The sequence below is a fragment of the Enterococcus sp. DIV0901a genome (genome assembly GCF_051711525.1).
GTDB classification, from domain to species: domain Bacteria; phylum Bacillota; class Bacilli; order Lactobacillales; family Enterococcaceae; genus Enterococcus_B; species Enterococcus_B faecium.
Map to the genome: position 1 here is coordinate 843,701 of NZ_JBIOMW010000001.1, position 57,671 is coordinate 901,371.

General features: G+C 37.7%; 54 protein-coding genes and 1 riboswitch (2 of these 55 running past the window's edge). Of the genes, 45 read left to right on the forward strand and 9 right to left on the reverse strand.

Annotated features, from left to right (window positions below; translation table 11 throughout):
* From IGL70_RS03970 to IGL70_RS03980, 3 genes are all read left to right on the forward strand, one after another.
* On the forward strand, positions 1 to 850 hold the end of the coding sequence (locus tag IGL70_RS03970) for an ABC transporter ATP-binding protein (protein WP_104873939.1). It extends 935 nt beyond the left edge of the window; the window shows 850 of its 1,785 coding nt (coding positions 936-1,785); its start codon lies beyond the left edge, outside the window; its stop codon occupies positions 848 to 850.
* A gap of 325 nt (positions 851 to 1,175) precedes the next feature.
* Positions 1,176 to 2,027 carry a BglG family transcription antiterminator LicT gene (gene licT, locus IGL70_RS03975; RefSeq protein WP_002327764.1) on the forward strand — a complete coding sequence of 284 codons (852 nt, stop codon included), beginning with the start codon at positions 1,176 to 1,178 and terminating at the stop codon, positions 2,025 to 2,027.
* Positions 2,028 to 2,123: 96 nt separating this feature from the next.
* The gene (locus IGL70_RS03980) at positions 2,124 to 4,004 is read left to right on the forward strand and encodes a beta-glucoside-specific PTS transporter subunit IIABC (RefSeq protein ID WP_081156483.1); all 1,881 of its coding nucleotides are present in this window, start codon (positions 2,124 to 2,126) and stop codon (positions 4,002 to 4,004) included.
* A gap of 39 nt (positions 4,005 to 4,043) precedes the next feature.
* Here IGL70_RS03980 and IGL70_RS03985 read toward each other — a convergent pair whose 3' ends face one another.
* A complete protein-coding gene (locus IGL70_RS03985) occupies positions 4,044 to 4,946 on the reverse strand; it encodes a MurR/RpiR family transcriptional regulator (RefSeq protein ID WP_002334136.1) in 903 nt (300 codons plus the stop codon).
* 230 nt (positions 4,947 to 5,176) lie between these two features.
* Between IGL70_RS03985 and IGL70_RS03990 the strand changes: the two genes are divergently transcribed.
* From IGL70_RS03990 to IGL70_RS04010, 5 genes are all read left to right on the forward strand, one after another.
* The gene (locus IGL70_RS03990) at positions 5,177 to 6,580 is read left to right on the forward strand and encodes a 6-phospho-beta-glucosidase (RefSeq protein WP_002289176.1); all 1,404 of its coding nucleotides are present in this window, start codon (positions 5,177 to 5,179) and stop codon (positions 6,578 to 6,580) included.
* Positions 6,580 to 8,013 (forward strand): 6-phospho-beta-glucosidase, encoded by a 1,434-nt coding sequence (locus IGL70_RS03995; RefSeq protein ID WP_104873938.1) that lies wholly within the window; start codon positions 6,580 to 6,582, stop codon positions 8,011 to 8,013. The genes IGL70_RS03990 and IGL70_RS03995 overlap by 1 nt, the downstream gene beginning before the upstream one ends.
* Before the next feature lie 144 nt (positions 8,014 to 8,157).
* Positions 8,158 to 9,084, forward strand: coding sequence for a thioredoxin-disulfide reductase (trxB, locus tag IGL70_RS04000; protein WP_002296150.1), 927 nt, complete (start codon positions 8,158 to 8,160; stop codon positions 9,082 to 9,084).
* A 213-nt stretch (positions 9,085 to 9,297) separates the two neighbouring features.
* Positions 9,298 to 11,025 (forward strand): phospho-sugar mutase, encoded by a 1,728-nt coding sequence (locus IGL70_RS04005; RefSeq protein WP_002296152.1) that lies wholly within the window; start codon positions 9,298 to 9,300, stop codon positions 11,023 to 11,025.
* Positions 11,026 to 11,039: 14 nt separating this feature from the next.
* Positions 11,040 to 11,390: an ArsR/SmtB family transcription factor gene (locus IGL70_RS04010; protein WP_002321425.1), complete on the forward strand. Its 351-nt coding sequence runs from the start codon at positions 11,040 to 11,042 to the stop codon at positions 11,388 to 11,390.
* A gap of 91 nt (positions 11,391 to 11,481) precedes the next feature.
* Here IGL70_RS04010 and IGL70_RS04015 read toward each other — a convergent pair whose 3' ends face one another.
* On the reverse strand, positions 11,482 to 12,342 hold the full coding sequence (locus IGL70_RS04015; protein ID WP_002296156.1) for a pyruvate, water dikinase regulatory protein: 861 nt from the start codon (positions 12,340 to 12,342) through the stop codon (positions 11,482 to 11,484).
* Positions 12,343 to 12,433: 91 nt separating this feature from the next.
* Here IGL70_RS04015 and IGL70_RS04020 point away from each other — a divergent pair, with 91 nt between their 5' ends.
* The 3 genes from IGL70_RS04020 (at position 12,434) to IGL70_RS04030 (ending at position 13,673) form a co-directional block, all read left to right on the forward strand.
* The gene (locus IGL70_RS04020; protein WP_002287322.1) at positions 12,434 to 12,862 is read left to right on the forward strand and encodes a Fur family transcriptional regulator; all 429 of its coding nucleotides are present in this window, start codon (positions 12,434 to 12,436) and stop codon (positions 12,860 to 12,862) included.
* A 161-nt stretch (positions 12,863 to 13,023) separates the two neighbouring features.
* Positions 13,024 to 13,200 carry a 30S ribosomal protein S21 gene (rpsU, locus tag IGL70_RS04025; RefSeq protein ID WP_002287321.1) on the forward strand — a complete coding sequence of 59 codons (177 nt, stop codon included), beginning with the start codon at positions 13,024 to 13,026 and terminating at the stop codon, positions 13,198 to 13,200.
* A 26-nt stretch (positions 13,201 to 13,226) separates the two neighbouring features.
* Positions 13,227 to 13,673, forward strand: coding sequence for a GatB/YqeY domain-containing protein (locus tag IGL70_RS04030; RefSeq protein ID WP_002287318.1), 447 nt, complete (start codon positions 13,227 to 13,229; stop codon positions 13,671 to 13,673).
* A gap of 153 nt (positions 13,674 to 13,826) precedes the next feature.
* On the opposite strand, the gene brnQ is transcribed toward IGL70_RS04030, so the two are convergent.
* Positions 13,827 to 15,206 carry a branched-chain amino acid transport system II carrier protein gene (gene brnQ, locus IGL70_RS04035; protein WP_002288744.1) on the reverse strand — a complete coding sequence of 460 codons (1,380 nt, stop codon included), beginning with the start codon at positions 15,204 to 15,206 and terminating at the stop codon, positions 13,827 to 13,829.
* 704 nt (positions 15,207 to 15,910) lie between these two features.
* On the opposite strand from brnQ, the gene IGL70_RS04040 reads away from it, so the two are divergent.
* The 21 genes from IGL70_RS04040 (at position 15,911) to IGL70_RS04140 (ending at position 38,265) form a co-directional block, all read left to right on the forward strand.
* Complete coding sequence (locus tag IGL70_RS04040) at positions 15,911 to 16,882, forward strand: PhoH family protein (RefSeq protein ID WP_002291698.1); 972 nt, start codon at positions 15,911 to 15,913, stop codon at positions 16,880 to 16,882.
* A gap of 23 nt (positions 16,883 to 16,905) precedes the next feature.
* Positions 16,906 to 19,098 carry an HD family phosphohydrolase gene (locus IGL70_RS04045; protein ID WP_002306228.1) on the forward strand — a complete coding sequence of 731 codons (2,193 nt, stop codon included), beginning with the start codon at positions 16,906 to 16,908 and terminating at the stop codon, positions 19,096 to 19,098.
* A 16-nt stretch (positions 19,099 to 19,114) separates the two neighbouring features.
* The gene (ybeY, locus tag IGL70_RS04050; RefSeq protein WP_002288749.1) at positions 19,115 to 19,591 is read left to right on the forward strand and encodes an rRNA maturation RNase YbeY; all 477 of its coding nucleotides are present in this window, start codon (positions 19,115 to 19,117) and stop codon (positions 19,589 to 19,591) included.
* Entirely contained in the window at positions 19,575 to 19,970 is a 396-nt protein-coding gene (locus IGL70_RS04055) for a diacylglycerol kinase family protein (protein WP_002301250.1), read from the forward strand. Before ybeY ends, IGL70_RS04055 begins: the two co-directional genes overlap by 17 nt.
* Before the next feature lie 14 nt (positions 19,971 to 19,984).
* Positions 19,985 to 20,884 carry a GTPase Era gene (era, locus tag IGL70_RS04060; RefSeq protein ID WP_002288753.1) on the forward strand — a complete coding sequence of 300 codons (900 nt, stop codon included), beginning with the start codon at positions 19,985 to 19,987 and terminating at the stop codon, positions 20,882 to 20,884.
* 142 nt (positions 20,885 to 21,026) lie between these two features.
* Entirely contained in the window at positions 21,027 to 21,824 is a 798-nt protein-coding gene (gene recO, locus IGL70_RS04065) for a DNA repair protein RecO (RefSeq protein ID WP_104873744.1), read from the forward strand.
* Between the two features lie 383 nt (positions 21,825 to 22,207).
* Complete coding sequence (gene glyQ, locus IGL70_RS04070; RefSeq protein WP_002291706.1) at positions 22,208 to 23,125, forward strand: glycine--tRNA ligase subunit alpha; 918 nt, start codon at positions 22,208 to 22,210, stop codon at positions 23,123 to 23,125.
* Between the two features lies 1 nt (position 23,126).
* Complete coding sequence (gene glyS / locus IGL70_RS04075) at positions 23,127 to 25,202, forward strand: glycine--tRNA ligase subunit beta (protein WP_086318957.1); 2,076 nt, start codon at positions 23,127 to 23,129, stop codon at positions 25,200 to 25,202.
* Between the two features lie 336 nt (positions 25,203 to 25,538).
* The gene (locus IGL70_RS04080) at positions 25,539 to 26,711 is read left to right on the forward strand and encodes an IS256-like element IS1542 family transposase (protein ID WP_104807992.1); all 1,173 of its coding nucleotides are present in this window, start codon (positions 25,539 to 25,541) and stop codon (positions 26,709 to 26,711) included.
* A gap of 213 nt (positions 26,712 to 26,924) precedes the next feature.
* Positions 26,925 to 27,704: a hypothetical protein gene (locus IGL70_RS04085; protein WP_104873742.1), complete on the forward strand. Its 780-nt coding sequence runs from the start codon at positions 26,925 to 26,927 to the stop codon at positions 27,702 to 27,704.
* A 45-nt stretch (positions 27,705 to 27,749) separates the two neighbouring features.
* The gene (locus IGL70_RS04090) at positions 27,750 to 28,694 is read left to right on the forward strand and encodes an LCP family glycopolymer transferase (RefSeq protein WP_002294932.1); all 945 of its coding nucleotides are present in this window, start codon (positions 27,750 to 27,752) and stop codon (positions 28,692 to 28,694) included.
* A gap of 15 nt (positions 28,695 to 28,709) precedes the next feature.
* Positions 28,710 to 29,489, forward strand: coding sequence for a YveK family protein (locus IGL70_RS04095; protein WP_086309565.1), 780 nt, complete (start codon positions 28,710 to 28,712; stop codon positions 29,487 to 29,489).
* Positions 29,490 to 29,500: 11 nt separating this feature from the next.
* On the forward strand, positions 29,501 to 30,199 hold the full coding sequence (locus IGL70_RS04100) for a CpsD/CapB family tyrosine-protein kinase (RefSeq protein ID WP_086309566.1): 699 nt from the start codon (positions 29,501 to 29,503) through the stop codon (positions 30,197 to 30,199).
* Between the two features lie 27 nt (positions 30,200 to 30,226).
* On the forward strand, positions 30,227 to 30,991 hold the full coding sequence (locus IGL70_RS04105; protein ID WP_002327775.1) for a tyrosine-protein phosphatase: 765 nt from the start codon (positions 30,227 to 30,229) through the stop codon (positions 30,989 to 30,991).
* A 63-nt stretch (positions 30,992 to 31,054) separates the two neighbouring features.
* Positions 31,055 to 31,744, forward strand: a complete 690-nt coding sequence (locus tag IGL70_RS04110; protein ID WP_086309708.1) for a sugar transferase — start codon at positions 31,055 to 31,057, stop codon at positions 31,742 to 31,744.
* Between the two features lie 15 nt (positions 31,745 to 31,759).
* Positions 31,760 to 32,938, forward strand: a complete 1,179-nt coding sequence (gene cps2T / locus IGL70_RS04115; RefSeq protein ID WP_029485897.1) for a beta 1-4 rhamnosyltransferase Cps2T — start codon at positions 31,760 to 31,762, stop codon at positions 32,936 to 32,938.
* 4 nt (positions 32,939 to 32,942) lie between these two features.
* A complete protein-coding gene (locus IGL70_RS04120; protein ID WP_029485898.1) occupies positions 32,943 to 34,235 on the forward strand; it encodes a glycosyltransferase in 1,293 nt (430 codons plus the stop codon).
* A gap of 61 nt (positions 34,236 to 34,296) precedes the next feature.
* Positions 34,297 to 35,001, forward strand: coding sequence for an acyltransferase (locus IGL70_RS04125; RefSeq protein ID WP_156249151.1), 705 nt, complete (start codon positions 34,297 to 34,299; stop codon positions 34,999 to 35,001).
* Between the two features lie 2 nt (positions 35,002 to 35,003).
* Entirely contained in the window at positions 35,004 to 35,996 is a 993-nt protein-coding gene (locus IGL70_RS04130; RefSeq protein WP_231414490.1) for a Stealth CR1 domain-containing protein, read from the forward strand.
* Entirely contained in the window at positions 35,971 to 36,963 is a 993-nt protein-coding gene (locus IGL70_RS04135; protein ID WP_029485901.1) for a glycosyltransferase, read from the forward strand. The genes IGL70_RS04130 and IGL70_RS04135 overlap by 26 nt, the downstream gene beginning before the upstream one ends.
* A gap of 3 nt (positions 36,964 to 36,966) precedes the next feature.
* Positions 36,967 to 38,265 carry an O-antigen ligase family protein gene (locus tag IGL70_RS04140; protein WP_029485902.1) on the forward strand — a complete coding sequence of 433 codons (1,299 nt, stop codon included), beginning with the start codon at positions 36,967 to 36,969 and terminating at the stop codon, positions 38,263 to 38,265.
* A 469-nt stretch (positions 38,266 to 38,734) separates the two neighbouring features.
* On the opposite strand, the gene IGL70_RS04145 is transcribed toward IGL70_RS04140, so the two are convergent.
* Entirely contained in the window at positions 38,735 to 39,484 is a 750-nt protein-coding gene (locus tag IGL70_RS04145) for a MurR/RpiR family transcriptional regulator (RefSeq protein ID WP_002329464.1), read from the reverse strand.
* Positions 39,485 to 39,626: 142 nt separating this feature from the next.
* Here IGL70_RS04145 and pfkB point away from each other — a divergent pair, with 142 nt between their 5' ends.
* From pfkB to lacD, 4 genes are read left to right on the forward strand one after another with little or no spacing between them, the layout of a single operon-like run.
* Complete coding sequence (gene pfkB, locus IGL70_RS04150) at positions 39,627 to 40,577, forward strand: 1-phosphofructokinase (RefSeq protein WP_104873740.1); 951 nt, start codon at positions 39,627 to 39,629, stop codon at positions 40,575 to 40,577.
* Positions 40,559 to 42,022 carry a PTS fructose transporter subunit IIC gene (locus tag IGL70_RS04155; RefSeq protein ID WP_104873739.1) on the forward strand — a complete coding sequence of 488 codons (1,464 nt, stop codon included), beginning with the start codon at positions 40,559 to 40,561 and terminating at the stop codon, positions 42,020 to 42,022. Before pfkB ends, IGL70_RS04155 begins: the two co-directional genes overlap by 19 nt.
* Positions 42,019 to 42,477, forward strand: coding sequence for a fructose PTS transporter subunit IIA (locus IGL70_RS04160; protein WP_002336779.1), 459 nt, complete (start codon positions 42,019 to 42,021; stop codon positions 42,475 to 42,477). The genes IGL70_RS04155 and IGL70_RS04160 overlap by 4 nt, the downstream gene beginning before the upstream one ends.
* The gene (lacD, locus tag IGL70_RS04165; protein ID WP_104857930.1) at positions 42,474 to 43,448 is read left to right on the forward strand and encodes a tagatose-bisphosphate aldolase; all 975 of its coding nucleotides are present in this window, start codon (positions 42,474 to 42,476) and stop codon (positions 43,446 to 43,448) included. Before IGL70_RS04160 ends, lacD begins: the two co-directional genes overlap by 4 nt.
* 178 nt (positions 43,449 to 43,626) lie before the next feature.
* On the opposite strand, the gene yidC is transcribed toward lacD, so the two are convergent.
* Both yidC and IGL70_RS04175 read right to left on the reverse strand, forming a co-directional pair.
* Entirely contained in the window at positions 43,627 to 44,577 is a 951-nt protein-coding gene (yidC, locus tag IGL70_RS04170) for a membrane protein insertase YidC (RefSeq protein ID WP_002306243.1), read from the reverse strand.
* A 557-nt stretch (positions 44,578 to 45,134) separates the two neighbouring features.
* Positions 45,135 to 45,410 (reverse strand): acylphosphatase, encoded by a 276-nt coding sequence (locus IGL70_RS04175; protein ID WP_002289551.1) that lies wholly within the window; start codon positions 45,408 to 45,410, stop codon positions 45,135 to 45,137.
* Between the two features lie 107 nt (positions 45,411 to 45,517).
* On the opposite strand from IGL70_RS04175, the gene IGL70_RS04180 reads away from it, so the two are divergent.
* From IGL70_RS04180 to IGL70_RS04195, 4 genes are all read left to right on the forward strand, one after another.
* The gene (locus IGL70_RS04180) at positions 45,518 to 46,282 is read left to right on the forward strand and encodes a TrmH family RNA methyltransferase (protein WP_002331534.1); all 765 of its coding nucleotides are present in this window, start codon (positions 45,518 to 45,520) and stop codon (positions 46,280 to 46,282) included.
* 122 nt (positions 46,283 to 46,404) lie between these two features.
* Positions 46,405 to 46,908 carry an HD domain-containing protein gene (locus IGL70_RS04185; protein WP_002289559.1) on the forward strand — a complete coding sequence of 168 codons (504 nt, stop codon included), beginning with the start codon at positions 46,405 to 46,407 and terminating at the stop codon, positions 46,906 to 46,908.
* 407 nt (positions 46,909 to 47,315) lie between these two features.
* Positions 47,316 to 47,963 (forward strand): FusB/FusC family EF-G-binding protein, encoded by a 648-nt coding sequence (locus IGL70_RS04190; RefSeq protein WP_002326724.1) that lies wholly within the window; start codon positions 47,316 to 47,318, stop codon positions 47,961 to 47,963.
* Positions 47,964 to 48,004: 41 nt separating this feature from the next.
* A riboswitch (Fluoride riboswitch) is annotated at positions 48,005 to 48,071 on the forward strand.
* Between the two features lie 54 nt (positions 48,072 to 48,125).
* Positions 48,126 to 49,394, forward strand: a complete 1,269-nt coding sequence (locus IGL70_RS04195; protein ID WP_002326267.1) for a voltage-gated chloride channel family protein — start codon at positions 48,126 to 48,128, stop codon at positions 49,392 to 49,394.
* 26 nt (positions 49,395 to 49,420) lie between these two features.
* On the opposite strand, the gene IGL70_RS04200 is transcribed toward IGL70_RS04195, so the two are convergent.
* The 3 genes from IGL70_RS04200 to IGL70_RS04210 form a co-directional block, all read right to left on the reverse strand.
* Positions 49,421 to 50,620: a YdcF family protein gene (locus tag IGL70_RS04200; protein ID WP_002302199.1), complete on the reverse strand. Its 1,200-nt coding sequence runs from the start codon at positions 50,618 to 50,620 to the stop codon at positions 49,421 to 49,423.
* A 118-nt stretch (positions 50,621 to 50,738) separates the two neighbouring features.
* Positions 50,739 to 52,046 (reverse strand): serine hydrolase, encoded by a 1,308-nt coding sequence (locus tag IGL70_RS04205; protein WP_002302201.1) that lies wholly within the window; start codon positions 52,044 to 52,046, stop codon positions 50,739 to 50,741.
* 115 nt (positions 52,047 to 52,161) lie between these two features.
* Positions 52,162 to 52,284 (reverse strand): hypothetical protein, encoded by a 123-nt coding sequence (locus IGL70_RS04210; RefSeq protein WP_002296297.1) that lies wholly within the window; start codon positions 52,282 to 52,284, stop codon positions 52,162 to 52,164.
* Between the two features lie 225 nt (positions 52,285 to 52,509).
* Here IGL70_RS04210 and IGL70_RS04215 point away from each other — a divergent pair, with 225 nt between their 5' ends.
* From IGL70_RS04215 to IGL70_RS04235, 5 genes are all read left to right on the forward strand, one after another.
* Entirely contained in the window at positions 52,510 to 53,877 is a 1,368-nt protein-coding gene (locus IGL70_RS04215) for an ISL3 family transposase (RefSeq protein WP_043921381.1), read from the forward strand.
* 156 nt (positions 53,878 to 54,033) lie between these two features.
* On the forward strand, positions 54,034 to 55,152 hold the full coding sequence (locus IGL70_RS04220) for a baeRF6 domain-containing protein (protein ID WP_047937426.1): 1,119 nt from the start codon (positions 54,034 to 54,036) through the stop codon (positions 55,150 to 55,152).
* 502 nt (positions 55,153 to 55,654) lie between these two features.
* Complete coding sequence (locus IGL70_RS04225) at positions 55,655 to 55,975, forward strand: hypothetical protein (protein ID WP_002323868.1); 321 nt, start codon at positions 55,655 to 55,657, stop codon at positions 55,973 to 55,975.
* A gap of 451 nt (positions 55,976 to 56,426) precedes the next feature.
* Positions 56,427 to 56,627, forward strand: a complete 201-nt coding sequence (locus IGL70_RS04230) for a cold-shock protein (RefSeq protein ID WP_002288762.1) — start codon at positions 56,427 to 56,429, stop codon at positions 56,625 to 56,627.
* 146 nt (positions 56,628 to 56,773) lie between these two features.
* Positions 56,774 to 57,671 carry the 5' portion of a helicase C-terminal domain-containing protein gene (locus IGL70_RS04235; RefSeq protein WP_002288763.1) on the forward strand. 1,892 nt of this gene lie beyond the right edge of the window, so 898 of the gene's 2,790 nt are visible here — the first part of the coding sequence; it begins with the start codon at positions 56,774 to 56,776; the stop codon falls past the right edge of the window.

Below are 57,671 nucleotides of genomic sequence, written 5' to 3' on the forward strand. Positions count from 1 at the left end.
GATGGACTTTTTGAGCATCTTCACAGATGGGATGGTTGCTGGTAGTCGTATCTTGAAGATTATGGATACGGAAGAATATGCACCACAACAAAACCCTGGAGCAGATCAAATGATTACTTCAGGTAAGATTGAGTTTCGCAATGTAAGCTTTTCTTATGATGGAGAGCACAATGTATTAAACAATATCTCTTTTGTTGCTAATCCGGGAGAGACCGTTGCATTAGTGGGACACACCGGAAGTGGGAAAAGCTCGATCATCAATGTGTTGATGCGGTTTTACGAATTTTATGAAGGTCAGATATTGATTGATGATCATGACATTCGAGAATATCCAATGGAAGAGTTACGTAAGAAAATGGGGCTGGTCTTGCAAGATGCTTTCTTGTTTTATGGGGATATCGCAGGAAATATTCGGATGATGAATCCAGCTATCACAGACGAACAGATACGCCATGCGGCTGAGTTTGTTCAAGCAAACAAATTCATCGATGAATTACCAAAAGGATATCACTCAAAAGTGATCGAACATGGTGCCAGCTATTCTAGTGGACAACGACAGCTGATCACTTTTGCGCGAACAATCGTGACTGATCCTAAAATTCTAGTATTGGATGAAGCAACAGCAAATATCGATACTGAAACAGAAGGATTGATCCAAGAAGGATTGGCAAAAATGCGTCAAGGACGGACAACGATTGCGATTGCCCATCGGCTGTCAACGATTCGAGATGCAGAATTGATTTTAGTTTTAGACAAAGGTCATATAGTAGAACGCGGGAATCATGAAACACTTCTAGCGCAAAATGGTTTGTATGCAGATATGTACAAACTGCAAAGTAGTGGTATATAAAAGATGTTGTGACAGTAGCATTTTGACCTAAGCACTAGAGTGAAAATAAAACATAGCTTCCCATATTTTTCATCTGTGAGAGTTAGTGTCGTAGTTACCAGATTTAAAAAAGACGACGTCAGCTAGTCAGAAGTGCCTAATAGCCCTTAAGAAAGCGTTGACAAAATCGTTTGCTTTCGATAATATAAAGAAAACGATACAACTTGGATAGTGATTGCCTGATGCATGCTAAACCTAATGAGTCTCCCATGGTTTCATGGACGGCTTTTTGGGTTTTTCTTTTTGTTTTGGATACAGCCCTATATATCATGGAAAGGAGCAAAACATGCTGATTGAGAAAGTACTGAATAACAACGTCGTAATAACAAGGGATGAAAGAGATCGGGAAATGATTGTGATGGGAAAAGGATTGGCATTCAAAAAGAAGGTGGGTGACCCGATTCTTGACTCATGCATCGACAAAAAATTTCAGTTGACAAATGACGGACTTTCACAACAGTTCCAAGAATTGGCACAAGCGATTCCTCTTGAGTACTTAGAAATTTCTTGTGAAATCATTGAATATACAAAAGAGGCTCTGCAAGTCCACTTAAATGATTCTGTGTATATTTCATTGACGGATCACTTGTATACAGCTATCGAACGTCAAAAAATGGGGATCTTTGTGCCAAATGTATTGCTGTATGATATCAAACAACTGTTTCCTAAAGAGTATGCCATTGGGAAAAAAACAGTGAAGAAAATCTCGGATAAATACCACATCAAGTTATCAGAAGACGAAGCCGGATTTATCGCATTGCATTTAGTCAATGCACAAGGCATTCAAAGCCAGCAAGACAATACCTACCTGTTTACCACAACAATACAGGATATTTTAAATATCGTCCGCTATTACTATAAGATTACATTTGATGAAGATTCAGTCCACTTTTTTCGATTCGTCACACACCTGCGTTTTTTTCTGACACGTGTTCTAGATGGAGCGAAATCAGAAGATGGAGAAGTTTCTGAGGAATTGTTCCAAGTTATTCAAAAAAAATATAAGGATACGTTTGGTTGCGTTGAGAAAATAGCAGACTTTTTAACCGGGGCTTTCGACTACCAGATGTCCACGGATGAAAAAATGTATTTAACGATCCATACTGCGCGTTTAGTGCATGAGAATCGTTGTAAATAAATAAAAAAGGAGGATAAATTAACAAGAACGTATGAAAATAAGGGTAGTGACATTCAGTTGGCTAAACCTTCCACTAATTAATTGGAGGGAATAGAAATGGGAAAATACCAGGAATTAGCAGAAAACATCGTAAAGAATATCGGAGGAAAAGAAAATATCCGTAGCTTGACACACTGTGTGACGCGACTTCGTTTCAAACTAAAGGAGGAAAATAAAGCAAAGGATGATGTTTTGAAAAAGATGGAAGGGATAGTCACCATCATGAAAAGCGGCGGGCAATATCAAGTTGTAATCGGGAATCATGTGCCAGATGTCTATGCAGAAGTACTGACAGTAGCCGGGATTTCCGATGAAGCAGAAGAAGAGGTTTCTTCAAGTAGTAATCTGTTCAATCGATTAATCGACATATTAAGTGGCTGTTTCCAGCCTTTTTTAGGTGCTTTGGCTGCAGCGGGAATGGTCAAAGGATTAAATGCTTTGTTCTTGTTTCTCAAATTTTATACTGAAGGATCGGGTACGTACATCATGCTGAATGGGATAGGGGATGCAATTTTTTATTTCATGCCAGTGATCTTAGGGTACACAGCAGCGAAAAAATTTCATCTGAATCCGATGGTGGGGCTCGTGATTGGTGCAGCACTTTGTTATCCGACTGTACAAGGAGCAGCACTACAAAGTGGTTTCCCTGATGGCAGTCCTGCGCCTTATAGCTTGCTGGGTCTTCCGGCTTATGAAACATTTTTGGGTATCCCATGGGTGGGCAGCAGTTATACCAGTAGCGTCGTACCTGTTATCTTCATTATCGCATTTGCCGGACAAGTCCAAAAAATTGCCAAGAAATGGATTCCTGCAGTCGTCCAGACCTTTTTGGTTCCTTTTTCTGTGTTATTAATCGCACTTCCTGCTGGCTTTTTGATTATCGGTCCGATTGTCAGTATACTGACAGATCTATTAAGCACGGGATTCCAAGCATTGATGGACTTTTCTCCAGCTGTGTATGGTGCAGTTCTAGGGTTTCTTTGGCAAGTACTGGTGATTTTCGGACTTCATTGGAGTATTATCCCTCTTGCGATTATGCAGCTAGCGCAAAATGGGTGGAGTCAGATGTTAGTAGGCGTTTATGGCGCGAGTTTTGCACAGACAGCAGTGGTATTGGCGATGTATTTCAAGTTCAAGGATCAAAAAATGAAGGCGCTTTGCATGCCCGCTGTGATTTCAGGAATCTTCGGCGTAACAGAACCGGCCATTTATGGAATCACCTTACCGAAGAAGAAGCCATTTATTTACTCGATGATTGGTGGTGCTGTTTCAGGAATCTATTTGATGGCATCTGGAACAATCAGCTACACAATGGGCGGGTTAGGGATTTTTGGGGTGGTAAACTACATCACGGAAACAGACGCCAGTGGTATGTTTCAAGCGTTTATCGGCATTGCTATTGCTTCGGTAATCGGGTTTTCGCTGACTTTTTTCTTTTGGAAGGATGAAGCAGGTGAAACAGATGATATACAGAAAAAATCAGGTAAAGAAATTGTAAAAACACCGATACAAGGACAAATCGCTCCACTAAATGCAGCAAAGGATGCAGCTTTTGCACAAGGAACACTAGGTCGAGGAATCTTGATCTACCCTGAAAAAGGAGAAGTACGTGCCCCTTTTGACGGAACAGTCATGACCCTGTTCCCGACGAAACATGCAATTGGAATGGTTTCTGAAACAGGGCTGGAATTGCTGATTCATGTCGGATTGGATACTGTGCAGTTGGAAGGGAAATATTTTGAAAGCTTAGTGCAGCAAGGAGAAAGAGTGAAACAAGGCGATCTGTTGCTACGCTTCGACAAAAAGAAAATCGAAAAGGAAGGATACAGTTTAGAAACACCTGTGATCGTCACCAATTACACGGATTATTTGGATATTTTGGAAAACCAAGGGGAGACGGTCGGGCCAGACGATGCACTTATCACCGCACTGACCTGAACGGTTAGGTGAAGAATGGAATAGGCTTAACTATTCTTTTTATTCCACTTCTTTATTTTCAAAATTGAAAGGCTCTTTCATGATGGCTGAGCTGATAGGGCGTTTATCGAATTTTTGACCGACAGAAATTAGATGGACTAAATTCTGTTGATAATTTTCTGCAAAAACACAACTATATAACACGTCTAGAAGATAACAAATTGATGTATTGATCGTAAAATTACCAATTTTTGAATACAGTCGCTCGCGTGTCGTAAGTCGCAAAGCGGCTGTACTCATTGCAGATAGCGTTGAATCACCGATACTGGTCAAAGCTAAAATTGGAACATGATTTTGTTTCAATATTTCTGCGGTACGAAGAATCACTTTATTTTCACCCGTATAAGAAATCAGGATCCCGCACATATCGCTCGTGCAATTGTACGCTTCATAGAATGATTCACCAAAAGTGGTGACAATTGTGACATCCATTTTGATGCGCTTCATTTTCAGCATGAAATCTTGAGAAATCAAAGTATTCGAGTTACTGGCGAAGATCACGATTTTTTTTGCCTGGAGCAGTAAATACTTAGCTTTTTGCAGTTGGTCATGATGAATGAGAGAAAGTGTATCTTGAATCGTCATCTGTTCTAAAGAAGCCATTTTATTTGCGATCGTCATAATACCGTCTGTGGTGGAAAAAGGAAGATTCGCATCTACGTCTTGAAAATTCCCTTCAAGATAGGCTGTTTCAGCTAAAAAAGCATTACGAAAACTGACCCAGCCATCAAAACCCATTTTTTTTGCTATACGGATGAGTGTGGACGGGTGGACATAACATCGCTCAGCGATCTCTTGGATGGTCATTTCGCCAAGTGCTGGAGAATCGCTTAAGAGAAACTGGATCACTTCATTTTCTGAAGGAGAAAAGGAGATTTCTTTGATTTTTTCACGTAATAACATGTAGATACCTTCTTCTTATTTTTTTACGTAAATTATAACTTTTTTGAAAATGATTTGTAAACGGATTTATACTATATAACTTAAAATAGACATTTTTTGACAAGATATTTACAAAAATCCATTAGAAAACACTAACTTTTGTAAATGTTACTGGAAAGAAACGGATTTCTATTGTTTGTTTTGTTTACAAAAAAGATAATGAAAGTGTAAAAAAGTAAAGGAGTGAGAACATGGCAAAAGGAATCAAAATCGCTACGATTGGTGGAGGCAGCAGTTACACCCCTGAGTTGATGGAAGGATTTATCAAAAGATATGAGGAATTACCGATACGAGAAATCTGGCTCGTAGATGTAGAAGAAGGAAAAGAAAAGCTTGAGATCGTTAGTCAGATGTCTCAGCGTATGTGGGATGCTTCTCCATATGAAGTCAAGATCTATGCAACTCTGGATCGGGAAGAAGCATTGAAAGATGCGGATTTTGTTACGACTCAGTTTCGTGTCGGTCAATTAGATGCACGAATCAAAGACGAGCGGATCCCTAGTTATTATGGGATGATTGGGCAAGAAACAAATGGTGCTGGCGGGATATTCAAAGCTTTTCGTACCGTTCCAGTCGTTTTGGCAATCGTTGAGGACATGAAGCGTTTATGTCCAAATGCTTGGCTGATCAATTTCGCGAACCCAAGTGGGATGGTGACAGAAGCAGTTATCAGATATGGCAAATGGGATAAAGTGATTGGATTATGCAATGTGCCAGTGATGGCGATGATGACAGAACCAGCAATGCTTGGCAAGAAAAAAGAAGAGCTGATCTACAAGTTTGCCGGTCTAAATCATTTCCATTGGCACAAAGTAGCAGATAATAAAGGAAATGACCGCACGGCAGAATTGATTGATCGTTTATACGATGAAGATAATGGATTACCGAAAAATATCTTTGATATCCCGTTTTTCAAAGAACAATTAAAACAAATGAACATGATCCCTTGTGGCTACCACCGCTATTACTACCGTGAAGAAGAAATGCTGGAACATGCTTTAGAAGAATATCAAACGATTGGTACAAGAGCGCAGCAAGTGAAAGAAACAGAAGCAGAGCTATTTGAATTATACAAAGATCCAGAATTAGACCATAAACCTGAACAATTGCAAAAACGAGGTGGCGCTTATTATTCAGACGCTGCCTGTGAAACGATTGCTTCAATCTATGGAAATAAAGAAACACAGATCGTGGTATCTACAAAGAATGATGGAGCTGTTCCTGACCTGCCGGCAGATTGTGTAGTAGAAGTCACTGCCTATGTTGGCGCACAAGGAGCGAGAAATGTAGCGTTTGGTTCTCTTCCTGCTGCTGAAAGAGGCTGGTTGCAAGTAATGAAGAATATGGAATTGCTGACGATCGAAGCAGCTGTGACTGGTGATTATGGGACAGCTTTACAGGCGTTTACGATCAATCCACTTATACGATCAGGAAAGACAGCAAAACGGATCATGGATGAGTTGTTTATTGCACACCAGCAGTATTTACCGCAATTCAAGGAGACAATCAGCCGATTAAAAGAAGAAGGAATCGAAGTTCAAGATGAACTGGCAAGAGAATTATCAGGTAATACACATATAATGGAGGAAGTATAATGGGATTCAGAAAAGATTTTTTATGGGGCGGTGCTACAGCAGCCAATCAATGTGAGGGCGGTTATGATGAAGGGGGACGCGGACTAGCAAACGTAGATGTTGTGCCAATCGGAAAAGACCGTTTTCCTGTTATCACCGGAAAGAAAAAAATGTTTGAATTTGATGAGGATCATTTTTATCCAGCAAAAATTGCAATCGATATGTATCATCGTTATAAAGAAGATATTGCTTTGTTTGCAGAAATGGGGTTCAAGACTTATCGAATGTCCATCGCCTGGAGTCGTATTTTTCCAATGGGGGATGAGAAAGAGCCGAATGAAGCTGGCTTGAAATTTTATGAGGATGTCTTTAAAGAATGCCAAAAGCACGGAATTGAGCCACTTGTGACGATTACGCATTTTGATTGTCCAATGCATTTGATCAAAGAATATGGTGCGTGGCGTTCCAGAGAACTCGTTGGTTTTTATGAAAATCTGTGTCGAGTCATCTTCAATCGCTATAAAGGACTTGTCAAATACTGGCTGACATTCAATGAGATCAATATGATCCTTCATGCACCATTCATGGGCGCAGGGCTGTATTTTGAAGAAGGAGAAAATGAAGAACAAATCAAATATCAAGCGGCACATCATGAGTTGGTTGCAAGTGCCATCGCAACGAAGATTGCTCATGAAGTAGATCCGGAGAACAAAGTAGGCTGTATGCTGGCAGCAGGAGCATATTATCCATACACTTGCAATCCTGAAGATGTTTGGGCTTCTAGAAAATCAGATCGAGAAAACTATTTTTTCATTGATGTACAGTCACGAGGAGAATATCCCGCTTATGCATTGAAAGAAATGGAACGAAATGGCATTCAGATCGAAATGGAACCAGGGGATGCCGCATTGCTGAAAGAACATACTGTTGATTTTATCTCCTTTTCTTATTATTCTTCCCGAGTTTCGACTACCGACAACGAACTCTTGGAACAGACTGCAGGAAATATCTTTGCTTCTGTCAAAAATCCATATCTGCAAGCAAGTGAATGGGGGTGGCAAATTGATCCATTAGGCTTGAGAATAACGATGAATGATATTTATGATCGTTATCAAAAACCATTATTTATTGTAGAAAACGGCTTAGGTGCAGTCGATATGCTAGATGAGAATGGTTATGTGGAAGATGATTACCGAATCGATTACCTGGCAGCGCATATCCAGGCGATGAAGGATGCAGTAGAACTAGACGGAGTCGATCTATTAGGCTATACGACTTGGGGATGTATTGATTTAGTATCAGCTGGTACCGGTGAGATGAAGAAAAGGTACGGATTCATTTATGTCGATCGTGATAACCAAGGAAATGGCACATTAGCCCGTTCAAAGAAAAAATCATTCAACTGGTATAAAAAAGTAATTGATTCAAATGGAGAAAATCTTTCGAACAATTGATCAATGATTTATAAAAGTCTATTGTTTTTCAGCGGATTTTTCGAGTATAATAAAGCTATTCGAGAAACGCAAGCAGAACAATAGACTTTTTTTCGCATTGGCTGTAAAGTATGCTTACTTGATTAAGTAAAGGAGAATCTACATATGTATGATGTAATCGTTATTGGCGCAGGTCCTGCTGGGATGACTGCTGCTTTATATGCTTCACGTTCAAACTTATCCGTATTGATGATCGAACAAGGTGCCCCTGGCGGCCAAATGAACAATACGGCAGAAATCGAAAATTATCCTGGATTCGATTCGATCATGGGCCCCGATCTAGCTTATAAGATGTATGAAAGTGTCTCAAGATTTGGGACAGAAAATGCTTATGGAATCGTTCAAGATATCAAGGATCACGGCAGCCATAAAGAAGTCATCTGTGAAGATAAAAGTTACGAAGGAAAAACAGTCATTATCGCAACAGGCTGTATCCACCGTAAATTAGGCGTACCTGGGGAGGAAGAATTTGCTGGACGAGGCGTTTCTTACTGTGCAGTCTGTGATGGTGCGTTTTTCCGTAACAAACGTCTAGTAGTCATCGGGGGTGGGGACTCAGCAGTAGAAGAAGCCATCTATTTGACACAATTTGCTTCTGAAGTAGTGATCGTCCACCGTAGAGATGAATTACGTGCACAAAAGATCATCCAAGACCGTGCATTTGCAAATGAAAAAATTTCCTTTATGTGGGATACAGTCGTTGACGAAATCGTTGGAAACGAAATGGTAGTGACAGGTGTGAAAGCACGTAATGTCAAAACCGGCAATGAATTTGATTTAGCAGCAGACGGAGTATTCATCTATGTTGGACTGGATCCATTAACTGCACCTTTTAGAGAAGCAGGTTTGACGAACGAAGCTGGCTGGATTCCAACAGACAACGAAATGAAAACGAATATGCCAGGCGTTTTTGCCATCGGAGATGTTCGTGAAAAAGATTTGCGACAAATCACTACAGCTGTTGGTGACGGCGGTATTGCTGGACAACAAGTGTATAAATACTTGGAGTCTTTAGAAGAAACAACAGCATAAGTTTAAAAAGAGTGAAAGAACGGTTTCAATTGTTCTTTTACTCTTTTTTTTCGCGTGAAATCTACTGAATCCGATTTATGTGAACACGTCCAACACCTTTTGATAAAAGAATCCTTTCTTGATTTAAGCGTTTTTTGGTCCTCATACTTTCATATCTAATAAGTGAATGCTATACTTATTAAGAACCATATTTCAGAAAGAGGTGTTATTTTCATGTCTTGGGAACAAGTGTATGAACAATGGGTACATGAAGAAAATTTAGAAGAAAACTTAAAAAAACAATTAAATGATCTGGGTGAAGATCCTGAAAAACTTGAAGATGCTTTTTATGCACCGTTGGAATTCGGTACTGCAGGCATGCGGGGAATCTTAGGACCTGGGATCAATCGAATGAACATCTATACGGTAAGACAAGCAACAGAAGGACTAGCACGTTTCATGGATACACAAGGTGAAGAAACAAAACGCCGAGGTGTCGCTATCGCTTATGACTCACGCCATCAGTCACCAGAATTTGCAATGGAAGCAGCCAAAACACTGGCACATCACAATATCCCGTCTTATGTATTCGAAAGTCTGCGTCCAACACCAGAGCTTTCTTTTGCAGTTCGTCATTTGAAGACGTTTGCGGGAATCATGGTAACCGCATCTCACAACCCAGCGGCTTACAATGGATATAAAGTCTACGGAGAAGATGGCGGACAAATGCCTCCTGCAGACGCAGATGCATTGACGAAATATGTCCGTGAAGTCAGCAATCCGCTAAAAGTCGAAGTATTATCTGACGAAGAAGCTAAACATAGCGGGTTGATCACGATCATCGGAGAAGAAGTGGACGCTGCTTATCTAGAAGAAATCAAAGCAGTGACGATTGATCGTGAATTGGTTGAAACAATGGGGAAAGATTTGAAACTTGTGTACACGCCACTTCATGGAACAGGGAAAATGTTGGGCGAACGTGCGTTGAAACAAGCTGGATTCGAACAATTCGTACTAGTTCCCGAACAAGCTGTGGCAGATCCAGATTTCACTACGGTCAAATCGCCAAATCCAGAAGAACATTCAGCTTTTGAATATGCTATACGACTTGGAGAAAAAGAAGGAGCTGACTTGCTGATTGCAACAGATCCTGATGCAGACCGTTTAGGCGCAGCGGTTCGTTTGCCAGATGGTTCTTATGAAGTATTGACTGGGAACCAAATCGGAGCATTGTTTGCTCAATATATTTTGGAAGCACATCAATCAAGAGGCACTTTACCAGAAAACGCAGCGGTATTGAAATCAATCGTTTCCAGCGAATTGCCTACAGCAATTGCGGAACACTACGGTGCTACCATGTTCAATGTGTTGACAGGGTTTAAATTCATTGCTGAAAAAATCCAACAATTTGAAGAAGACCATTCACATACTTTTATGTTTGGATTCGAAGAAAGTTATGGTTATTTAGTTAAACCTTTTGTTCGCGATAAAGACGCGATCCAAGCATTGCTTTTATTAGCAGAAGTAGCAGCTTACTATAAAAAACAAGGCAAAACGTTGTATGACGGCTTGCAAACGATTTTTGAAACCTATGGCTATTTCGCAGAAAAAACGATTTCTGTGACAATGAGCGGACAAGAAGGTTCTGCGAAAATCTCTGCTTTGATGGAAAAATTCCGTAAAGAAGCACCGACAGAATTTGCCGGAGCAAAAGTTATTCAAACAGAAGACTTTAAAGAATTGACGAGAACAGACCGTGAAGGAAACGTAGAAAAACTAACAACACCGCCATCCGACGTATTGAAGTATACATTGGAAGAAAATGGCTGGATCGCTATCCGCCCTTCAGGAACTGAGCCGAAAATCAAGTTTTATATTGGTGTAAAAGGAAGCTCTACAGAAGACGCAGCTGAAAAAGTAGCCTCTTATGAAGCGATTATCAAAAAGATGACAGAAGAATAAAAAACTTGAGACTGATGGAAAAAGTGGTAAACTTTAGAAGTCAGTCTTTTTTCAAGTTGGAGGTGAATGGATTGCCAGACACGCAAAAATCAAAAGTAGAGAAAGTCAGTCAATTATTCAAAATGTTGAGTGATCCCACTCGTCTTAAAATTCTGCTATATCTGAAAGACGGGGAACAAAATGTGACAGCAATCACCCAAGCAGTGGAAATGGAGCAGTCTGCTGTATCGCATCAACTACGTTTATTAAGAGAAAATCATGTCGTCAAGTCTCATCGCGAGGGAAAAGCGATTTTGTATAGTCTTGATGATTCTCATGTACTGGATATTTTGAACCAGACACTCAAACATGTGGAACATCAATAACGATAGGTGCAAATAGATAAACACTGGAGTGTGACAACGAAGAAATTTCGTTGTCACACTCCAGTGTTTTTTAAGAAAAAGACAAAAATGATTAATCGCTTTTTTCTGTTGTTTCAGTTCCATAATAACTATGATCTTCTAGGTCTAAAGCATTCAAAATAAGCGAAGCCGTTTCTTCAATAGATAAAGATGCCACATTGATCACTACACATCCTAGTTTTTCATAAAGATCATTCGCAAAATCGAGTTCAGCTCTAATTTTTTCGATATCGGAATAAGCAGTATCAGGGTTTAATCCGTAAGAGCGCATCCGTTCTTTACGGATATTATTTAAAATATCTGGGTTATTCGTTAGTCCCACGATTTTTTTAGGATCGATTTCCCACAGCTGTTTGGGAATATGTGCTTGGGGAATCAAAGGTAAATTGGCAACTTTTAAATTTTTATTTGCTAAAAACAAGCTCAAAGGCGTTTTGGAAGTTCGGGATACGCCTAGCAAAACGACATCTGCTTCTAAAAAACCACGAGGATCTTTCCCATCATCGTATTTTACAGCAAATTCCATTGCTTTGATCCGTTTGAAATAGTTCTCATTCAATAAATGGAGGGCACCAGGTTGCCGAATTGGCTTGATACCAGTTAAACGTTCAATTTCTGATATCGGTGGCGTCATCACATCAAAACTAAATAATTGATGTTCTTCACAAAAAGAACGTGTTATCTCGATCAGTTCTTGATTGATTAATGTATGCAGGACAAGTGCTTTTTCTTCTAATGCATCTTGCAATGCCTGCCTTAATGTTTTTTCATCTGTCACGAACGTTCTGCGGAATAGGTTGAACTCAACGGTAGGATACTGAGCCATAGTAGCTTGCGCTAGTTTTGTCGCAGTTTCTCCAGCAGAGTCGGAGATGACAAAAAAAGTAACGATTTCTGTAGAATCGGAAGACATGGATAAAACCTCACTTGCATTTTTTTTATGTTTATTATACCATACTCTAGAATGCGTACTTCGTAATCATTTTGATTTGGAGGAATAAGTCATGAAAAAACAGACATTGATCGAACAATCATTAGAAACATTGAAAAATAACGGTTTTAAATATACTAAAAAAAGAGAAGCATTGTTAACTTATTTAGTGAAGCGTAACCGCTACGTATCTGCTAAAGAAGTTTTTGACTATATGAATCAGGAATTCAAAGGGGTAAGTTATGATACGATTTATCGGAATCTCCATGATTTTGCAGAGATCGATTTACTGGAAGAAACCGATTTAAATGGAGAAATGAAGTTTCGTTTTCATTGCTGTCAGGGGGAAATCGGCCACCACCATCATTTTATCTGTACAGTGTGCGGAACAACGAAAGAAATCCATATGTGTCCGATGAATTATTTCGAAGAACAGCTAGGTGGATGCACGATCGAAGGGCATAGATTCGAGATTTTCGGAAGATGTGAAAATTGTCAATAAGGATTTAAATAAAATAACATTTGATAATTTTAAAAAAAAGCAAGATTTCCTTGACGGTCAAAACAGCATTAGATATAATATTTACAGGACAGTCTTGTTTTTTGAGATATATTTCAATAACAATTACGGTTACTTTTTAAGCTCGGAGGGAGGGAATTAACATGTCAAAAACAGTCGTTCGCAAAAACGAATCACTTGACGATGCTCTTCGTCGCTTCAAACGTTCCGTGTCAAAAGCGGGTACTTTACAAGAATCTCGTAAACGTGAATTCTACGAAAAACCAAGTGTAAGACGCAAGAAAAAATCTGAAGCAGCTAGAAAACGCAAAAAATTCTAGTTCTGTGATGAATTGGAGTTGGTAGTGTGTCACTACTAAGTAGATTAAACGATGACATGAAAGCAGCGATGAAAGCGAAAGATAAGGAATCTTTACAAGTCATCCGAATGATCAAGTCATCTATACAAAACGAGCAGATTAAAGAAGGTCACGACTTGACAGAAGAAGAAGAACTAACGGTGTTGTCTCGCGAAATGAAACAGCGACGTGATTCTTTGCATGAGTTTGAAGAAGCAGGACGTGACGATTTAGCTGAAAAAGTAAAAAGTGAAATTGTAATAGTCGAAAAATATATGCCGGAACAACTTTCCGACGAAGAAATTCGACAACTTGTTCAAGAAGCAATCACTCAAACTGGTGCTTCATCAATGAAAGAATTTGGCAAAGTTATGGGTGCAATTATGCCTAAAGTCAAAGGAAAAGCAGATGGAAACCAAGTGAATGCGATTGTGAAAGAACTATTACAATCTTAATTTTATCATTTAAACTGCGGACAGTGATTGTCCGCAGTTTTTTGTGTTCGTAAAAAAAGAACTAAAAAACAGCTAGAAGAAAGAATCTTATTCTTTCTTCTAGCTGTTTTTTTCCTGTTTAATATCTCTTATGTTAAATTGTGTTTGATTTGGTTATTCTTCTGGTAACTCACTTGCTTCTTGTTTATATCCTGATACGCGATATACATAATAAAAGAGTAAGCTGCCAGCGTAACCAAGCAACGTTGGGACGACCCAGCCAAGACCTAGTGCAGCAAAAGGAACATAATGATGATAAAATCCTAGTAAGCTTGCTACGACAGTTTGCTGACTCACTAATGCAGGCGAATTTGCCAACATATCCAATACGGCTGGAACGGCAGAAAAGAACATCGTTACTTGATAGACAAATGGACTCTTTTGGAAGAATTTTGCTGTTAAGGAAAGCAAGATTAACGCAAGTGACAATGGATACAAAAGCATCAATACTGGTAAAGACCATTGGATGATATTATCCAATCCGGCATTCGCAACGACAAAAGAGACAAAAGTCGTTAACCGCAGCCATGTCATATAACTGACTTTAGGGAACAGTTTATGGAAATCTTGTGCAAAAGAAACAACGAGTCCCATAGCGGTAGTGAAGACACCTAATGTGACCATTACCCCTAAGAAGCTAGCACCGAAGTTACCTAAATAAAAATTAGTGATCTGAGAAAGTGCAGTTCCGCCATTTTCTGATAAAGACATCTTATTCAAACTCATCGCACCGAGAAGGACCAGACCAAAATAAATCATGACTTCTAACGCAACGCTCAGGCTACCAGCTTTTGCTGTTAATTCTGTGACTTTTTTATCTTTAAAACCAAGATCACGAACTGCATGGACAAAAGTGACACTTAAAGCAAGTAAAGCTACTGCATCAACCGTGTTGTATCCTTCTAAAACGCCATTTGTCAAAGCGTTCGTCTGATAAGAATCTGCAGCAGATTGGTTTAGATTCCCCATGGGTTGGAATAAAGAAACGACAAAAATGATAGCTAATAATGCAAGAAACAAGGAGTTTAAATACTTTCCGACATATTTGACCAAACGTGTTGGATGTACAGTAAGGAAATAAGCAAGTAAAAAGAAAAGAGCAGAGAATAAAAACATACCTAATGAATCATATTTTTCAGGCAAAAAAGGTTTAGCAGCCATTTCAAAAGCAGTTGCTGCTGTCCGCGGTGTACCAAAGAATGGTCCGATCGTTAAATGAACAAGGATCAAGAACAAGGCAGCATACCATTTTCCGACAGGTTTAGCTAAGTCATACAGACCATCACTTTTTGTCACTACTACAGCTAAGATAGCTAATAATGGGAAAAGAGCGCCTGAGATGGCAAATCCTACACCAGCGCTGATCCAGTTTGATCCAGCCATTTGACCTAAGTGGACAGGAAAGATCAGATTACCTGACCCGAAGAACATCCCGAAGATAAGTGAACTGACCATCAATAATTGCTTCCATGAATAAGTTTTTGTTTCTTCCATAAATTTTTCCTCCAATAATTATCATTTTGAGTAACAAAATAAACGTTGCAGAAACTAGAAATACCACTAATATCAGATTCCATGAAAACCACCACCTTAAAATATAAAAAAAGCCCTTTTCCACTTGGGAAAAGGGCTCTAGATTCTAGAACGGTACCACCTTTTTTCGCTTAAAAAAGCTTCTTCATTCACGGACGCTTTTCGATAAAGTTATCCGCTAGCCTGATAATGGAGGCAGCCACAATGATCTACGTTTTCGACATTGACTCGGAAATGATGTTCGTCTATTCGATTTATTGTCATTTCTCACTTACATGACTCACTGGGAATAAATCACTGAATAGCCTACTGTTTTCCTCGACGCTTTGCTGTATATTTATTTGTTGACGTTATAATACACCTGTTTTTTTTGAAATGCAAGAATATTTCAAATATTTTGTTTTCTTTTTTTGAAACAAGAAAAATACCCAGAGAATACTTGCTAAGTTAGACGGAATACTTGTCCTCTATCTTATGCATAGCTTACATGATCAGCTTTTTTTATTCAAACGAGACCTTTAGAGAATGGAAGCAGCTATTTTTTAACGTTTCTTGGTACTTATGGTTAAGCAACTCTTTTAGAACCTTTTCTTATTTGCTATATAGTTTCTTCTGAGTATGGTAAAATAGGAAAGAATGAATCGAAAAAAAGGGGATGTCTATTTTTGACGGAAGAGTCTAGTTCTTTAGAGATTAGATTGACGGCTGCTGATGATGTCAGCATGCTTTTAGGTGCACACGACAAGCATATAAAACTGATTGAAGAAACAACAGAAACAACCATCCATACACGTGGAGAAATCATTCAGATCATTGGTGAACAATCCCAGATTTCCTTGGCTGCCTCAGTCATTCGGACATTGCAGGAATTGATCAAACGAGGAATCCATGTAAGTACACCAGATGTCGTGACGGCACTGAAAATGGGGCAAAAAGGCACATTAGATTATTTTGTTGAGATGTATGAGGAAGAGATCGTCAAAGACCGTAATGGAAAACCTATACGGGTAAAAAATAGCGGCCAAAAGAAATATGTCGAATCGGTAGCCAAACATGATATCGTATTTGGCGTAGGACCAGCCGGGACAGGAAAAACTTTTCTTGCAGTAGTATTAGCAATCGCTGCCTTGAAAAAAGGTGAAGTGCAAAAAATCATTTTGACGCGGCCTGCTGTGGAAGCAGGGGAAAATCTAGGCTTTCTTCCCGGGGATCTAAAAGAAAAAGTAGATCCTTATCTGCGTCCTGTTTATGATGCTTTATACCAAATTTTTGGATTAGATCATACGAACCGATTGATGGAACGAGGCGTGATCGAAATTGCTCCTTTAGCTTACATGCGGGGGCGGACATTGGATGATGCATTCGTTATTTTGGATGAAGCACAGAACACGACAGTTGCTCAGATGAAAATGTTCCTGACACGTCTTGGTTATCAATCAAAAATGATTGTCAATGGAGATACGAGTCAGATTGATCTGCCTCGAGGGACAACAAGTGGTCTTGTTCATGCAGAACGAACATTAAAGCAAATCAAGAAAATCGATTTTGTTAATTTTGAAGCAAGTGACGTTGTTCGGCACCCTGTAGTTGCCGAAATCATCAAAGCTTATGAAAAGGCAGATCTCCATCAAGAATAAGCTTTGCTTAGGAGGATAAGCACATGTTGAATAAAACACTGCAGAAACTACAAGAAAAACTTGGAAAGGCAGCATTGCCTTTCCTGCTGTTCTTGTTTTTTATCATTATCTGCGGCGTTACATTTAGTAGTGTCAAACAAAAGGCCAATGATTTCAGAGAAGGCCAAGTAGCAGAAGAAAGTATCCGTGCAAACAAAACGATCGAGAACACGGAAGAAACCGAACAAAAAAGAAAACTGGCAGCAGAAGCAGTCACTCCAGAATACACTTACCAAAAAGATCTTGCAGATGACCAGAACAATCGGATCAAGCAACTATTTGAATTGATCGATAAGACGAATGATGCCATCAACAAATCTTATGACGAAAAGATTGATAAGGCAAAGGAAGATGAAAATATCCCAAAGCCTACTACAGAAGAGCGGATCGCCGCGCTGAAGAAAAATTTTGAAAATGTGAATGCAGAAAATGTTGCGTTTTATCAAAAACTACCGAACAATTTTTATTCGACGATATTTGAAATGACTGAAACTGAGATCCATACTGTGAGGGATGAGAGTCTGAAGCTCATTGACGAACAGATGAGCAAACAAGTTCGTGAAAGTGAATTGGAAGCTTTTAAACAAGAAGCAGAAGAGCAAATCCAATATTTGAATGTCACACCAGCACAACAACAAATGATTCGCTACTTAGTGGATCAAGGTATCGTAGTGAATGACGTATTGAATGAGAAAAAGACAGAAGAATTGAAACAATCCGCACGAGAAGCTGTACAACCAGTGATGATCTTCCAAGGAGAAATCATTGTTCGTGAAGGTAATCAAATCGATGCTTCAGCTATGAAAAAATTGGAATTACTAGGACTGACTAATCAAACAACTTCGATTTTTCCGCTAATTGCCATGGTTTTAGCTGTTTTGCTTCAAATCGGCGTACTGATTTATAATTCACTTCAATTCCAAAATGCAGGAGAAAGAACAAAATACGTGCTTTTCTATGTGACAGCTATGTCAGTCAGCATAGTGCTGATGAAATTTTTCCAATTATTCCAAACGGAACAAGCTACTTATATCCCGCTGTTTTATCCCGCTGCTTTTGCACCACTTGTTTTAAGCTTTTTCTTGAATCGAAGAGCAGGGATCATGGCTGGTATTTTCCAAGCAGTATCCGCACTTTTCATTTTTTATGATTCGATTGGCACGAACTTTCTAACGATTATCTTGATGTCTTATGTTTTCTCTGGGCTCATGGCAACGATTGTCAGACGCAAACGGATCTCAGAACAAGGATTATCTGCTGCCATGTGGGTCATTATTTTTCCTGTGATGATGGATGTCATTTTGATCGTCTATCAAGGAATGAGCTTTGGTGATGCAACGACTTGGTTAATGCTTGTCTGCGGGTTCACTGGTGCACTCTTCTCATTCTTGCTGACGATCGGTCTACACCCATATATTGAATTAATGGTCAATGATGACAGTGTAATTGTATTAAATGAACTCAGCAATCCAAATCATCCTTTATTGAAACAGTTGCTGGAAGAAGCGCCAGGTACTTATCATCATAGTATGATGGTAGCTAATCTAAGTGCTAACGCTGTAGCAGAAATCGGCGGACGTTCTTTGCTAACTCGAGTAGCTTGCTATTATCATGATATCGGCAAGATCAAACATGCTAGCTTTTTCGTTGAGAACTTGCCTTCAGGAGCGGAAAACCCGCACAATTTCTTATTGCCAGAAGACAGTAAACATATTATCTTTGGACATGTGACAGATGGAGCCAAAATATTGGAAGATTATAATATGCCGCAAATGGTGATCGATATTTGCAGACAGCATCATGGAACCACGCTAATGCGTTATTTCTACATCAAAGCGAAAGAACGCAATCCGGAAGTAACAGAAGAGCAATTCCGTTATCCTGGACCAAAACCGCAAAGTCGTGAAGCAGGGATTGTCAATATTGCTGACAGTTGTGAGGCTGCAGTACGGGCAATGGATCATCCGACGAGCGAAAAAATCGAAAGTTTTGTCCATAATCTTATCGAAGAGCGTATTTCCGATGGTCAATTAGACGATAGTGGACTGACCTTGAAAGAAATCCGAAAAGTGGAAAAATCATTGATCAGCGGTTTAAGTAGCACCTTCCATTCTCGGATCAAATATCCTAAAATGAAAACAGAAGTTGAGAAGATAAAGGAAGAACAAGAAGAATAGAAAGAAGCGATGTATAATGGATATTACCTTTATGGATGAAACAAACCAAGTCTCAGAAGAGAAAATGAAAGAAATCGATGACTTGCTGCAATTTGCAGCATCTTATTTAAAGCTGCCAGAGGAAACAGAAATGTCTGTTACTTTCATGGACAATGCGGCAATCCAAGTAATCAATCGTGATTACCGTGGAAAAGATGCACCGACAGACGTCATCAGTTTTGCTCTGGAAGAAGAAGGCGAAGACGAAATCCCAGTGATTTTTGAAGATGGAGAGAATCCATTGCCTCGTGTACTAGGAGACATCATGATCTCTATTGAACGTGCTGCTGAACAAGCAGAAGCTTACGGCCATTCATATGATCGGGAACTTGGCTTTTTAGCGGTACATGGATTCTTGCATATCAACGGGTATGACCATATGACACCAGAAGATGAGAAAGAAATGTTTGGTTTACAGAAAGAGATCTTGGATGCCTATGGACTCAAAAGATAAAAACGTAGAGAAAAACAAACATTTCCTGATGTCTGTGGAATTTGCTGTCCAAGGAGTCAAAACCGTTTTTGAGGAAGAACGCAATATGAGGAAACATGTTGCGTTCGGTATCCTTGCTTTATTTATGGGCGTGATTTTCCAGCTTGATCGGATAGAGTGGTTATGGCTGCTTTTAGCTGTTTTTCTCGTTTGGATAGTAGAGATCATCAATACTGTTTTTGAAAATGTAGTGGACATGTTTACGGATTTTCATTTTCATCCGATTGGGAAAAAAATCAAAGATATGGCAGCTGGAGCAGTTTTAGTGACCGCTTGTTTTGCTGTCATCATTGGGTTGATTTTATTTGTCCCTAAAATATATCATTTGTTGTTTAATTAAAAAGGAGAACGTATATGCCAGAACATAAATCAGGGTTTGTCGCAATCGTCGGCCGCCCGAATGTAGGAAAATCCACATTATTGAACCGAATCGTGGGTCAAAAAATTGCCATTATGAGTGACAAGGCACAGACAACTAGAAATAAAATCCAAGGAGTATATACTACACCAGAAGCTCAGCTGATTTTTATCGATACACCAGGAATCCATAAACCAAAGCATCGTCTAGGAGATTTTATGGTAGAAGCAGCTTACAGTGCGTTGAAAGAAGTGGATGCAGTCTTATTTATGATCAGTGCTGATCAAAAACGCGGCCGGGGAGACGATTTTATTATTGAACGTCTAAAAAACGTGCATTCTCCTGTTTATCTGATTATCAATAAAATCGATAAGATCCATCCAGACGAGTTGCTGGGAATCATCGAAGATTATTCGACGCAGATGCCTTTTGCACAAGTGATTCCGATCTCTGCTACAGAAGGAAACAATGTCGAACGCTTAATGGATGTATTAGTCAGTGAAATGCCAGAGGGCCCACAATATTTTCCAGATGATCAAGTGACTGATCATCCTGAATACTTCATCGTTTCTGAATTGATCCGTGAGAAAGTCTTGTTTTTAACACGAGACGAAGTGCCTCATTCTGTCGCAGTCGTTGTTGATTCGATGAAGCGAAACGAGAATGATAAAATCCATATCCAGGCCACGATCATCGTCGAAAGAGATAGCCAAAAAGGAATCATTATCGGCAAAGGCGGAAAAATGCTGAAGCAAGTAGGAACGAAAGCAAGAAAGGATATCGAAAATCTTTTAGGAGACAAAGTATTTCTAGAACTTTGGGTCAAAGTCCAAAAAGACTGGCGAGACAAAAAAGTCTATCTGCAAGACTTTGGCTACCGAAAAGACGAATACTGATATTCTGAACTTCTTATAGGTTAAGTATAGAAATAAACTGGATAAAAATCCGCACGTTGAGAAAAACAGCGGAAGATCGTAACATAAATAATCTGGATCGGCAGAATCTGCTTTTCCAGATTTATTTTTTAGGAGGGAGAATATGAGCCAGCTTGCAGAATCGAAAGGCTTGATTTTATCTAGCCGTAATTACAAAGAAAAAGATAAATTAGTCAAAATCTTTACGGAATCTTCTGGCAAAATGATGTTTTATATCAAAGGAATCCATCGGCAAAATCAGCCATTAGCTCCGGCTTTGCTCCCCTTTACCGAAGCAGTCTATATCGGTAATTTTCGAAGTGAAGGTTTGTCGTTTTTAAGCAGTGTCAAAGACGTCCATGCGTTTCGGAACATCCAAGAAGATATCTTTTTGAGCGGTTATGGTACGTATTTGCTAAATCTAGTAGATGCAGCAATCGAAGATCATCAATATGACCCGCATTTATTCCAATTTACGCAACAAGCTCTGCAGCGGATGGACCAAGGAGATGATGCAGAAATCATCACGAATATCTTTGAAGTTCAAATACTGCAACGCTTCGGTATCGCGCCAATTTGGACGCACTGTGTCGTATGCGGGGAAACAAAAGGAAAATTTGACTATTCTTCCAAATATGGCGGTGTGATATGCGAGAAACACTGGCCAATGGACGAACACCTTTATCATGCAGATCCTCGCGCTGTTTATTTCGTTCGAATGTTTTCGGCTATTTCTTATGATAAGATCAGTGGAATCCACTTGAAAGAAGAAACGAAGCAGGCAATCCGTGACCTCATTGACCAGTTGTATGATGAATATGTCGGTATTCATCTAAAAAGCAAAAAGTTCATTGATCAAATGAAGTCTTGGGCACACGTATTAAAGACGCCAGAGAAAAATATGCCTGAAAAAGAAGAATAAATGAAAGATACAACAAAAAAATCAAAACTATTTGACAAATACAGGGACTTCCGTCTATTATTAACCGTAGATTAAATAGATCGTTCACTGAGAGGATCTATTATACAAACAAGAAAACTGCAAAATGAATACGTACATTGACCAAGATCAGTAAAAAACACGTGGTTTAGCGAGTTCGGGAGAGTGGAAGCCGGACCCAAACGATTTTTGAAGAGGCACTTGCGAGTACGATAAATGAAGCTGCCGAATCTTTATTCGGAAGTAGGGTGGAACCGCGAAATTATTCGTCCCTATGTCTGTAATCAGACATAGGGACTTTTTGTCGTTTTCTTTCCTGTATTCTTATTGACAGCAACGCTTAAAAATTGAAAGGGGCAAAACAGATGAGTAAAAAATTGACCGTCCAAGATATGATTTTAACATTACAAAAATTTTGGTCATCAAACGGATGCATGCTGATGCAAGCTTATGATACAGAAAAAGGAGCAGGTACGATGAGCCCATATACATTCTTACGGGCAATCGGACCGGAACCATGGAATGCTGCTTATGTAGAGCCATCCCGCCGACCAGCTGACGGGCGTTATGGAGAAAACCCAAACCGTTTGTATCAGCATCATCAATTTCAAGTCGTAATGAAACCTTCACCTGAAAATATCCAAGAGCTTTATTTAGAAAGCTTGCGTCTTTTAGGAATTGATCCATTAGAACACGATATTCGTTTTGTTGAAGACAACTGGGAGAACCCATCGATGGGTTGTGCCGGTGTGGGTTGGGAAGTATGGCTTGATGGGATGGAGATCACACAATTCACGTACTTCCAGCAAGTCGGAGGACTACCTTGTAAACCAGTTACTTCTGAGATCACTTATGGACTAGAACGTCTTGCTTCTTATATCCAAGAAGTTGAAAGTGTCTATGATCTGGAATGGGCTGATGGCGTGAAATATGGTGAGATCTTCAAACAACCAGAATATGAACATTCCAAATATTCTTTTGAAGTAAGCGACCAAGACTTACTACTAAGCAATTTTGACCGTTTTGAAAAAGAAGCTAAACGCTGTATCGATGAAAATCTTGTTCATCCAGCGTATGATTATATTTTGAAATGCAGCCATACATTCAATTTATTAGATGCTCGCGGTGCAGTATCTGTAACAGAACGAGCAGGTTATCTTTCCCGTATCCGCAACATGGCTCGTGCTGTAGCCAAAATCTTTGTGGCAGAACGCGAAAAATTAGGATTCCCTTTATTGAATAAAAACACAGCAAATCCAGAAAACGTGAAGGAGGCTGAATAAGATGGCAAAAGACTTATTACTTGAAATCGGGCTGGAAGAAATGCCTGCTCATGTTGTCACACCAAGCATGAAACAATTAGAAGAAAAAACAGCAAAATTTTTAGATGAAAACCAATTGACTTATGATACGATCGAAACGTTTTCTACACCGCGCCGCTTAGCAATCAAAGTAACAAATATTCCAGAACGACAAGCGGACAGCGAAGAAGAAGTCAAAGGACCAGCCAAAAAAATTGCTTTGGACGCAGATGGAAACTGGACGAAAGCAGCTGAAGGATTTGTCCGCGGACAAGGTCTGACGACAGATGCTATCACTTTTAGAGAATTAAAAGGCGTGGAATATGTCTATGTAACGAAATACACTCACGGCAAAGAAGCAAAAGAAGTATTGACAGGTTTAGCAGATGTCATTAAAAGCCTCACTTTCCCAGTAACGATGCATTGGGCAGAATACGATTTTGAATATATCCGCCCTATTCACTGGATCGTGGCATTGTTAGATGACGAAGTAATCCCATTCGAAATCTTGGATGTCAAAACAGGCAAAGCCTCTCGAGGTCATCGTTTCTTAGGCGAAGATGTGACATTTGCGCATGCAAAAGAATACGAAGAAAAATTAAATGAACAATTTGTTATTGCTTCACCACAAAAAAGAAAAGAAATGATCATCACACAAGCAAACGAATTAGCAGAAAAAAATCACTGGATCATTGATCTAGATGAAGATTTACTAGAAGAAGTCAACAATCTAGTCGAATATCCAACTGTCTTTTCTGGCGACTTCGAAGAAAAATATCTATCTGTTCCTGAAGAAGTACTAGTCACTTCTATGAAAGAACATCAACGTTATTTCGAAGTACGGAACGATCAAGGTATGTTGCTTCCTCATTTTATTTCTGCTCGTAATGGCGATCGGGTAAAATTGGAAAATGTGGTACGAGGCAATCAAAAAGTATTGACTGCTCGTTTAGAAGATGCGGAATTCTTTTATAATGAAGACAAGAAAGCTTCAATCGACCAATACGTTGAAAAATTAAAAACTGTTACTTTCCATGAAAAAATCGGTAGCATCTATGAGAAAATGCAACGGGTACAAGTCATCGCTCGCATCATAGGCGAACAAGTAGGACTATCTGAGGAAGAATTGATGGATCTGCAACGCGCTGCTGAAATCTATAAATTTGATCTAGTAACCAACATGGTAGGAGAATTCCCTGAACTACAAGGGATCATGGGAGAAAAATATGCTCTGCTTAAAGGCGAGAAACCAGCCGTAGCAACAGCGATCCGTGAACATTACATGCCTATATCCAGTGAAGGAGATCTACCTGAGACTACAGTAGGTTCTGTTTTAGCGATTGCTGATAAATTAGATAGTATCTTTTCTTTCTTTGCAGTTGGGATGATCCCAAGTGGCTCAAACGATCCATATGCTTTGCGCCGTCAAGCATATGGTGTCGTTCGAATCATCGAATCGAAAAAATGGGCCTTTCCTTTGTCTGTTCTGCAAGAAACGATTAGTGAAGTTATCAGTAAAGATACGGATCGTTTTGGCATTGGCTTGTCAGCGGGACAACAACAGGTGATCGACTTTATCAAAGGCCGTCTGCGCCAATTATTGACAACTAAGAATATTCGTCATGATGTCATCGAAGCTGTTTTGAACGCAGAACAAAAAGATCTGACAAAAGTATTTGCAGCAGCACAATTGTTCAAGCAGCATCTTGCAGATGAAGACTTCAAACCATCGATGGAAGCTTTGACACGTGTCGTGAACTTAGCGAAAAAAGCGGAGCTTGAAAAACAATCAGAAGTAGACCCTGAACTGTTCGAAAACGAAGCGGAGAAAGAACTGCACAAAGCAGTAGAGGCAATGAAAACAAGCTTTGCTGACCAAACGATCAACGAAAATTATGATCAGCTTGTAAGCCTTCGCCCACTGATCGAAAATTATTTTGATCAGACGATGGTCATGGCAGAAGAACCAGCAGTACGTAAGAACCGATTAACGCAATTAAGTCAAATTGCTGCCATGGCTTTGTCACTAGCAAGTTTAGATCAAATCATCACAAAATAATTTCTAATATGTAAATAAACCAGAGAACAGGCAAAAAATAGGCTGTTTCTCTGGTTTATTTGTTATAAATATAAATAACTATTATTAATTCAATGTTAATTTTTTTTGTTATTTTATTTTTTGTGTAACTTTTGAAAATACCTATGAAAATTAAGGAAATAAAAATGAAATCGATTAATTGTTATCTTATTAATGTTTTATTTACTTTTTAATCGTAAATTGCCCTAGTCAAGAAAGATAAAGTCCATATAATTGTGTAAAAGATAAAAGGCCATGTAACAGCCCTTTTACGGTACAATGTTTTTAACCACAAAAACATACCCAGGAGGACGTTACATGACCCAAGTACATTTTACACTGAACAACGAAGAGGTTCAAAGTATTATTGAACATTCGGTAAAAGATGATATTTCTAAAAATATTTTAACCACTGTTTTCAACCAATTGATGGAAAATCAACGAACAGAATATATTCAAGCCGATGACTATGAACGTTCAGAAAGTCGTCAGAGTCAAAGAAATGGCTATTATGAGCGAGACTTTACGACTCGTGTGGGTACACTCGAATTAAAAGTGCCTAGAACACGTGATGGTGAATTTTCACCGACGGTGTTTGAGCGTTATCAGCGAAATGAAAAGGCACTGCTCGCTTCAATGCTTGAGATGTATGTTTCGGGCGTTTCGACACGTAAAGTTTCAAAGATTGTTGAAGAGCTATGTGGAAAATCTGTATCGAAATCTTTTGTTTCTAGCCTGACTGAGCAGTTAGACCCGATGGTCAACGAATGGCAGAACCGTTCACTCTCAGGTACGAATTATCCTTATCTGATGACTGATGTTCTCTACATAAAAGTCCGTGAGGACCATCGAGTGCTTTCTAAAAGCTGCCATATTGCGATCGGGATAACAGAAGGTGGCGACCGTGAAATCATTGGCTTCATGATTCAAAATGAAGAAAGTGATGACACATGGTCCATCTTCTTTGAATACTTAAAAGAACGCGGCCTAAAGGGGACAGAACTCATCATTTCTGATGCCCATAAAGGCCTAGTGTCTGCGATTCGTAAGTCATTTACCAACGCAAGTTGGCAGAGATGCCAGGTCCATTTTTTAAGAAACATCTTCAGTTCCATTCCAAAAAAGAATTCAAAACCGTTTAGAGAAGCAGTAAAAGCGATCTTTAAGTTTACGGATATTGAACTCGCTCGAACAGCTAAGAATGCCTTAGTCGGTGAATATATCGACCAGCCTAAATATACAAAAGCCTGCGAAATATTGGATAATGGCTTCGAAGATGCCTTTCAATACACGGTTATCGGAAATAGTCATAATCGGCTAAAAAGCACCAACCTTCTTGAACGACTGAACCAGGAAGTCCGCAGAAGAGAAAAGATTATTCGGATTTTTCCCAACCGAACGTCTGCCAATCGATTAATTGGAGCTGTCCTTATGGACCTTCATGACGAATGGCTCAGTTCTACAAGAAAATATATTAAGTTTGATCAATGAGAGACCGGTAAAACATTGTATAGTATTTTACACAGGATTATGGACTTGACTTCAAGAAAACAGTTTGTGGTATGATTATATAGGGAAAACTTGTTTACAAATATTTCTGTGAATATATTAGTTTAATTATGTTTTTTAAAATAAAAAGCTGTCATTTTTATGTAAGTGAATTATATCTTAATTTATCTATCATCAATACTTAGGAGTGAATCTATGGAAAAGCCATTCGTCAAGTCATTGACTGCTGTGGCGGTAGGTGCGGGTGCTATTGCGATCTGTTTGTTTGGTTACCATATCAATAATCAGCGACAACATCAGCAACGGATCAATTATGCAGAATCTGCCATCACCAATCAAAAAGACACCTTGACTTCTTTATCAAAAGAAGTAGACAAGCTGTATAGTACAAAAGAAAAAATTTTTCTAAACCCTGAAATAACAGAAGAAACAATCACAAGTTTGTCCAATAAGCTATCCTCTGTCAAACTTTCAGCAGATGATTACGACATCAAAGAATCAGAATTGCCTAAAGAAGCTGTTGCAATCCAAGATGAGAAGAAAGCAATCGTGACACAGTTAGATAGTGCAGAATCAAAACTGAAGATCCAGACAGCTGTCAACGATTTATTTACTAAAAATGTATCAAACTGGCAGCAAGCTGTAGACGATGTCATCATCAAAGAAAAGGTGACAAGTGCAGATGTCGCTCGTGTACGTGAAAATATGAGCTTTTTTAAAGATAGTCCTTGGAAAACGGTTGTTATGCAATATGTAGGATTCGCTGATACCCAGATCGCGCAAGTCACGCAACTAGATCAGTTATTCGATACGATGTTAAAGGATGGTCAAGTGACTGCCACCGCTACTTACGATCAATATTTGACGGCGCTCAGTCAAATAGAGCAGATCCGGAATGAAAAAATAAGCGTAGCATACGCAACAAAAGCACAAACTGTTGCTCAGCAAATGGGCTATAGCAATATAAGCTATTGACAGTTAAAGCGATGATTCAAGCAAGGTTAGCAAACGGAGGAAACTATGGCAAGACGAAGAAGAAAATCAAGAGGGAAAAAAATATTTCTGATTATTTTAGCAGTTCTTATCGTATTAGTATTAGCAATTGTAGGAGTAGGAGCAAAATTATATCTGGATCTCTCACATTCTATTGAGAAAACTTACGAATCAGTGGAACGAACCCAAGGAGAACGAACGAAACCAGTTGATCTGGACAAACAAGAATCTTTCTCTGTTCTATTGATGGGGATTGATACTGGAGATTTAGGTCGGGTCGATCAAGGAAGATCAGATACGATGATGGTTGCCACAGTCAGTCCTGAAGACAAACAGACAACGATCGTCAGCATTCCTCGAGATACGTATGTCGACATCGTAGGTCGTGACACAAAAGACAAGATCAACCACGCTTACGCATTCGGCGGAGCTGCCATGGCGATGGATACCGTACAAAAATATGTAGACATCCCAATCGATCACTATGTCTCTATCAATATGAAAGGGCTAAAAGAACTTGTTGATGCAGTTGGTGGTATCGAAGTCAATAATGACCTCACTTTCTCACAAGATGGCTATGACTTTACAATCGGTAAAATCACATTGAACGGGGATCAGGCATTATCTTATTCTCGTATGCGTTATGAAGATCCAAATGGTGACTATGGTAGACAAGAGCGTCAAAGAAAGATCGTAGAAGGCGTAGCAAAAAAAGTATTGAGTCTAAATGGTGTCAGCAACTATCAATCCGTTTTGAATGCTCTAGAGTCGAATATGAAAACAGACATGAGCTTTGATGAAATGAAAAAAATCGCTTTAGATTATCGGGAGGCATTTGGTACGATCAAGCAAGATCAGCTGCAAGGAGAAGGCTTCATGCAAGATAATATCTCCTATCAAAAAGTCAGCGATCAAGAACTTGATCGTGTGAAAAAAGAATTAAAAGATCAAATGAATCTAGAGAATAAATAGGAAAGTGGAGAAAAAATGGAAGAGACAATCAGCTTGAAAGAAATTTTTGAAACATTACGCAAACACTTGGCAACAATCATCATCTCAATGTTTGCTGGCTTGGCCATCTCAGGAATCGTAACATTTTTCATCTTGACACCAAAATACAGTTCACAAGCACAATTGATCGTGACACTGCCACAATCAGACACTGCAAATGTCAATGATGTCAATACGAACCTGCAAATGATCAATACGTATAAAGATATGATCGTCAGTGATTTAGTACTAAATGAAGTCAAAGATCGTTTAGAAACAGAAGACAATGTGAAAATGACTGCTGGACAAATCAAAGATGCGATCTCCGTCAATCAGTCACAAAATTCACAAATGTTTTCGATCCAGGCAATAAGCACGAATGCAGTGACTGCTCAACAGATCGCTAATACAACTTCACAAGTTTTCCAAGAAAACGCCAAAGACGTGATGAATGTCGATAAAATTTCGATTATTTCAGGTGCAGTTGCCAATACGACACCTGTTTCGCCAAATAATAAATTGAATCTATTGATTGGCTTAGTGTTAGGAATGATGGTAGGCGTAGGTTTGGCATTCTTATTCGAATTACTTGATCGGACAGTGAAAGATGAAAAATATGTGACGGATACATTAGGATTCCCAATCTTAGGAACAGTTCCAGAAATGTCAGCGAAAGAATTGAACGCTGGTATCCGTAAAAAAGGAACAGCTCCTGCACGACCAAAAGCTACAAACGATAAAACAGCCCCATCACGCAGAAGCCGCTCAAGAGTCTAGGAGGAAGAAAAATGGCACGAACACAGAAACAAAAAGCAACACAAACTCATGCAGTCAGTTTGATCACATTAACAAACCCATCTTCACCAATCGCCGAACAATATCGTACGATCCGGACGAATATCCAGTTTGCCTCCGCAGCTGGTCAGCAAATCAAAACGATTGTCGTGACTTCATCAGGTCCTGGAGAAGGGAAATCCACCACTTCAGCAAACATTGCAGTCGTTTTTGCTAAATCCGGTCAACGGGTTCTACTAGTCGATGCAGATTTACGTAAACCCGTCGTCTATAAAACATTCCAGTTGAGTAATGCCAGTGGATTAAGTACAGCACTTAGTTCATCAGGAAGTGTAGCAGATGTGATTCAACGAACGCCAGTCGAGAACTTGTCGATTTTGCCTAGTGGACCTAAGCCACCCAACCCATCAGAATTGTTAAGCTCGCCAAGAATGGATCAGGTTCTAGCCGAAGCAAGACAGTTATTTGACGTGGTGATATTCGATATGCCACCAGTAGTAGCCGTAACAGATGCACAGATTATGTCTTCAAAAACGGATGGCACCTTATTGGTCGTACGTGAAAATACGTCACGTAAAGAATCCTTGACTAAAGCAAAAGAACTGCTGGAGATGGTACAAGCACGAGTTTTAGGTGTTGTATACAACGGAGCAGAACATAGCAAAGATGCTGGTTATTACTACGGAAATTAAGGAATAAGAAGAGAGGAGACAAGAGAAATGATCGATCTACATTGCCATATCCTACCAGGAATCGATGACGGGGCAGAAAACTTAGAAGCAAGTATTGCAATGGCTGAAAAAGCGATTCAGCAAGGCATTACGCATATTTTATGCACACCACACCACAATAATGGAAAATACAGCAATGAAAAATCACAAGTCATTTCTCTAGTCGCTTCGTTACAAGCCGAATTAGAGAAAAGACAGTTGCCTTTGACGTTATTGGAAGGACAAGAAGTACGTATTACCGGAACGCTCATCGAAGACATCCACCGAGATGAAATTTTATTTACAGATTTAGATGATACATATCTTCTGATCGAATTTCCGACACTGGAAGTGCCGTTATATGCAGAACGGCTTTTTTTCGAGTTGTTAGAACTAGGAAAGACACCAGTGATCGTCCATCCAGAACGTAACGCGCATTTTCGTAAAGACCCGAATCATTTGCTTCCATTCCTAGATATGGGATGTTTGGCCCAACTTACTGCGCCAAGTTATGTTGGTGTATTTGGCAAAGATATCCAGAAAACAGCCAAAACGATGGTCAAACATAATCTTGTGCAGATGGCTGCTTCTGATGCCCATGGGGTCTCTAAGCGCACCTTTTACTTAAAAGAGTGCTATGAGCAGATTGCCAAGGACTTTGGTAAGGAAAAAGTAGTACAGATGAAACAAGTCGCAAAGGATCTGATCAACGGGGATGAAATCAGTTATCCAATCTATGAAGAGGTAAAAAAGAAGAAGTTTGGTTTATTTTAGTTCTTTATTCGTAGATAAAAAGGAAATGAGGAGAGAGTGAAAATAGTGAAAGGGACTGAAAGTATGGAAAGTGAAGATTTATTATCTCGTATTAGTGAAGTACATCCTAATCAAGTTTGGTTGGATAAAGAAAAAGTTGAAAAACGATATATCTATTTATTTTTTAAAAGAATGATTGATATTGTAGGAAGCATTATTGGTTTGATTTTAGCTTCTCCTTTGATGTTTTATGTAGCTTATCGAATCAGAAAAGAAGAGCCAGGAAGTCCGATATTTTTTAGCCATACACGTGTTGGTAAAAATGGAAAAACATTCAAAATGCATAAATTCCGTTCGATGTGTTTAGATGCTGAAGAAAAATTGGAAGAGTTACTGGATCAAAATGAAATAGAAGGCGCAATGTTCAAGATGAAAGAAGATCCCCGTGTCACCCAAATAGGTAAAATTATCCGCGCTAAAAGCATTGATGAATTGCCACAGCTATGGAATGTTTTAAAAGGAGATATGAGTCTAGTTGGCCCACGTCCACCTTTGGAAAGGGAAGTAGCTGAGTACACGAGATATGATCTGCAACGCTTGTATGTAAAACCTGGATGTTCAGGTTTGTGGCAAGTTAGTGGTAGAAATGATGTTAGTTTTCATGAAATGGTCGATTTAGATTTAGAATATATCATTAATCAAAGTATATTAAATGATATTAAAATAATCATTAAGACAATTCGGGTTGTTATAAAACCTAATAGTGCATATTAGTAAGGGGAATAGAAGTTGGAAAAAACTAAACATGTATATATAATAGGATCAAAGGGGATTCCTGCAAAATATGGTGGGTTTGAATCATTTGTAGAAAACCTTACTAAAAGACAAACTGACAAAACGATTCAGTACCATATTGCTTGTATGACTGAAAACTCTTTAAAGTCGGATATTAAAGAAAAAGAATTTATTTATAATGGAGCTGAATGTTTTAACATAGATGTGCCAAACATTGGTCCAGCAAGAGCTATTTATTATGATTTAAAAGCTTTAGAAACATCTATTGAAAAGGCAGAAAAAAATAGAGATATAGTTCCTATTTTTTATGTTTTGGCTTGTCGTATCGGACCGTTTATCGGACATCTAAAAAAAAGGATAGATAAGATTAATGGTAAACTTTTTGTTAACCCTGATGGACACGAGTGGTTAAGAGCAAAATGGAGTTACCCTGTAAGAAAATATTGGAAATTCTCTGAAAGATTAATGGTTAAAAATGCAGACCTTCTAATTTGTGATAGTAAAAATATAGAGAAGTACATTCGAGAAACGTATAAAAAATATAAACCGAAAACAACTTATATTGCATATGGCACAGATATGAAAAAAACTAGTTTTTCTAAAAATAATGAAATAGTGCAAAGGTGGTTTAATGAGAAAAAAGTAAGTGAGGGTAACTATTTCTTAGTTGTCGGACGATTTGTTCCTGAGAATAATTATGAAGTAATGATTCGCGAGTTTATGAAGTCTAATACAAAAAAAGACTTTGTACTTGTTACTAATGTCGAAAAAAATAAATTTTACGGAAAATTATCCCGTGAGACTGGATTTGATCGGGATCCGCGTATCAAGTTTGTAGGAACTGTTTACGACCAAGATTTATTAAAATATATACGAGAAAATGCCTTTGCTTATCTTCACGGACATGAGGTTGGTGGAACAAACCCCTCACTTTTAGAAGCTCTTGCCTCAACAGAAATAAACTTACTTCTAGATGTTGGCTTTAATAGAGAAGTAGGAGAAAACAGTGCATTTTATTGGAGAAAAAAAACGCTCCACGAGTTGATAAATAAATTAGAAACTGGTGAATTAGCTTTAGCAAATATTGAAAGTGACCCAAGAGAAGTAATTTCGAATAAATTCACATGGGAAAAAATAATACATGATTATGAGAATATTTTGTTAAAGGGTTGATGAGATGAGAATACTACATTATTGCTTGGGATATCCTCCCAATCGTTCAGGGGGATTGGTAAAATATTCACTTGATCTAATGGAAGAAGAACAAAGGCAAGGGAATCAGATTTATTCTTTATACCCTGGAAGATATAGTCCTTTAAAGAAAACGCATATACGATATGAAAAAAAATTGGATACTGGCATTATTGTTTATGAGTTAATTAACAGTTTACCATTACCTCTTTATGGAGGAATCAGTGATCCAGAGGAATTTTTCAAATCAGTTTCTAAAAAAATATATAAAGACTTTTTAAAAAAATTAAGATTAGACATTATACATGTCCATACGCTCATGGGAATTCATAAAGAATTTTTTGTTGCAGCTAAGGAGCTAGGTATCAAAATATGTTACACAACACATGACTATTTTGGACTAGCACCAGAACCTAATTTTTTTATTAATGGCAAGAGTTATGATAAGGATAATAGTATTGCGAATTGGAAACTTGCTTCAACTAATGCTTTATCAGTGAAAAAATTAAGATTATTTCAGTTAAAGTACTATTATATATTAAAAAAAATCATGAAAAAATTAAAAATTAGAAAAATTAGTGAAGAGCATGTAACAGAGGAAATCAGAAATTCTAGTGAATCTATAGCATGGATTAATTTAAAAGAATACTACGAAGATATTTTTAGTCATATTAATCAATTCCACTTTAATAGTAATTTGACTAAAGATATTTTCTTATTTAACCTTGGTTCAATAGTTTCGAGTTTTTCCGTTATTCCTATTACAAATAGTAGTATTAAAAAGAGGGATAAAACTTATAAAATGGATCTGCATAAAAAAATAAAAAAAGTGGCTTATATCGGACCTGATGAAAGCTATAAAGGTTTTTTTGAATTTCTAAAATTAAAGGAAATATTTGATGAAAGTGAGTTTTTTGAATTTCATACTTATGGATATCAACCTAAAAGAGTTATTTCCGGAGTTAGTCAGCATGGTAAATATAACTTAAATAACATTGAAGATGTATATGAAAACATAGATATATTAATTGTTCCAAGTTTGTGGAAAGAAACTTATGGATTAGTTACTATTGAGGCATTAAGTTATCATAAATATGTTTTTGTCAGTGAAAACGTGGGAAGTAAAGACTTATTTAATGACTATTTCATTTTTAAAGATGTGGTTGAGTTGAAAAGAAAGATGAATGATCCTTCCTTTTATGATATAAAAAATAATTTAAGTGAAAATTTGTTACTAAATAAACATGCTTCACATGTTCTTAATTTTTATAAAGTATAAAACTCTGTGTAAAATTCATATTTTTATTAATAGTATATAATTGTTTAAGGTGGTAAATATTTTGATAATCAGTCTTATAGAAAAGGTAATAAAAAAAATTACTGGAAAAAAAGAATTTATTTTATCTAAAAATGTCCCACTAATTTATGTTATTCATTTTGGATCTCGATTTTTGATTGGACTGTTGAGAGGAAAAATTAGAGGGATTGGAATTGTAAAAGGCACTAAATTATTTATAGGATCTAGAGTAAAGATTTATTGTAAAAATAAATTGAACTGTGGGGATAATGTTAGAATCGAAGACAGTGTTTTTATTAATGCGTTATCAAAAAAAGGTATATTCTTAGGTGATAGAGTTAAAATTGGAAGAGGGAGTGAGATTAATTGCTCTGGTAGTTTAGCTGACTTAGGAAAAGGAATTTCTATTGGAACTAATTCAAGTTTTGCTGAAAATACTTATTTTGGTGCTGCTGGTGGGATAAATATTGGAGAAGATGTAATTTCTGGACAGAATGTTCGGTTTCACTCAGAAAATCATAATTATCAGGATCTAAATACTCCAATCCGTCTCCAAGGTGTTAACAGAAAAGGTATCGTTGTTGGTAATAATGTTTGGATTGGATCAGGAGCAGTTTTTTTAGATGGTGCTAAAATAGGGAATGGCTGTATCATAGGAGCTAATACATTATTAAATAGTGTTTATCCTGATAATTGTGTAATTGTTGGAAATCCAGGTAGAATAATAAAACGACGAACTGAGGAATAATTGTGAAAGAAAAAATTGATTTTGTCATAACTTGGGTAGATGAGAGTGATGCACTTTGGAAAAAAAGTAAAGATAATTACGCACTAGAATATAATATGAAACTAAACGATGCTTCAAGGTATAGAGATTGGGGATTTCTAAAATATTGGTTTCGTTCTGTAGAAAAAAATGCCCCATGGGTGAATCGGATTTACTTTGTAACAGAAGGTCATCTTCCAGAATGGTTAGATTTATCTTATGAAAAGCTAAAGGTAATCAAGCATAGTGATTTCATTGATGAGAACTATTTACCCACATTTAACTCAAATGTCATTGAGTTAAATTTTAGTAAATTACCTGGTTTATCTGAACATTTTGTCAGTTTTAATGATGATATGTTTCTGAATAAAACTGTTTATCCAAGCGATTTTTTTAAAAAGGGATTTCCTAAAGATATAGGGGTCTTTAGTCCTGTTATCCCATTGGAGAAAACTATTGATTCCATAGTTTTAAATAATGTGGAGATAATAAATAGGAATTTTAGTAAAAGTAAACTTTTAAAAAATAACATCTTTAAATTTTTTAATTTAAAGTATAAGAAACACTTTGTGAAAAATGTTTGTACTTTACCATGGAACCATATTCTTGGTTTTTATGATAATCATATTCCAATTTCTTATAAAAAAAGTATTTTTGAAAAAGTGTATAAATTAGAAAATGATCGTATTTCTAACACATTAAAAAATCGTTTTAGAACTAAAGAGGATATAAGTCATTGGTTGATTAGATATTGGCAAATTTGTGAAGGAAAATTTTATCCTCGTAGTTCAAGTTTTGGTGCATATTATAACATCACTCAGAATCCTGTAGATATAGTTGAAGAATTGAAGTCTAGCAAACACAAGGTTATCTGTCTAAATGACAATGACAGTTTAACTGATTATGAAAAAGCAAAAAAAATGATTTTGAGGGAGTTTGAAAAAAAATATAATGATAAAAGCCGATTTGAACGATAAATTTCATACTACTATAATACTTGGAACTTACAACGGAGAATCTTTCATAGTAGAACAAATAAACTCCATATTACAACAACATAGGCTGCCAGATGAGATAATATTTTCCGATGATTGTTCCACAGATGGAACTACGAAAATATTAGACAAATATTCTATTATGTTTGAAAAGAAAAATGTTAAAGTAAAAAAAGTATATAGAGATAAAAATGTAGGGTATATTGCTAACTTTTTAGAGGCGTTAGATTATTCTACGGGGGATATAGTTTTTTTCTGTGATCAAGATGATATATGGAAAGAAAATAAAATCAACGATACTATTAATTTTTTTAAAGCAAATCCTCGATGCATTGCACTGCATAGTAATACTGAAATTATTGATAGTAATGGTGTAATTATAAAACGTAACGCTCAAGACTATACAAAAAAGAAAGAATTATTGTCTATTGAAAAGTTTATAAAAAAAGTTAATTATCCTGGTATGGCGTTAGCGTTTAAACGTATACCAATCTGTAAAAAAGTGAATCAATTAAATTTTGAAGTAAAGACTCTTCCTACACATGATTGGTATATATGCTTTTTGTCATGTATGTTAGGGGGACTTTATACCACTAGTGATGTGTATACATTGAGACGCTATACTGGAGAAAATGTGGCTTTAAATGTAAAAAATAAACGAATCGATAACATCGATTTACGAATAAAAGGTATCGAACTCTATCTAGAGTACTATAAATTAGTTTTTAATATAAAAAATAGGCTGAAGAATGATAAAGCATCTATAAAATTAAATATAAATAACTATATAAATAACAGCGAAATAAGACTAGATTATCTTAAAGGAAAAAAGATTAGCTTATGGTTGGGTAATATAGTAAATTTAAAATATTACCCTTCTATAAAATCGTATCTAGGTGATTTGTTGTTGATTCTTAAAGTCAAAATTTTATATAAACGAGGAATATAGAAGATGAGAATAGTATTGGCTATAGTCTTTTTTTTAGTTGTTTTTATTTTGTATAAAAATTTAATTATTAAAGATAAAGACAAAGTAATTCAAATAATTCCTTTATTACTGTACATTGCATTTAATATCAGTATAAATTCACTTGAATATAGAATTGTAGGAGAATATTTAAAATTATATGTAAATGTAGCAACAATAATAATATTTTCAGCGGTACTATATTTTCTTAATAAAAAAACTTTTAGATTAAGTTGGGAATATCTATATTTTATAACATTACTTATAAATATAATCTATAGTATTTTTTCTGATAATATATCAATAGATAATTTTCCAATGTTCTTAAGGGTTATCCTAAACTATGTTTCCATTTATCTATGTTTTCTTTTATGCAAATCAATCAAAAATTTTTATATAGAAAGTTTTTTTCGTGCTTTTAATTGGTTAGCGATTCTAAATGGAATATTGGGTATTCTACAAATGCTAACTAAAAAAACTTTATTAATCGGTAGTTTTTCAGAATCTATTCTTTATACAGAAGGTATTGTAGATAGTAATCGGGCCGTTGGTATTGCGGGTTCGAATAACTCAGCAGGCAATTTAGGCGCATTACTATTTATTATTGCTTTATTTAATCTTTACAAAAAAAAGGATTTACTTTCTTTATCTGCAACGATGCTCACTTTTCTCTTTATATTATTAACTCAAACACGTATTGCATTATTAGGTATAGTTCCCTCACTAATACTAATTTATACCTTCAATAAGAGTTCTACTAGAAGTCAATTTTTTAAAAAAAGTTTATTAACTATTTCCTTTGTCGGTATAAGTTTTCTAGCATTATTTTTATTGTTTGATAAAATATATCAAGTGTTCTTTTTAAATAGAGGAAATACAGAAAACAGTAGGATGATTCAGTTTAATAATGCTATCAATTTGGGAGCAAAACATCATCTTCTAAGCGGTATTGGTTCAGGTCAGTGGCGTAGCTATTTATATAATAATTTTGGCATTGTAGATATACCGATACATTCACAAATGTTAAACTATCTTGTAGAAAATGGTCTATTCGTATTTGTAGTAGCTATTGTTTTTAATATAGGCATATTAGTGACAATTTTGAAAAATTCATATCTTGAGAAAAATTACAAATTATTAGCATTATCTTTATTTTTTGGGAACTTAATCGTATCCAATTTTAATCCAAATCAGATATATACTATAAACATTATTATTTACTATTTAGTAATGTTTTATCTTGCTTATTATAAAAAAATAAAGATAAGCAAATTTAAGGAATAGGTTTTGACAATACTTATCTTCATAGTAACACGTTCTTTAACAAGTAATTTATCAAGTAGTATTTTGACTAATTTGATACAGTTTGCTATTGCTTTGCCTATTTATTTAACCATTACTACTCTATTTAAGGCAAATCCGTTCCTTGATTTATTAAGGAAAAAATAGTTTTTACAAGTAAGTTGATAATTAGAACTTTGTTCAATAAGAAAGTGATTTAAATAGCTTATAAGAATTGAAAAATGTGAATTTTCATCAACCCTAATCTGGAACAGAAAGCATAAGCTTCTGTTCCAGATTTTTTTATTATTTCCTTTTGTTTATTTATTTTGTAGTATTTTTAGCCATGCTAAAGTACACGATAGCTTTTATCTAAAATGGAAAATGAGACTAATAAATTATAGTAGCGAGATACGTAAAGCATTTTTTACAGTTTTTCTAGCAATTGTTATCAATCGCAAATCAAATATCCTCAATTCTCCCCCATACGCAATACATAGGCGTCAAGCAAGATTCTCGCGATGATCTGGAGAGGCAAACGTGACCGTACTTCATAATCAGGGAAATAAGAACCTTCTGATTTGAAACCTACGAGATTGATCTCGCAATAGTCTTTCAGTGTAGAGGAATGATTGGCTGTAACTAGAATCGAACCAATCTCTGCATCATAGCAATTCTTTGCGGCGGTGACGAGTTCTTTTGTCTCGCCGTTCAAAGAAACAAAAATAACGCTGTCTTTCTTAGTCAGTTTCTGACTGATGCTTTTGATAATTTCTGGATCAGTATGCATTTGACAATTTTTTCCCGTTAATTGAAGTTTTACCAGCATTTCTTGGCCAATCATTTCTGAAAATCCTCGGGCAAAGACAAAAACCCGGTCAGCAAATTTGATTCTTTGTATCGCATCCTCAATGTTTCCGATTTCCAACATATTGATCGTACGTACCACTTCTTGTTCATTTTTTAGAATGGCTCGGCGGATACCTTTGTCTACTTTATCTAAGAAAGAAAAATTGATGTTCTTGTTTTCTCCTTCTTTTAGATGATGCTTAAACGAAGTAAACCCTTCATAGCCTTTCTTTTTCATTGTCCGCACAATGGTGGCTGTTGAGACATTTGCTTGTTCACTTAGTTTCACGATGGAGTAGTTAGGGATCTCTAGGATGTGGTGTTCGATAAAGTTCCAGAGGTACTGTTCTGTTTCACTTAATTTGTGATCCATATTCTTTCCTTCTTTCACCAAAAGTTAGTTAAAAAATAGCACGACGAGTTTATAAATGTAAAGGTTTTCTTTGTGTTGGGACGATTAAGAAAACATTTTCTCTTTCGCGTATTTCATAATAGAGTCAAGGAGGTCATTGGTTATGTCTATCTACACATGCACGATGAATTTGGCAATTGATCTATTTATTGAAACAGAGGAGATGCATCCTTTTATGGTAAATCGCACAAAAGAGGATGACATTCAGGCAAACGGAAAAGGAGTGAATGTGTCACTAGTATTAAAGATGCTAGATTTCCCAAGTACGGCATTTGGTTTTTCTGCTGGGTTCACAGGAAAGTATATAGAAGACTATTTACAGCAGAAACAAATCCAAACAGAGTTTATTGAAGTGCCTGGTATGACGCGTATCAATGTATTTACACAAGTCAATCAAACGAAAGAAGAATACAAATTAGTGAATCAAGGACCTGAAATACCGCAGACAGCTGTCCATAATTTTTTAAATCAAATAAGAGCATTACAAAAAGAAGATTATCTTTGTGTTTCTGGGAGTTTACCAAGAGGGCTGTCTCCAAAGGTTTTAATAGAAATCAGTCGGATTTGTCAGGAAAAGGGGATTCATTTGATTATTGATAGTAGTGATCAAGAAGTCATGGATTGTTTACCCTATCGACCGTTTTTGCTGAAACCAAACGAGGAAGAACTTTCTTCTTGGTTCGGACGAAAAATGGTTACAGATGAAGATTACTTTGTTTATGGACAACGACTAGTAGAGTTAGGTGCAGAAAATGTTTTGTTATCCCTCGGTGAGAAAGGAGCGATTCTTTTTACGAAAGACAGGGTGTTTAGAGGAAACTCGCCAAAAGGAAAAGTTGTCAATACAGCATGTGCAGGTGATACCATGTTAGGCGCTTTTTTAGCAGGATACATGAATCGACGACCACTTGATGAAACGTTACGTAAAAGCATAGCAGCAGGCAGCTCAACCGCTTTTCGCAAAGGATTAACAGATTTTTTAGATGTGGAGGAATTAAGTAAACAAATCAAAATCAGGGAAGAGAGGTTCGAAAGATGGGAAAATATCAACTAATTGCAGCAACCGGTTGTCCGACAGGAATTGCGCATACCTACATGGCGCAAGAGGCATTAGAACAAGCAGCTAGGAAAAAAGGCATCACGATCAAAGTAGAGACCCATGGACAAATTGGGATCGAAAATGAATTAACGGCTGAAGAAATCAAACAGGCGGATGCTGTCATTATTGCCGCAGACAAAGATGTCCATTCAGAAAGATTTGCGGGAAAACGAGTCATTGATGTTTCTGTCAGTACAGGAATCAAGGATGCACAACGGCTGATTGACGAGGCATTGGCAGGAAAAGGTACTGTCTTAGCAGATAATGAAGCTGTTGATACTTTAGAACCAGAAGTGATGAGTGGTGCTAATTTTGGTCGTAGCATCTATAAAAATTTGATGAATGGTGTCTCTCATATGTTGCCTTTCGTGGTAGCTGGCGGAGTATTGATTGCTATTTCATTTGCAGTTTGGGGAATCTATTCTTTTGATCCAGATCATGCACAATACAGTGCTACAGCGGCAATGGTAAAAGCAGTTGGCGATGCAGCAATGGGAATGATGGTTCCAGTTTTAGCAGCTTATATTGCAGAAGGGATCGCGAAACGTCCAGGGTTAGTCGTTGGATTTGTTGGTGGAATCGTAGCCATGAATGGCGGTACTGGATTTTTAGGAGGTATTTTAGCTGGGTTCTTAGCAGGTTATTTTATCTTATTTTTGCAAAAGCTACTGACAATTTTACCTAAACAACTAGATGGCTTGAAGGCAATCTTCTTATATCCAGTTATTGGTGTAGCATTTATTGGCATCGTGATGTCTTTGCTGGCAGGTCCAATGAAGGCTATAAATGAAGGAATGATGAGCTTTTTAGCTGGATTTGAACATTCGAATCCACTTGTTCTTGGCGTGATTGTTGGTTGCATGTGTGCGTTTGATATGGGAGGACCGATTAATAAGGCGGCATATGTAACAGGAACAGCTCTTTTGGCACAAGGAAACACGACTTTTATGGCTGGTGTGTCAGCAGCTTGTATTACACCACCGTTGATTACTGGTTTTGCTACTTTATTGTTTGGTAAATATTTTGATACCAATGATCGTAATGCAGGTTTGGTTAATTTTATTTTAGGATCAACTCATATTACGGAAGGAGCTATTCCGTTTGCTGCGAAAGACCCGATCCGAGTGTTACCCACGATGATGTTAGGCTCATCAATTGCTGCTGTCTTGACTTATTTGTTTGGCGTCCAAGTTCCAGCACCACATGGTGGTTTTTTAGTGTTACCTGTAGTGACGGGAAAAATCCAATGGGTTACAGCGATTCTTATTGGTTCGATCGTTGGTGGAGTGATACTAGGTTTGATCCAAAAGAAAAGAGTAACTGATGAAGACAAGAAGATGGATAATAAAGCAGCAAATCGTACAGTTATCGAAGAAGGAAGAGCAGGAGGCTTATCATGACAATCATTCATGAAGAGAACATTTTTTTACAACAGCCATTAGATAGTCAAGAAGAAGCATTTAAGTTTTTAGCAAAGCAAACATTCTGTTTAGGAATCGCTCATGACGAAAAAGAAGTATATCAAAAACTTCTAGAAAGAGAAAAAGAAGGTACTACAGGAATAATGTCAGGTTTTGCTATCCCTCATGCGAAGTCTCAAACAATCAACGAACCTAGTATGATTATCGTCACACTGAACAAAGGAATTGAATGGAACAGTTTAGATAGACAGTCAGTTGATTTTATTTTTGCGTTATTTATTCCAGATTCAGAAGCAGGAACGACTCATTTGAAATTATTGTCTCTCGTTGCACGATCATTGATGCGAAAAGAGGTTACAGAACAGTTGAGAAAAGCAAAATCAAAAACAAAAATAGCCACAATATTAACTAAAGAAATAGGTGAAGATATATGAAGAAGATGAGTATAGAAAAGCAGGAACGTTTGAAGCGATTGACGGATGAAGCTGGAATTATTAGCGCGTTAGCAATCGACCAGCGTGGTGCTTTGAAGAAAATGATCAACCAATATAAAGAAGCTACATCAGAAGACATCATCCAATTTAAACAGATGGTTTCTCAATACCTGACTCCCTATGCCTCAGCTATTTTACTTGATCCAGAATACGGCCTGCCTGCAGCAGCGCTTCGAGAGAAAGAATGTGGCTTGCTGCTAGCTTATGAAAAAACCGGCTATGATACGAAAATGCCGGGAAGATTACCTGATTTATTGAATATTTGGTCGGTGAAAAGGTTAAAAGAAGCTGGTGCGGATGCTTGTAAATTTTTATTGTACTATGACATGGATGAACCAGCAGAGATTAATGTGCAAAAACAAATAGTTATAGAACGGATTGGTTCAGAATGCGAAGCAGAAGGCATACCTTTCTTTTTAGAGATCCTTTCTTATGATGCAACTATTGGCGATCCGTCTTCTCTTGCCTATGCAAAAGTAAAACCACATAAAGTTATTGAAGCCATGCGAGAATTTTCAAAAGAACGTTATCAAGTGGATGTATTGAAAGTAGAAGTGCCAGTGAATATGAGATTTGTGGAAGGATATGGGAAAGAGACTTGTTATAGTCAAGCAGAGGCATCCGCGTATTTCTATGAACAATCGAAAGTGACTGAACAACCGTTTATTTTTTTAAGTGCGGGAGTCAATGCTACGCTATTTCAAGATACATTACGTTTTGCAAAACAATCAGGTTCGACATTCAATGGTGTCTTATGTGGGCGAGCAACATGGGCAAAGGGAGTGGCACCTTTTGTTACCGAAGGCGAAGAAAAAGCGAGTAGTTGGATGTTAGAAGAAGGAAAACAAAATATTAAGGAATTAAGTACACTCTTAGAAGAAACAGCAACACCTGTCTACGTTGATAGATAAGAAAAAGTTGTTTCTTCATAAAAAGATGCTGCTGCAATTAGATAGCGATCAATCGATGATTCAAATTAAACATTCACTTAAATAAAAATATCGACCAGATTTCTTTTTCAAAAATCTTGGTCGATATTTTTAATTGCTAAAACTGTTAATGAATTTTTATTACACTCTTATTTACTATCTACTTCCGCTTCTGCTGCTTTCCTGCGTTGCGGCCTTTGTTATTTGTACTATTTTTTGGTTGTTTGATTTGTTTTGTTGCTTGTTTGTTGTCAGCTGGCTTTGCTGATTCTGTCACGTCTTTTCTTGGAGTGACGACTTGTTTTGGCGGGTTTTGTTTCAACTCTTCTGCCACTTGTGCTTTCAAACGTGGTTTCATCATAACGTTTGTGATGAATGTTTGCAGACAGCTGAACACACCACCGACTACCCAGTAAAGTGTAACACCGGCTGGCGCACTGATCGACATGAAGACGATCATAGCAGGAGAGACGATCAGCATCGTACGCATCGTCTTTTTCTGTTCTTCAGGAATACCGATTGTTGAAATATATCCTTGAAGCAGATAAGCGACCCCTGCAATGGCAACAAGCACCATACTTGGTGAGCCTAGATCGATGCCGTAAAAAGATGATTCACGGATACCTTCTGTGTAGCGAGCCGTAAAATACAAGGCAGAGAAGATCGGCATTTGGATCAATAGAGGCAGACAGCCGATTCCGCCGGTCATACTCAATCCGTTTTCGCGATATACTTGCTGCATTTCTGCTTGTGCTGCCATTTGTTCTTCACGTGTTGTTGCAGCTTTTAGCTTTTGCTGTGCTGCTTCAACTTGTGGTTTTAACGCTTGCATTTTTTCAGATTGGATCATTGTTTTTTTCGATTGACTGATACCTAGTGGCAAGATGATGATACGAACGATCACAGTCATTGCAATAACTGCCCAGCCGTAAGACCAATTGAAATTCTCAACTAGATATGTAATCGCTTGGCCCATAGGATGGACGAGTACTCGATAAACGATTCCTGAAGTGTCAGGGTTTCCGTTTGAATCCATCCGCACGCAGCCAGATAAAAAGAGCAGGATACTGACAAGTCCGGATCCCAATAACCAGTTTTTCCATTTATTCATAGAATACTTCCTCTTCTATAATTTTTACACAAACTTAACTATACTAAAAAAGCGCATGGAATTCAATCAACTTCATAGAAATTTCATATAAATATTCTTTCTTTTTCGCAGCGAAAAATTTTGAAAAAAGACAAAAAATCAAGAAAGAAATACTCGGAAAGAAAAGAGTGATTCCAAGTGTTTCTTTCTTATTTAAAAAACTAAAAACTTTTTTGTTCTGTCTGGAAAATATGGGTTAAGCAAATTTATTGCAAGTTATAGATCAGCTTTTTTACTACCTGTCTTTAATACTTGAGGCAAAGCGCCTCAAAAACAACCTTATCGACGGTGTTCAAAAGCTTGCATCTACGGCATTAAGTCCAGCCTGTTGAAAAATATGGAGAGCTATTTTTCACAACCAGTCCTTAATGCTTGATGCAGACCAGCTTTTTCGCAACCTTATCGACGGTGTTCAAAAGTCAGTTTCTCGGTATTAAGTCAAATTTATGCAAAAATGTGGAAAGCCATTTTCACAAAATTTTCCTTAATACTCAAAACTAAGCGACTTTTTCACAACCTTATCCCACCACATCAAATTTCTTTCGTTCCTCAATCATCGGATCTTCTTGGACATCCACATACTGCACTCGTCCACTTGGGCTCGGAGACTTCTTGACTTCTTCGATAAATTTTTGGATGATGTCGTCATTTCCGATTGCTTCGATTGTGACTGAGCCGTCGTCTTCGTTTTTTACCGTTCCGGTCACGCCTAACTGATCAGCAACCATCTTGGTCATATAGCGAAATCCCACGCCCTGGACACGTCCTTGGACATTCATTTTAACTTTGCGCATGTTCGTCACCTTTCTTTCCTGTTTTATAAATCAATGATACCGATTTTTTTAGGATGAAACAAGCTCAAGCACCTATTCCATGATATAATCAGGTGAGGTGAAGGAATGTGAAAGAGATCCAATCAGCAAAAAATCCAAGAATCAAAGAATTAAAAAAACTACATAAAAAGAAATACAGAGAAGAAAAGGCAGAATATCTTTTGGAAGGGTTCCATCTGATCGAAGAAGCTGCGTCGTCTGATGCAGAAATAAAAGAACTTTTTGTGACACAGAGAGGTATGAAAGAATGGGGAGACTGGCTGGCTGTAAACAAAGAGATTTCTACTTTTCTAGTTTCAGATGAGGTCATGACCGCTATGTCAGATCTACCTACACCGCAAGGGATCTTAGCAGTGATGACGTTAACATCTGAAGATACGCCAGATTTTTCAGGAGGCTGGCTTTTACTAGATAATGTACAGGATCCTGGAAATGTGGGAACGATGATCCGTACGGCAGATGCGTTTGGTATGGCTGGTGTTTTATTAGGTAAAGGAACGGCAGATATTTATAGTACAAAGGTGCTGCGAAGCATGCAGGGAAGCAATTATCATTTGCCTGTGTTACAAAAAGATTTGTCAGAAGTGATCCCTGTAATGAAAGGCAAAGGGTTTACGGTGTACGGTACAGAATTAAATGAAGAAGCACATGCATTAGACAAAGTAGAAAAAACAGAGGATTTCGCTATAATCATGGGAAACGAAGGTCAGGGAGTAAGTCAGGAAATCTTGTCTTTGACTGATCAGAACGTATATATCCCAATGAAAGGAAATGCGGAATCATTGAATGTCGGAGTCGCAGCAGGGATCGTTCTTTATCATTTTTCTTTATGATTAAGGAACTATTAAGCTTTAGCTATTTTATCTAGAGCGACTAGAATAAACCGAACACTGGTGGTATACTTAGATCAATTTCAGAAGAAAATGAAATTCAAAAAGGTGGCAGATCGATAATTATGACAGAAAAATGGCGTGAAGACGAAGAATATATGTCTTATGTACAAGATCTTTTAGAAACAGAAGCAGTGAAAAAATTAGCGAATTACACACAGCATGTTCATTCCACTCGTTTGGAGCATTCCATCAGTGTTTCTTACTATAGTTATCTGCTCGCAAAAAAATGGGGTGGCAATGCTAAAGCAACAGCGCGTGCTGGACTTTTGCATGATCTGTTCTACTATGATTGGCGTACGACGAAATTTGACGAGGGGACACATGCGTATATCCATCCAAGAATTGCTGTAAAGAATGCAGAAAAAATCACCGATTTGTCGGATCTTGAGCGAGATATCATTTTGAAGCACATGTGGGGTGCAACGATCGCACCGCCTAAGTATAAAGAAGGATATATTGTGACATTCGTGGACAAATACTGCGCAGTCAAAGAAGCGGCTCAGCCCATGTCTGCAAGTATGCGTAAGAGATGGCAACGTTACTTTGGGAAAGAATCCTCGATTTAACAGGTAAAACCAATAATAGACCATATTGAGGTTGTGACAGAAGTGGTCAGCTTCAAGAAATAAGAAGGAATTTACGAAAATTACTTCTCAAATTTTTGTGAAGTTTCGGCTTATTACCGCAGATGCAAGCTTTTGAACACCATTCATTCGAAACAAGGGACTTTGACACGACTTTTGTCACAGTCCTTTTTTCTGTTTGCAGTTGACTATCTGTTCAAGATACGGTTTACTTTTATTTATCGAATGAATCATGTACATAGAAGAATAAGCATTAAAGGGGGTGATGATAAGATGCAAAACGTATCTTATTTAAAAGAGTCCGGGATCTTCAGGTAACACATACTTTGCAGAAGATCACTTTTTTCTACAAAGTATGCACTTTGGTTAGAAGAAAGGACTTTAAAATCATGGAACAAACAATAAAACCATACCAATATTTTTTTATAAAAAGAGAAGTAGAACAGTTATTAAATGCGTACTCATCTGTCAATGATCCAAAAACGGTACAAACAGTTCAGGCACTAGCAACTGAAAAGATTCGAGACATATTAGAACACGAACTGCCAGAAATCGATACATTTTTAACGACAGTTTTAGACGTAAAACTGACAAAAGCGCAAGCAGAACGAGCATTGGAGGAGCTGAAGCAAATCGTTCAGCCGTTTATGCAGCCTAGCAAACCACAAATCGAGAAATTATTCCGAAAAGTGAAAAAACTCAAACAACCAGCTTGGAATGAAATCGACTTGCAAGAACATACGTACATCGGCTGGAATGATCCAGGTACGCAGAAAAAATTCATGATCTATTACGAAGATGAAAAATTAAAAGGGATTAGTGGTACTTTATCACCAACGATAAATAAGGGAATCTGTGCAATCTGTCAGAAAACATCGAATGTTTCGCTTTTTCTTTCTACAACGAAAGCAGGTTCTGATGGCACGTATACGAAAAAGGGGAATTATATTTGTCATGATAGTGACCAATGTAATCAACAGTTAACGAAATTGGCTCCTTTCTATGAATTTGCTGAACGTGTAAAGAAAGAACGATAATTTTATTGTTTTTTACAGAAAAATATGCTATCTTTTAATGGAAGTGAATAGGTGATGGTGTTCGCCTTTAAATGCTAACGAAAGATAGCTAATGACGCCTACTAAAGTCTGGGGACAGCCCCTTTCTTTAGTAGGCGTTTTTTTATTGAGGAGGAATTTTTTATGGAAAAACAATTACCGAGTACAGTACGCATTTTAGTGTACATGCTGAAGTGGCTGGTGATCACAGCGATTCTCGGTATATTCATGGGGAGCTTGTCTGCTTTTTTCTTAAATAGCCTGACAGTTGTGACAGATATCCGACTATCACATCCTTGGCTCCTTTATCTACTACCAGTTAGTGGTGCGCTTTTTGCTTATCTCTATGCGTATCACGGCGGTCTTTCTAGTCGTGGAAACAACTTAGTGATCGATCAAGGAAATGGTGGAGAAGAAAAAATCCCGTTGCGACTTATTCCACTTACACTGTTTGGAACCATAACTACCCATTTATTTGGGGGATCTGTTGGCCGTGAAGGAACAGCAGTCCAAATGGGGGGAGCGTTAGCAGATAATACAGCACGTTTGTTCCGATTGGATAAAGCAGAACGGGAAATCTTGATTATCAGTGGAATCAGTGCGGGTTTTAGTTCTGTATTTGGCACACCTTTAGCTGGAACATTATTTGGATTAGAAGTGTTGGCAATCGGGAAAGTCCGAACAGAAGCGATCTTCCCTAGCTTCTTTGCTGCACTGTTTGCAAATTTCATGACAGAAAGCTATGGTGTTTCTCACCTACATTACCAAATGGGTGTGATCCCTGAATGGAGTATGTTGCTGTTCTTCAAAGTTTTTGTTGCTGGGATTGCTTTTGGTTTGATTGGCTGGGTATTCAGCCGTTCGATCGTCTTTTTAAAAGCACGGTATGCACAATGGATTCCTCATCCTGTTTGGCGAAATACGATAGGTGGAGCTGTAGTTGTGGCAGCAGCATTGATTTTGCAAACACAACGTTATCTCGGATTGAGTCTTCCGTTACTTCAAGAATCATTTAATGGACAGGCACATGTCTATGATTTTATTGGGAAGTTATTCTTCACAGTTTTGTCTTTAGGCGCGGGATATCAAGGGGGAGAAGTGACACCATTGTTTGAAATTGGTGCAACGCTTGGTGCAGCACTAGCGCCTTTGCTCCATGTTTCTGTTCCTTTTCTTGCAGGATTGGGCTTTATCGGAGTATTTTCTGGTGCGACAAATACACCGATTGCCTGCTTTGTGATGGGGATCGAATTGTTCGGTTCACAAGCGGCAGTATACTTCTTTATGATCTGCTTGATCAGCTTTATGTGTTCAGGCAACAGCGGTATTTATTCTGCTCAGCAAGTAGCGGTCAAAAAAGGGATACTCTTTTTGCCAATAGTTAAGAGAATGAAAGAAAAAAACAAGGTGTGACATATGTTTTGTCACACCTTGTTTTTTTAGAAAAGTAAAGTAATCAGCGATAAGAATGCGGAGCCTGCGAAAAGCAATCCGCAAATGATCATATGTCTTTTTTTGTTCATCATCAAGATGGCGATGTATTCTCTCAAAAACGCATTAGGCAAGTAGTAGAAAGCTGTTTTTGCACCAATACCATTTGCTTTCAATTTGGCTTGTCGCGCATAAAGACCGGCTCTAAAAATGTGGTAATTGTTGGAACTGAAGATCGCGCGGTATGGCCCTTTCATTTGCTGATCCATGATTTCCTTTGAATAGAGCATGTTCTCCAAAGTGGTTGTCGAATTGGTTTCGACAAGAATGTCTCTTTCGGGAATTCCTTGTTCCATGGCATATTGTTTCATCGCAATGGCCTCTGGTACTTTTTCGTCTGCTCCTTGCCCGCCAGACATCAATAAGATGGGCGGATTTAATGTAGCACGGCTTTGAGCCCGATAAAAAGCAATTGCCTTATTGATTCGCTTGGCTAGAAGAGGAGAAACTGTTTCTCCATTGATCAACCCAGCGCCTAACACAACGATGAAGTCTTGATTGTATCGAGGCCGGTTGAACTGATACAAGAATGAGACAGTCAAAAAGTTGTAGAATACGATAAATAGATAGATCAAGATCAGGGGAACGCAGAAAAACAAAGCATTTATCCATTGCGGCAAATATTTTAACAAGAAAAAGTCAAAAACAAGAAACAGTGTAAGAAAAATGGCTAGTATCAACGTTAAAAGATTAGCTAATGAATGCGATTCTCTACGTAAAACTGTGACCCCGTTCCAAAAAAGAAAAACAATCAATCCATAAATACCAAATAAAAGGACAAGTAGCAATGGAATCGTGATCAAGGCGATCAGTCCGCCAAGGAAAATATTTTGCGTTTCATACAGCAAGACAAACAAGTAGATGCCGAAACTGATGAGGAAAACATTGAATAAAAGACCATTCAGCAGCCTTCGTTTTTCTGTGAAATAAGAAAAAGCAAAGATACTAAAGAACAACAATGGAATCAAAAAATAAAAGGTCGAATAAAAAATTTCCAACACGACAAAATAAGTTAAGATTACCGTAAATGTCCACGTACTGCCGTAAAAGAACAAGGAAGGATCCTTCTTCTGTTTTCGCCAATAAACGATAGAGAATACCCCAATAAGATAGAGAACTAAAAAGATCAGATCTCTGGTTAGATTCATAAATTCAACTCCTTTTTCTTATACAGTATAACGAAAATAGATGAAAAAAGCTGTTATTTAAACTAGAAAAAGAAAAAAAACATCTTTCCGATGGAAAGATGCTTTTCTTATTGTTCAATTAAAACAAGTTGCCGAAAAATTCTGCGACGCGTCGCCAGCCAATCACGAACATATTCGCTTTTTCCACTGTTTTATCCGTAATGATCTCTGTTGATGGCGCATTGTTGTCTTCTAAATAACCTAATTTATCGTCTGCCAAGGTGATCGTAGCGGTACCGATTTTTGTACCTTTATCCATAGGTGCTTGGATCTCGTTGTCAGTGACTTGCTTCTTGTCAAGTGTTGGTGTGATCGTTAATTTGCCAGTATCCATATCGTTTCGTACCCATACTTTTACAGGGCTTTTAAGCACAACAGGAACTGTTGATTCTTTTCCGTCTTTTACATCAATGGTTTTTAGGCTAGGAATACTTGCGTTAGCTTTTCCGAGCTCTTTTTCTGACCAATTGTCATAGCAGTAGTCCATCAAACGGTCTGTTTCATTGAAGCGGGCACTCGGGTTTTCCGCATGGCCGTCCGCATTCAATACGACAGTGATGATCCGTTGATCGTTTTTAGTGATCGTACCAACGAAACAAGCACCTGCAAGCTCAGTCGTACCAGTTTTTAATCCGTCCACGCCTTCCTTGTAATTAACGAATCCTGGGAGCATCCAGTTCCAGTTGACCATTTCCACTGGTGATTGCGTATTTTCGCCAAACATTTGGGTCGTAGTACTTGATACATCCAGTATTTCTGGGAAATCCAAGATCAAATGGCGGGCAACGATGGCCACATCTTGAGCAGACATTTGATTTTCGTCGTTTTCTCCAGTGCCTTCTGGTCGGTTTTCGCCAAGATAAGAGTTATTCAGTCCTGATGCATTAACGATTGTTGCATCTTTGATTCCCCAATCTTTCAATTGTTCTTTCATTCGTTCAGTGAATTTAGCTTCGCTGCCAGAGATTTTTTCTGCCAAGGCCACCATTGAAGCATTGGCTGACTGGATGATTGCAGAGTCGAATAATTCTTTGACAGTGTAGGTGTTTTCTTTATGCAAAGGAACATTCGATAAATCTGGGGTGATACTCAAATTTTCTGCATAATCTGAAATCGAAACTTTATCATCCCATGACAGTTTTCCTTCTTTTACTTGATCAAGAACGATGTAAAGACCGATGATTTTTGTGATTGAAGCGATCCCCATGGTTTTTTCTCCATCTTGATCATAAAGAATCTTACCGCTTTGCGCATCTACAGCAAAAGCTGCTTTTGCATTTACTTTGAACGTATCTTCAGCTTGCACAGCAACAGCTGGTAGAAAAGAAGCAAGGCAAAGAATGAGACTAGCCAATAATAGGACTAGACGTGTTTTTTTTATGGACATATCCGATCTCCTTGTAATTAATTTGTTTCGCTACAAATTAAAATTTTATCAGAGAGGGGAGAGAGTTTCAATGTTTCTGAAAAAACTTTAGGATAAGAACGCACGTTATGGAAGGTTAGCGGTCGTTTTTACGTACTTTTACAGGAATAGGCTGTGTTTCCGCATCTAATAAGCGGGAAGCGCTGAAAGCAAATAAACTGATAATACTTAATAAACTGAAAATCATAATCAAATGCATAAGATCCACCTCTTTTATTCTTTTTCTTAGTTTATCAGCATTTCATGAAGAATAGTTGAAGACTGGGGCTAAATAATTGAGGAAATTATGAAGATAACTTAAAAAAATAGCTAAATTTAAAGGTTCAGTATAAATTCTTGTGTAAATAGAAATTAGATAACAAAAAAAGAAGGGTTGTCCCTTACAATGTTAATAACGACAAAAACATGGGGAGCCCTTCTTACTATGAATTATACAGAACTGTCAGTTACTACTCAAGATGTTATGCCTAACAAAGGTGTCTTATCCTTTAATTCTGGTCTTACCGACTTTATTCAAGTTGGCGAGCCAATTCAAAATGAAGGTGGATTAACCTTTGTAGGAAAGCTAGATGAGCGTGGTGATACCTTCTGTCCTAATTGCTCAAGAAAACTAGTTAAAAATGGGTCTTTAGAATCTACCCTTAAGCACGTCGCTATTGGTGGAGTACACACCAATATCAGAGTGTCCTATGCACGTTTTCGTTGTCTTAACATTGATTGCCAATTCAACACTAGAAGCCAGTCTATCCCTTTTAAAGCTGATGGTTATCGCATCACCAAACCTTTAAAAGAATACACTGAGAAACTGTTAAGCTATGGCCTTACTCTAAAGGCAGTGGCTTGGCTTACTGGCTTGGACAAGATGACTGTAAAGTCAATTCACAAGTCTCTTCTACTGTCTAAATTTACAACTGATGGCAAGACACTCATAAAACCTGAAAGGCAGGCAAAATACTTAGCCATTGATGAGTTTAAGCTCCACGATGGCCATAAGTACGCCACCGCAATCATAGACTGGGAAACAGGGTATATTCTCTACTTAGCCCATGGCAAGAAGAAAGCCGTTGTTTTCGAGTTTATGGATCATGTTGGCGATGAGTGGATGTCAAAAGTTGAGGCGGTGGCTTGCGACATGAATTCAGACTTCGAAGAAGCTTTTAAAGGGCGCTATCCCAAGCTAGACATCGTCTATGATCGCTTCCACATTATCAAGAATTTCAACGATAAAGTGGTTTCAGAGATCAGAAAGGATGAACAAAGACGGCTGGCTGAAGAAGGCTCTCCAGAGGCTGCTAAGTTGCTTAAGAACTCACGTTACATCTTGATGTCTAAGAGGTCCACATTAGTTCAGAAGGACGAGGATGCCCGTCAAGGCAAGCTAGTGTCTACTGCTGGTGAAATATTCAATACACCAGAAATAAAGGCTTATGGCGGTAATGAAGCATGGTATGACGAGCTGTTGGAAGAAAACAAGCTCTTCTTCACAATAGACCTCGTCAAAGACTTGCTAGACCAGGCATACAACTCACATGACGAGGTGGAAATGTGCGTTAGACTTGAAGGGATCATAGACATCTGCAAGGCAACTGAGAATAGCCACTTTATTTGGTTTGCGCGTCTCTTAAATAACCATTTGAGAGGGATCTACACGTTCGCCAAATACGGGATATCAACTGGCAAACTTGAGGGTATCAACAATAAGATCAAGACTGAGAGACGTAAGGGTTATGGGTATCCAGATGATGAATACTTCTTTCTGCGATTAATGGAAATATCCCGAAAGGCATCCTAAATCTCACAGCCGTTTACACAAGAATTTATACTGAACCAATTTAAAACCGTAGAAACCGTTTTATTTTTTTAGATACGTTTTATTGTATGGAAAAATAGTGTTGTGGTAGACTTTAGATAGAAACAAAGGAATGATTTTTTTAGGAGGGGTACGTTTATGGCAAAAAAGGATAAAGAATTATTGTCACAATTGACTTCAGAAGGCGCTAAAGGACCATTCGTCACGATCATGCTGAATACGCATGTCGCCCATCAAGATGTGGAAAAAGATCAGATCAAATTCAAAAATTTTGCGAAAGAAGCAAAGAAACGTTTTGAGAAAAAATATTCCGAACATGACTGGTCCCCGTTCCAAGAAAAAATTGAAAATTTGTTAGGAGATCCTTCGTTTTGGCGTAGTGCAACTACGAGTGTAGCGGTCATTATAACTGCTGACCAAACCTATATCCATCGTTTGAGTATCCCGGTAGACGATCAATACTATGTAAGTGATCTTCCTTATTTACTGGCTATTATCAAAAATAGGCAGTTCAACTATTCTTATTATTTATTGGGATTGAACCGCGACTCCATGAAATTGTATGAAGTCAGCAACAAACAAGTAAAAGAAGTATCTCTACCAGAAGGGGCACCGGTTGATGTCGTTACTGCATTGGGATCTGAACTGACAGGTGGCGGTTTGAACTTCTCTTCTAATGGAGGAGGCGGAGCCCGAGATGGAGTAACTTTCCATGGCGTAAATCCAAAAGATGAAGAAGTAGAGATCGATTGGGTCAACTATTACCAAGCAGTTGATACGTACTTGAAGGATTCTTTCGAAAATCCAGAACAATGGCCGATTTATTTATTCGCTCTACCAGAAAATCAGACGATGTTCAAAAAAATTGCTAAAAATCCCTATTATTGTGCAGACGTTGCGATTTCTGCTTCTCCTGCGCAGCTATCCTTTAGAGATATCGAAGAAGGGGCGAAGAAGCTGTCAAGTGAACTCGCAGCTCAAGAATCAAAAGAATACAATAAACTCTTAGATAAGAAATTCATCGATCAGTTAGTTGATATCGTTCCAGCTGCGAAAGAAGGAAAAGTGTCGCATCTATTTATCGCTACGTCAAACTTAGCTGATGGTTTCGGTGAAGATCCTGAAACAGAATATGATCGGCGTCAAGTGTTGAATGCATTAGCAGATGATGTGATCATTAATGGCGGGAAAGTGTTTATTTTGGATCAAAAAGATGCGCCAGATGAAAAGAGTCTGACAGCGATTCTTCGTTATTAAAAGAGGTTGTGAAATCAGTGTTTTGACCTGAGTATTAGAGAAACAAACGGAAAAATAGTTTCACATATTTTGCCGTTTGTTGAGCTAATACCGAAGGTCAGCTGATTAAACACCGTGTATGAGAGGTTGTGAAAAAGCTGTTCTGCATCAAGTAATAAGAACAGCAAGCAAAAATAGCTCTTCATATTTTTTGTTTGGTGGGCTTATTACCGCAGATGCAAGCTTTTGAACACCGTTTAAGGAAGAGGTTGTGACAGAAGTGGTCAGCTTCAAGAAATAAGAAGAGATTGACAAAAATTATTTCTCAAATTTTTGTGAAATTTCGGCTTATTTCCGAAGAAGCTACTTCTGGAACACCGTTTAAAAAAGAGGTTGTGACGTGGTCACGACCTCTTTTTGACGATTATGATACAAAAAACATCATTTATGAACAAAATGTGAATAACGGGCGTTCTTGAGATATGATTTTAATTGGGAAAAACTTATCGATAAGGAGGTCTTTATGAAAAAAAGACTGTTATGGTGTTTGCTGTTTCTATCCCTAAGTTTAACAAGTCAGCCAGTTTTTGCTGAAGAAACACAGCGGTCTCCTATTACAGGCACACGTCTGTACAAAAATGTTTATGTACAGACAACAGATCTTGATTCTGCGATTCCTGAAACAGAAGAACGGTCTTTGCAGCCAAGATTTGGTTACTTTTGGTACTGTCCGACCTGTGATTATGAAAGTTGCTGGCATTTCTTACATTCTACAGCTGCAGCTTTTGCTTTTACTCATACTCAGAAATATGATGGACATCATCCTGTTATTTATGAGGTATAGATATGAGCAAAAAAGAAAAACTAATCTCGTTGATCGTATTGGTTTGCCTTGTTCTTCTGGTAACTGTCATAGGCTATCAGAAATACCATGAGAACATCAGACCTACTAAAGAATCTTCCCCAGCCTCGACCGTTGAAACAGAACCGATAAGTAGTCAGAAAGAATAATTTTTTTAGTTTAAAAAAGAACATCAGAGCAAAAAAACACCAACTGAACAATATGTCGTTTATTTTAAAAAAAGTTCGGTTTTTCACTTTATGTAATCGCTGAGAAAACTTTTTTTAATAAAAAAAGTCGAAAAACTCTAGCTTTTTTGTAAACGGTATGATATACTAGAGGAGTAGTTTTTGTTCGGTAATCTGTGGTAGCTTGTTTCAAATAAACATCTTCCAGATATACACCATTCAAGTAATTGCAAAATATGTGTTGATACACAAGGAGGATTTTTATTATGGAAACAGGTACAGTAAAATGGTTTAACTCAGAAAAAGGATTTGGATTCATCACTGCAGAAAACGGAAACGATGTATTCGTTCATTTCTCAGCTATCCAAGGCGACGGATTCAAAACTTTAGAAGAAGGCCAAGCAGTAACTTTCGATGTTGAAGAAGGCCAACGCGGACCTCAAGCAACAAACGTTACTAAAGCTTAATTAACCTATACTAAAAAATAAACGCCCAGACATTTGCGTGTCTGGGCGTTTTTGTCTATTTTCTTTAAAAAGCGATGAGAGTATTTTTCTGCACTTTGTAGTATAATTTCAAAAGAACATTAGAGGCAGGAGAAGAGGAAGATATTTTGAAACCAAGAACTTATGCAGTCGTTGATATCGAAACGACTGGGACGAATCCAAAAGAAGATCGGATCATCCAATTTGGCTGCGTCATGATTGAATCAGGTCGGATCACTTCACGTTTTTCGATCGATATTCATCCAGGGCGGAAGATTTCAAAACAAATCCAGCATTTAACAGGGATCACGAATCAACGCGTCCAAAAAGCGCCTTATTTCGAAGATGTCGCCCAAACGATTTACAATCTTTTGGCAGACACCATATTTGTCGCGCATAATATTTATTTTGATTATAATTTTTTGAACCATGAACTCATGCGATGCGGACTTCCTAGTTTGAAGATACCAGGCATCGATACAGTAGAACTTGCACAAATTTTCTTGCCGACGGAACCAAGCTTTCGCTTAGCTGATTTGTCAGAAAGCCTTGGATTTATTCATGAGAATCCTCATCAGGCAGATAGTGATGCCGAAGTGACAGGTCAACTTCTTTTGCTGATCGAAGAACGGATGAGAAAATTGCCAATCATCACGTTAGAGCAGATTGCGCGATTAAGTAGACACACAGGTATGGATACGAGTCGTTTCATTTATCATGTGATTGAAGAAATGAAAGAAAAACCAGAGCCACTTGATCCCTCGTTAGAAATCGTCGATGGGCTAGCTTTACAGAAAAAAGAAGTGGAACTATTCACATCCGTCCATTATGGCGAGCGGACATATCCAAGAAAAAAACAAGCAAAAGAAAAAATGTTTGGTAAAACACTGATGTATCGAAAAGAACAGAACAGACTGATGAATGCGGTCTACGACCATTTCACAAAAGATGAATCAAAAGATTTGATGATCGAAGCAGCTACAGGAATGGGTAAAACAATCGGTTATCTGCTACCATTGAGTTATT

Excerpts from the sequence above, each read along its gene's own strand:
- lacD (WP_104857930.1), top strand. The coding sequence starts at position 42,474 with ATGAAGAAGATGAGTATAGAAAAGCAGGAACGTTTGAAGCGATTGACG.
- pfkB (WP_104873740.1), top strand. The coding sequence starts at position 39,627 with ATGTCTATCTACACATGCACGATGAATTTGGCAATTGATCTATTTATT.
- IGL70_RS04230 (WP_002288762.1), top strand. The coding sequence starts at position 56,427 with ATGGAAACAGGTACAGTAAAATGGTTTAACTCAGAAAAAGGATTTGGA.
- IGL70_RS04080 (WP_104807992.1), top strand. The coding sequence starts at position 25,539 with ATGACCCAAGTACATTTTACACTGAACAACGAAGAGGTTCAAAGTATT.
- IGL70_RS04145 (WP_002329464.1), bottom strand. The coding sequence starts at position 39,484 with ATGGATCACAAATTAAGTGAAACAGAACAGTACCTCTGGAACTTTATC.
- glyQ (WP_002291706.1), top strand. The coding sequence starts at position 22,208 with ATGAGTAAAAAATTGACCGTCCAAGATATGATTTTAACATTACAAAAA.
- IGL70_RS03995 (WP_104873938.1), top strand. The coding sequence starts at position 6,580 with ATGGGATTCAGAAAAGATTTTTTATGGGGCGGTGCTACAGCAGCCAAT.
- IGL70_RS04055 (WP_002301250.1), top strand. The coding sequence starts at position 19,575 with ATGGACTCAAAAGATAAAAACGTAGAGAAAAACAAACATTTCCTGATG.
- IGL70_RS04020 (WP_002287322.1), top strand. The coding sequence starts at position 12,434 with ATGAAAAAACAGACATTGATCGAACAATCATTAGAAACATTGAAAAAT.
- IGL70_RS04095 (WP_086309565.1), top strand. The coding sequence starts at position 28,710 with ATGGAAGAGACAATCAGCTTGAAAGAAATTTTTGAAACATTACGCAAA.
- trxB (WP_002296150.1), top strand. The coding sequence starts at position 8,158 with ATGTATGATGTAATCGTTATTGGCGCAGGTCCTGCTGGGATGACTGCT.
- IGL70_RS04100 (WP_086309566.1), top strand. The coding sequence starts at position 29,501 with ATGGCACGAACACAGAAACAAAAAGCAACACAAACTCATGCAGTCAGT.
- IGL70_RS03990 (WP_002289176.1), top strand. The coding sequence starts at position 5,177 with ATGGCAAAAGGAATCAAAATCGCTACGATTGGTGGAGGCAGCAGTTAC.
- IGL70_RS04085 (WP_104873742.1), top strand. The coding sequence starts at position 26,925 with ATGGAAAAGCCATTCGTCAAGTCATTGACTGCTGTGGCGGTAGGTGCG.
- IGL70_RS04105 (WP_002327775.1), top strand. The coding sequence starts at position 30,227 with ATGATCGATCTACATTGCCATATCCTACCAGGAATCGATGACGGGGCA.
- IGL70_RS04045 (WP_002306228.1), top strand. The coding sequence starts at position 16,906 with ATGTTGAATAAAACACTGCAGAAACTACAAGAAAAACTTGGAAAGGCA.
- IGL70_RS04190 (WP_002326724.1), top strand. The coding sequence starts at position 47,316 with ATGGAACAAACAATAAAACCATACCAATATTTTTTTATAAAAAGAGAA.
- IGL70_RS04090 (WP_002294932.1), top strand. The coding sequence starts at position 27,750 with ATGGCAAGACGAAGAAGAAAATCAAGAGGGAAAAAAATATTTCTGATT.
- IGL70_RS04210 (WP_002296297.1), bottom strand. The coding sequence starts at position 52,284 with ATGCATTTGATTATGATTTTCAGTTTATTAAGTATTATCAGTTTATTT.
- IGL70_RS04010 (WP_002321425.1), top strand. The coding sequence starts at position 11,040 with ATGGAAAAAGTGGTAAACTTTAGAAGTCAGTCTTTTTTCAAGTTGGAG.
- recO (WP_104873744.1), top strand. The coding sequence starts at position 21,027 with ATGAGCCAGCTTGCAGAATCGAAAGGCTTGATTTTATCTAGCCGTAAT.
- IGL70_RS04160 (WP_002336779.1), top strand. The coding sequence starts at position 42,019 with ATGACAATCATTCATGAAGAGAACATTTTTTTACAACAGCCATTAGAT.
- IGL70_RS04015 (WP_002296156.1), bottom strand. The coding sequence starts at position 12,342 with ATGTCTTCCGATTCTACAGAAATCGTTACTTTTTTTGTCATCTCCGAC.
- IGL70_RS04175 (WP_002289551.1), bottom strand. The coding sequence starts at position 45,410 with ATGCGCAAAGTTAAAATGAATGTCCAAGGACGTGTCCAGGGCGTGGGA.
- IGL70_RS04215 (WP_043921381.1), top strand. The coding sequence starts at position 52,510 with ATGAATTATACAGAACTGTCAGTTACTACTCAAGATGTTATGCCTAAC.
- IGL70_RS04140 (WP_029485902.1), top strand. The coding sequence starts at position 36,967 with ATGAGAATAGTATTGGCTATAGTCTTTTTTTTAGTTGTTTTTATTTTG.
- IGL70_RS04185 (WP_002289559.1), top strand. The coding sequence starts at position 46,405 with ATGACAGAAAAATGGCGTGAAGACGAAGAATATATGTCTTATGTACAA.
- IGL70_RS04120 (WP_029485898.1), top strand. The coding sequence starts at position 32,943 with ATGAGAATACTACATTATTGCTTGGGATATCCTCCCAATCGTTCAGGG.
- IGL70_RS03985 (WP_002334136.1), bottom strand. The coding sequence starts at position 4,946 with ATGTTATTACGTGAAAAAATCAAAGAAATCTCCTTTTCTCCTTCAGAA.
- glyS (WP_086318957.1), top strand. The coding sequence starts at position 23,127 with ATGGCAAAAGACTTATTACTTGAAATCGGGCTGGAAGAAATGCCTGCT.
- IGL70_RS04220 (WP_047937426.1), top strand. The coding sequence starts at position 54,034 with ATGGCAAAAAAGGATAAAGAATTATTGTCACAATTGACTTCAGAAGGC.
- yidC (WP_002306243.1), bottom strand. The coding sequence starts at position 44,577 with ATGAATAAATGGAAAAACTGGTTATTGGGATCCGGACTTGTCAGTATC.
- IGL70_RS04005 (WP_002296152.1), top strand. The coding sequence starts at position 9,298 with ATGTCTTGGGAACAAGTGTATGAACAATGGGTACATGAAGAAAATTTA.
- IGL70_RS04200 (WP_002302199.1), bottom strand. The coding sequence starts at position 50,620 with ATGAATCTAACCAGAGATCTGATCTTTTTAGTTCTCTATCTTATTGGG.
- ybeY (WP_002288749.1), top strand. The coding sequence starts at position 19,115 with ATGGATATTACCTTTATGGATGAAACAAACCAAGTCTCAGAAGAGAAA.
- brnQ (WP_002288744.1), bottom strand. The coding sequence starts at position 15,206 with ATGGAAGAAACAAAAACTTATTCATGGAAGCAATTATTGATGGTCAGT.
- IGL70_RS04135 (WP_029485901.1), top strand. The coding sequence starts at position 35,971 with ATGATAAAAGCCGATTTGAACGATAAATTTCATACTACTATAATACTT.
- rpsU (WP_002287321.1), top strand. The coding sequence starts at position 13,024 with ATGTCAAAAACAGTCGTTCGCAAAAACGAATCACTTGACGATGCTCTT.
- IGL70_RS04110 (WP_086309708.1), top strand. The coding sequence starts at position 31,055 with ATGGAAAGTGAAGATTTATTATCTCGTATTAGTGAAGTACATCCTAAT.
- IGL70_RS03980 (WP_081156483.1), top strand. The coding sequence starts at position 2,124 with ATGGGAAAATACCAGGAATTAGCAGAAAACATCGTAAAGAATATCGGA.
- era (WP_002288753.1), top strand. The coding sequence starts at position 19,985 with ATGCCAGAACATAAATCAGGGTTTGTCGCAATCGTCGGCCGCCCGAAT.
- IGL70_RS04225 (WP_002323868.1), top strand. The coding sequence starts at position 55,655 with ATGAAAAAAAGACTGTTATGGTGTTTGCTGTTTCTATCCCTAAGTTTA.
- licT (WP_002327764.1), top strand. The coding sequence starts at position 1,176 with ATGCTGATTGAGAAAGTACTGAATAACAACGTCGTAATAACAAGGGAT.
- IGL70_RS04155 (WP_104873739.1), top strand. The coding sequence starts at position 40,559 with ATGGGAAAATATCAACTAATTGCAGCAACCGGTTGTCCGACAGGAATT.
- IGL70_RS04195 (WP_002326267.1), top strand. The coding sequence starts at position 48,126 with ATGGAAAAACAATTACCGAGTACAGTACGCATTTTAGTGTACATGCTG.
- IGL70_RS04205 (WP_002302201.1), bottom strand. The coding sequence starts at position 52,046 with ATGTCCATAAAAAAAACACGTCTAGTCCTATTATTGGCTAGTCTCATT.